Origin of the sequence: Chelatococcus sp. YT9 (assembly GCF_018398315.1) — a bacterium.
Classification (GTDB): Bacteria; Pseudomonadota; Alphaproteobacteria; order Rhizobiales; family Beijerinckiaceae; genus Chelatococcus.
On sequence record NZ_JAHBRW010000001.1, the window covers coordinates 4,234,782 to 4,291,500 of the forward strand.

55 protein-coding genes, 1 tRNA gene and 1 pseudogene (2 of these 57 only partly in view) are annotated in these 56,719 nt (G+C 61.3%); 20 read left to right on the forward strand and 37 right to left on the reverse strand.

The features are described from left to right. From KIO76_RS19465 to KIO76_RS19480, 4 genes are all read right to left on the reverse strand, one after another. Window positions 1–41 carry the 5' end (the start) of a xanthine dehydrogenase family protein molybdopterin-binding subunit gene (locus tag KIO76_RS19465; RefSeq protein ID WP_213324791.1) on the reverse strand. The gene continues 2,722 nt to the left of window position 1, outside the view, so only the first 41 of its 2,763 coding nucleotides appear in the window; the start codon lies at window positions 39–41; its stop codon lies beyond the left edge, outside the window. Between the two features lie 582 nt (window positions 42–623). Next, the gene (locus tag KIO76_RS19470) at window positions 624–1,433 is read right to left on the reverse strand and encodes a LuxR C-terminal-related transcriptional regulator (protein WP_213324793.1); all 810 of its coding nucleotides are present in this window, start codon (window positions 1,431–1,433) and stop codon (window positions 624–626) included. A gap of 247 nt (window positions 1,434–1,680) precedes the next feature. Continuing rightward, window positions 1,681–2,133, reverse strand: coding sequence for a MaoC family dehydratase (locus tag KIO76_RS19475; RefSeq protein WP_213324794.1), 453 nt, complete (start codon window positions 2,131–2,133; stop codon window positions 1,681–1,683). 121 nt (window positions 2,134–2,254) lie between these two features. Further along, complete coding sequence (locus tag KIO76_RS19480; RefSeq protein ID WP_213324795.1) at window positions 2,255–3,127, reverse strand: IclR family transcriptional regulator; 873 nt, start codon at window positions 3,125–3,127, stop codon at window positions 2,255–2,257. 92 nt (window positions 3,128–3,219) lie between these two features. Between KIO76_RS19480 and KIO76_RS19485 the strand changes: the two genes are divergently transcribed. The 6 genes from KIO76_RS19485 to KIO76_RS19510 all read left to right on the forward strand — a co-directional run bounded on the left by KIO76_RS19485 (window position 3,220) and on the right by KIO76_RS19510 (window position 9,174). Continuing rightward, window positions 3,220–4,203: a C4-dicarboxylate TRAP transporter substrate-binding protein gene (locus tag KIO76_RS19485; protein ID WP_213324796.1), complete on the forward strand. Its 984-nt coding sequence runs from the start codon at window positions 3,220–3,222 to the stop codon at window positions 4,201–4,203. A gap of 198 nt (window positions 4,204–4,401) precedes the next feature. Next, window positions 4,402–4,926 (forward strand): TRAP transporter small permease, encoded by a 525-nt coding sequence (locus KIO76_RS19490; RefSeq protein ID WP_213324797.1) that lies wholly within the window; start codon window positions 4,402–4,404, stop codon window positions 4,924–4,926. Beyond that, complete coding sequence (locus KIO76_RS19495; protein ID WP_213324798.1) at window positions 4,923–6,221, forward strand: TRAP transporter large permease; 1,299 nt, start codon at window positions 4,923–4,925, stop codon at window positions 6,219–6,221. Before KIO76_RS19490 ends, KIO76_RS19495 begins: the two co-directional genes overlap by 4 nt. A 13-nt stretch (window positions 6,222–6,234) precedes the next feature. Then, complete coding sequence (locus KIO76_RS19500) at window positions 6,235–7,416, forward strand: ABC transporter substrate-binding protein (RefSeq protein ID WP_213324799.1); 1,182 nt, start codon at window positions 6,235–6,237, stop codon at window positions 7,414–7,416. A gap of 1 nt (window position 7,417) precedes the next feature. Beyond that, window positions 7,418–8,599, forward strand: a complete 1,182-nt coding sequence (locus KIO76_RS19505; protein WP_213324800.1) for a CaiB/BaiF CoA transferase family protein — start codon at window positions 7,418–7,420, stop codon at window positions 8,597–8,599. Next, on the forward strand, window positions 8,596–9,174 hold the full coding sequence (locus KIO76_RS19510; RefSeq protein ID WP_213324801.1) for a MaoC family dehydratase: 579 nt from the start codon (window positions 8,596–8,598) through the stop codon (window positions 9,172–9,174). Before KIO76_RS19505 ends, KIO76_RS19510 begins: the two co-directional genes overlap by 4 nt. 135 nt (window positions 9,175–9,309) lie before the next feature. Here the strand turns inward: KIO76_RS19510 and KIO76_RS19515 are convergent, their stop codons facing one another. The 6 genes from KIO76_RS19515 to KIO76_RS19540 all read right to left on the reverse strand — a co-directional run bounded on the left by KIO76_RS19515 (window position 9,310) and on the right by KIO76_RS19540 (window position 14,552). Continuing rightward, window positions 9,310–10,137 carry an ABC transporter permease gene (locus KIO76_RS19515; protein WP_213324802.1) on the reverse strand — a complete coding sequence of 276 codons (828 nt, stop codon included), beginning with the start codon at window positions 10,135–10,137 and terminating at the stop codon, window positions 9,310–9,312. Then, the gene (locus KIO76_RS19520) at window positions 10,134–11,045 is read right to left on the reverse strand and encodes an ABC transporter permease (protein WP_213324803.1); all 912 of its coding nucleotides are present in this window, start codon (window positions 11,043–11,045) and stop codon (window positions 10,134–10,136) included. The genes KIO76_RS19515 and KIO76_RS19520 overlap by 4 nt, the downstream gene beginning before the upstream one ends. Then, on the reverse strand, window positions 11,014–11,229 hold the full coding sequence (locus KIO76_RS31635) for a TOBE domain-containing protein (RefSeq protein ID WP_213324804.1): 216 nt from the start codon (window positions 11,227–11,229) through the stop codon (window positions 11,014–11,016). The genes KIO76_RS19520 and KIO76_RS31635 overlap by 32 nt, the downstream gene beginning before the upstream one ends. Next, window positions 11,166–12,095, reverse strand: a complete 930-nt coding sequence (locus KIO76_RS31640) for an ABC transporter ATP-binding protein (protein WP_213324805.1) — start codon at window positions 12,093–12,095, stop codon at window positions 11,166–11,168. The genes KIO76_RS31635 and KIO76_RS31640 overlap by 64 nt, the downstream gene beginning before the upstream one ends. Then, on the reverse strand, window positions 12,095–13,117 hold the full coding sequence (locus KIO76_RS19535; protein ID WP_213324806.1) for an ABC transporter substrate-binding protein: 1,023 nt from the start codon (window positions 13,115–13,117) through the stop codon (window positions 12,095–12,097). Before KIO76_RS19535 ends, KIO76_RS31640 begins: the two co-directional genes overlap by 1 nt. A gap of 502 nt (window positions 13,118–13,619) precedes the next feature. Then, window positions 13,620–14,552 (reverse strand): cucumopine synthase-related protein, encoded by a 933-nt coding sequence (locus KIO76_RS19540; protein WP_249729655.1) that lies wholly within the window; start codon window positions 14,550–14,552, stop codon window positions 13,620–13,622. Between the two features lie 413 nt (window positions 14,553–14,965). Here KIO76_RS19540 and KIO76_RS19545 point away from each other — a divergent pair, with 413 nt between their 5' ends. The 3 genes and pseudogenes from KIO76_RS19545 (at window position 14,966) to hutC (ending at window position 17,531) form a co-directional block, all read left to right on the forward strand. Further along, window positions 14,966–15,928, forward strand: a complete 963-nt coding sequence (locus KIO76_RS19545; RefSeq protein WP_213324807.1) for a cucumopine synthase-related protein — start codon at window positions 14,966–14,968, stop codon at window positions 15,926–15,928. Window positions 15,929–16,095: 167 nt separating this feature from the next. Next, a pseudogene (locus KIO76_RS19550) lies at window positions 16,096–16,386 on the forward strand (aromatic amino acid lyase); the annotation flags it as partial. A gap of 395 nt (window positions 16,387–16,781) precedes the next feature. Next, complete coding sequence (gene hutC / locus KIO76_RS19555; RefSeq protein ID WP_213324810.1) at window positions 16,782–17,531, forward strand: histidine utilization transcriptional repressor HutC; 750 nt, start codon at window positions 16,782–16,784, stop codon at window positions 17,529–17,531. Between the two features lie 1,816 nt (window positions 17,532–19,347). Here the strand turns inward: hutC and KIO76_RS19560 are convergent. Further along, a tRNA-Ser gene (locus KIO76_RS19560) sits at window positions 19,348–19,437 on the reverse strand. A gap of 648 nt (window positions 19,438–20,085) precedes the next feature. Between KIO76_RS19560 and KIO76_RS31440 the strand changes: the two genes are divergently transcribed. Further along, window positions 20,086–20,217 carry a hypothetical protein gene (locus KIO76_RS31440; protein ID WP_283771454.1) on the forward strand — a complete coding sequence of 44 codons (132 nt, stop codon included), beginning with the start codon at window positions 20,086–20,088 and terminating at the stop codon, window positions 20,215–20,217. A 24-nt stretch (window positions 20,218–20,241) separates the two neighbouring features. Here KIO76_RS31440 and KIO76_RS19565 read toward each other — a convergent pair whose 3' ends face one another. The 4 genes from KIO76_RS19565 to KIO76_RS19580 all read right to left on the reverse strand — a co-directional run bounded on the left by KIO76_RS19565 (window position 20,242) and on the right by KIO76_RS19580 (window position 23,532). Then, on the reverse strand, window positions 20,242–20,466 hold the full coding sequence (locus tag KIO76_RS19565; protein ID WP_213324812.1) for a hypothetical protein: 225 nt from the start codon (window positions 20,464–20,466) through the stop codon (window positions 20,242–20,244). Between the two features lie 98 nt (window positions 20,467–20,564). Then, a complete protein-coding gene (locus KIO76_RS19570; protein ID WP_213324813.1) occupies window positions 20,565–21,323 on the reverse strand; it encodes an ABC transporter ATP-binding protein in 759 nt (252 codons plus the stop codon). Continuing rightward, entirely contained in the window at window positions 21,317–22,381 is a 1,065-nt protein-coding gene (locus KIO76_RS19575) for a FecCD family ABC transporter permease (RefSeq protein WP_213324814.1), read from the reverse strand. The genes KIO76_RS19570 and KIO76_RS19575 overlap by 7 nt, the downstream gene beginning before the upstream one ends. A gap of 14 nt (window positions 22,382–22,395) precedes the next feature. Then, complete coding sequence (locus KIO76_RS19580) at window positions 22,396–23,532, reverse strand: ABC transporter substrate-binding protein (RefSeq protein WP_249729656.1); 1,137 nt, start codon at window positions 23,530–23,532, stop codon at window positions 22,396–22,398. Between the two features lie 100 nt (window positions 23,533–23,632). Here KIO76_RS19580 and KIO76_RS19585 point away from each other — a divergent pair, with 100 nt between their 5' ends. Next, a complete protein-coding gene (locus tag KIO76_RS19585) occupies window positions 23,633–24,424 on the forward strand; it encodes a class I SAM-dependent methyltransferase (RefSeq protein ID WP_213324815.1) in 792 nt (263 codons plus the stop codon). Between the two features lie 41 nt (window positions 24,425–24,465). Here the strand turns inward: KIO76_RS19585 and KIO76_RS19590 are convergent, their stop codons facing one another. From KIO76_RS19590 to glyA, 7 genes are all read right to left on the reverse strand, one after another. Continuing rightward, entirely contained in the window at window positions 24,466–24,849 is a 384-nt protein-coding gene (locus tag KIO76_RS19590; protein WP_213324816.1) for a hypothetical protein, read from the reverse strand. A 494-nt stretch (window positions 24,850–25,343) separates the two neighbouring features. Further along, window positions 25,344–25,823: a transcription antitermination factor NusB gene (gene nusB / locus KIO76_RS19595; protein ID WP_213324817.1), complete on the reverse strand. Its 480-nt coding sequence runs from the start codon at window positions 25,821–25,823 to the stop codon at window positions 25,344–25,346. After that, window positions 25,820–26,320 carry a 6,7-dimethyl-8-ribityllumazine synthase gene (gene ribH, locus KIO76_RS19600; protein WP_213324818.1) on the reverse strand — a complete coding sequence of 167 codons (501 nt, stop codon included), beginning with the start codon at window positions 26,318–26,320 and terminating at the stop codon, window positions 25,820–25,822. The genes nusB and ribH overlap by 4 nt, the downstream gene beginning before the upstream one ends. Before the next feature lie 79 nt (window positions 26,321–26,399). After that, entirely contained in the window at window positions 26,400–27,053 is a 654-nt protein-coding gene (locus KIO76_RS19605) for a riboflavin synthase (RefSeq protein ID WP_213324819.1), read from the reverse strand. After that, window positions 27,035–28,210, reverse strand: a complete 1,176-nt coding sequence (ribD, locus tag KIO76_RS19610; RefSeq protein ID WP_291976460.1) for a bifunctional diaminohydroxyphosphoribosylaminopyrimidine deaminase/5-amino-6-(5-phosphoribosylamino)uracil reductase RibD — start codon at window positions 28,208–28,210, stop codon at window positions 27,035–27,037. The genes KIO76_RS19605 and ribD overlap by 19 nt, the downstream gene beginning before the upstream one ends. 36 nt (window positions 28,211–28,246) lie before the next feature. Beyond that, the gene (gene nrdR / locus KIO76_RS19615; protein WP_213324822.1) at window positions 28,247–28,762 is read right to left on the reverse strand and encodes a transcriptional regulator NrdR; all 516 of its coding nucleotides are present in this window, start codon (window positions 28,760–28,762) and stop codon (window positions 28,247–28,249) included. Window positions 28,763–28,847: 85 nt separating this feature from the next. Continuing rightward, window positions 28,848–30,155 carry a serine hydroxymethyltransferase gene (gene glyA, locus KIO76_RS19620; RefSeq protein WP_213324823.1) on the reverse strand — a complete coding sequence of 436 codons (1,308 nt, stop codon included), beginning with the start codon at window positions 30,153–30,155 and terminating at the stop codon, window positions 28,848–28,850. Between the two features lie 324 nt (window positions 30,156–30,479). Between glyA and KIO76_RS19625 the strand changes: the two genes are divergently transcribed. Then, window positions 30,480–31,154, forward strand: coding sequence for a nucleotidyltransferase domain-containing protein (locus KIO76_RS19625; RefSeq protein WP_213324824.1), 675 nt, complete (start codon window positions 30,480–30,482; stop codon window positions 31,152–31,154). A 32-nt stretch (window positions 31,155–31,186) separates the two neighbouring features. Here the strand turns inward: KIO76_RS19625 and KIO76_RS19630 are convergent, their stop codons facing one another. From KIO76_RS19630 to KIO76_RS19640, 3 genes are all read right to left on the reverse strand, one after another. Next, window positions 31,187–32,467 (reverse strand): L,D-transpeptidase family protein, encoded by a 1,281-nt coding sequence (locus tag KIO76_RS19630; RefSeq protein WP_291976401.1) that lies wholly within the window; start codon window positions 32,465–32,467, stop codon window positions 31,187–31,189. Between the two features lie 262 nt (window positions 32,468–32,729). Then, window positions 32,730–33,242, reverse strand: coding sequence for a transcriptional regulator LdtR (gene ldtR / locus KIO76_RS19635; RefSeq protein ID WP_213324825.1), 513 nt, complete (start codon window positions 33,240–33,242; stop codon window positions 32,730–32,732). Between the two features lie 193 nt (window positions 33,243–33,435). After that, window positions 33,436–33,882, reverse strand: a complete 447-nt coding sequence (locus KIO76_RS19640; RefSeq protein WP_213324826.1) for a DUF6163 family protein — start codon at window positions 33,880–33,882, stop codon at window positions 33,436–33,438. Window positions 33,883–34,208: 326 nt separating this feature from the next. Between KIO76_RS19640 and hemB the strand changes: the two genes are divergently transcribed. The 5 genes from hemB to KIO76_RS19665 all read left to right on the forward strand — a co-directional run bounded on the left by hemB (window position 34,209) and on the right by KIO76_RS19665 (window position 39,578). Beyond that, window positions 34,209–35,300 carry a porphobilinogen synthase gene (gene hemB, locus KIO76_RS19645; protein ID WP_213324828.1) on the forward strand — a complete coding sequence of 364 codons (1,092 nt, stop codon included), beginning with the start codon at window positions 34,209–34,211 and terminating at the stop codon, window positions 35,298–35,300. A 129-nt stretch (window positions 35,301–35,429) separates the two neighbouring features. Then, window positions 35,430–36,782 carry a branched-chain amino acid ABC transporter permease gene (locus tag KIO76_RS19650; RefSeq protein WP_213324829.1) on the forward strand — a complete coding sequence of 451 codons (1,353 nt, stop codon included), beginning with the start codon at window positions 35,430–35,432 and terminating at the stop codon, window positions 36,780–36,782. A gap of 137 nt (window positions 36,783–36,919) precedes the next feature. After that, window positions 36,920–38,170, forward strand: coding sequence for a threonine ammonia-lyase (locus KIO76_RS19655; protein ID WP_291976398.1), 1,251 nt, complete (start codon window positions 36,920–36,922; stop codon window positions 38,168–38,170). 68 nt (window positions 38,171–38,238) lie between these two features. Then, window positions 38,239–38,706 (forward strand): RDD family protein, encoded by a 468-nt coding sequence (locus KIO76_RS19660; RefSeq protein WP_213324831.1) that lies wholly within the window; start codon window positions 38,239–38,241, stop codon window positions 38,704–38,706. 125 nt (window positions 38,707–38,831) lie between these two features. Beyond that, window positions 38,832–39,578: an arginyltransferase gene (locus KIO76_RS19665; RefSeq protein WP_213324832.1), complete on the forward strand. Its 747-nt coding sequence runs from the start codon at window positions 38,832–38,834 to the stop codon at window positions 39,576–39,578. Window positions 39,579–39,617: 39 nt separating this feature from the next. Here the strand turns inward: KIO76_RS19665 and KIO76_RS19670 are convergent, their stop codons facing one another. From KIO76_RS19670 to KIO76_RS19695, 6 genes are all read right to left on the reverse strand, one after another. Beyond that, window positions 39,618–40,346 carry a MerR family transcriptional regulator gene (locus tag KIO76_RS19670; protein WP_213324833.1) on the reverse strand — a complete coding sequence of 243 codons (729 nt, stop codon included), beginning with the start codon at window positions 40,344–40,346 and terminating at the stop codon, window positions 39,618–39,620. A 336-nt stretch (window positions 40,347–40,682) separates the two neighbouring features. Then, window positions 40,683–40,994 (reverse strand): integration host factor subunit alpha, encoded by a 312-nt coding sequence (locus KIO76_RS19675; protein ID WP_213324835.1) that lies wholly within the window; start codon window positions 40,992–40,994, stop codon window positions 40,683–40,685. A gap of 160 nt (window positions 40,995–41,154) precedes the next feature. Then, window positions 41,155–42,132, reverse strand: a complete 978-nt coding sequence (locus KIO76_RS19680; RefSeq protein WP_291977742.1) for a beta-ketoacyl-ACP synthase III — start codon at window positions 42,130–42,132, stop codon at window positions 41,155–41,157. 72 nt (window positions 42,133–42,204) lie between these two features. Next, window positions 42,205–43,245: a phosphate acyltransferase PlsX gene (gene plsX / locus KIO76_RS19685; RefSeq protein WP_213324836.1), complete on the reverse strand. Its 1,041-nt coding sequence runs from the start codon at window positions 43,243–43,245 to the stop codon at window positions 42,205–42,207. A 174-nt stretch (window positions 43,246–43,419) separates the two neighbouring features. Further along, window positions 43,420–44,070, reverse strand: coding sequence for a YceD family protein (locus KIO76_RS19690; RefSeq protein WP_213324837.1), 651 nt, complete (start codon window positions 44,068–44,070; stop codon window positions 43,420–43,422). A gap of 113 nt (window positions 44,071–44,183) precedes the next feature. After that, a complete protein-coding gene (locus tag KIO76_RS19695) occupies window positions 44,184–44,720 on the reverse strand; it encodes a ubiquinol-cytochrome C chaperone family protein (RefSeq protein ID WP_213324838.1) in 537 nt (178 codons plus the stop codon). Between the two features lie 125 nt (window positions 44,721–44,845). On the opposite strand from KIO76_RS19695, the gene KIO76_RS19700 reads away from it, so the two are divergent. Beyond that, a complete protein-coding gene (locus KIO76_RS19700; RefSeq protein ID WP_249729657.1) occupies window positions 44,846–45,325 on the forward strand; it encodes an outer membrane protein assembly factor BamE in 480 nt (159 codons plus the stop codon). 107 nt (window positions 45,326–45,432) lie between these two features. Here the strand turns inward: KIO76_RS19700 and KIO76_RS19705 are convergent, their stop codons facing one another. From KIO76_RS19705 to parC, 3 genes are all read right to left on the reverse strand, one after another. Continuing rightward, the gene (locus KIO76_RS19705) at window positions 45,433–47,556 is read right to left on the reverse strand and encodes a sodium-translocating pyrophosphatase (RefSeq protein ID WP_213324839.1); all 2,124 of its coding nucleotides are present in this window, start codon (window positions 47,554–47,556) and stop codon (window positions 45,433–45,435) included. A gap of 157 nt (window positions 47,557–47,713) precedes the next feature. Continuing rightward, window positions 47,714–48,724 (reverse strand): thiamine-phosphate kinase, encoded by a 1,011-nt coding sequence (thiL, locus tag KIO76_RS19710; RefSeq protein ID WP_213324840.1) that lies wholly within the window; start codon window positions 48,722–48,724, stop codon window positions 47,714–47,716. Window positions 48,725–49,393: 669 nt separating this feature from the next. Further along, a complete protein-coding gene (parC, locus tag KIO76_RS19715) occupies window positions 49,394–51,640 on the reverse strand; it encodes a DNA topoisomerase IV subunit A (protein ID WP_213324841.1) in 2,247 nt (748 codons plus the stop codon). Between the two features lie 366 nt (window positions 51,641–52,006). On the opposite strand from parC, the gene KIO76_RS19720 reads away from it, so the two are divergent. Continuing rightward, on the forward strand, window positions 52,007–53,641 hold the full coding sequence (locus KIO76_RS19720; RefSeq protein ID WP_213324842.1) for an MFS transporter: 1,635 nt from the start codon (window positions 52,007–52,009) through the stop codon (window positions 53,639–53,641). A gap of 39 nt (window positions 53,642–53,680) precedes the next feature. Here KIO76_RS19720 and recO read toward each other — a convergent pair whose 3' ends face one another. Beyond that, window positions 53,681–54,403: a DNA repair protein RecO gene (gene recO, locus KIO76_RS19725; RefSeq protein WP_213324843.1), complete on the reverse strand. Its 723-nt coding sequence runs from the start codon at window positions 54,401–54,403 to the stop codon at window positions 53,681–53,683. 108 nt (window positions 54,404–54,511) lie between these two features. Here recO and KIO76_RS19730 point away from each other — a divergent pair, with 108 nt between their 5' ends. After that, window positions 54,512–55,369 (forward strand): lytic murein transglycosylase, encoded by an 858-nt coding sequence (locus KIO76_RS19730; RefSeq protein WP_213324844.1) that lies wholly within the window; start codon window positions 54,512–54,514, stop codon window positions 55,367–55,369. A gap of 110 nt (window positions 55,370–55,479) precedes the next feature. On the opposite strand, the gene KIO76_RS19735 is transcribed toward KIO76_RS19730, so the two are convergent. Continuing rightward, the gene (locus tag KIO76_RS19735; protein WP_213324845.1) at window positions 55,480–55,980 is read right to left on the reverse strand and encodes a hypothetical protein; all 501 of its coding nucleotides are present in this window, start codon (window positions 55,978–55,980) and stop codon (window positions 55,480–55,482) included. A 64-nt stretch (window positions 55,981–56,044) separates the two neighbouring features. Continuing rightward, a protein-coding gene (locus tag KIO76_RS19740; protein ID WP_213325358.1) for an amino acid ABC transporter ATP-binding protein crosses the window boundary here: on the reverse strand, window positions 56,045–56,719 show its 3' portion. The gene runs 42 nt beyond the window's last position; 675 of the gene's 717 nt are visible here — the last part of the coding sequence; its start codon lies off the right edge, out of view; the stop codon is at window positions 56,045–56,047.

The window sequence follows — 56,719 nt, forward strand, 5'->3', positions numbered from 1 at the left end:
ACGGTTCCCCATCTCAAAAACTCGCGCCGCGAGGGATGCATGTCTTCGCGATCCTGGGAGAGTACAAGTAATGTAGGAAAACGGTCAGCATTCCAAGAAACGAAACGCCGGACGTCTATTCTTTGGGAGAACCTAATTTAGCGAAGGAAGACATCTGGACCGCCCGTCAAAGCGTTGACCCGCCTCAGCAAGCCGCCATTGATCTTCGACTTCGCAACCCTCTCGCAGTCGTCGCTGGGATGAGAGCATCCCATCAATGATTTTATTTCGACCATAGTCTATTCGCTGCCCCCCGCATCGAATCCGAACTGTGCTTCTGGTTATACAATTCTATACTGATCGCACAAACGCTGCCCTGGAAGACCTGCAAACCGCCGACACGGGAGTCCTATTTTTGCTTTCCCGTGGCGTCCGACGCGACGAATCTGAACCCTGTCTGGAATAGCTCTAGCAAATCAAAAGTGGTAGTGCCTATTCCCCCATTTGAGGGATTTATATTAAGCCTAACGGGGAATTGGGAAGCACCGCCCCCGCGTGGGAAGCCGTTTCGCTTTCGCGGCTTCAAACGCGATTGACGCAGGTCCGCGACGCGCCTGATCGTGAAATCGAGCTCTGCAACGGGCCTATCGGTGCCCGCCATCGCCCATCTGGAAGCGCCTCAGCAGTGTCGTGTGAGAGCTGACACCGAAATGGCTGTAAACAGCTTTCTGATATTGAGCGACAGTATACTCGGACAATGCCAGGCTGGCGGCCATTTCCTTGCGCGTGCGGCCATCAAGCAGGAGATTGAGCACCAGCCGAAGCCGTGGCGAGAGCCGTGGAACGGTAACCCCCCGGTCCGTGGGCCATCCCTGTTCATGCAGCCAGGGCAATTCGCTGAGAAGAATATGGGCGATCCTGGCTTCGCGCTCGGAAAACGCGGGATCGTTTCTGCGCCGAAAAATAGAAATGGTGCTGACGGCGCCTTTGTCGATCGGCCGAAGCGAAAACAGGAACGGCCCGATATCCGCGTTACAAAGATAGGCATTCACGCCTGAGGCGGCAAAGGTGTCCTCATCGACGATCTGCTGTCGAGCCCGCGTAATGTGCGACGCCTTCTGACGCAATTCCCCGAGGAGTTTCTCCGACGTCCAGGCCATGTCGGGATGACCGGCCGCCTGGATCAACCGGGAATAGCGCTCATCGTCGAAGCCACCATGCGCCATGCCGAGATAGATGGGCTGCTCGCCCGGCTGGACGGCGCAGCCAAGGCTCCAGGTCCATGCATCCGCCTTGACGAGGCGGCAGATGCCCTCCACCAGCAGCCGCTTCACGCCGGAGAAATCACGCCGAGAGGCGATGACCTCGCCAAGCAGTCTGACAATGTCACGCACATCCGCCTCGGAGAGCACGGCATCGGGGTCGGGGGAGGACAGCGTGATGTCGGGATTCATACGGCGCCCAATAACGGATCGACGGATACTGTTGTATCCTCAATAAACCACTGAGTGCCAAACAGCTCCAAGCGCGACGTTAGTGACGGCAAGTCACGGCGTCAATCTAGGCGGCCAAACGATGAGTTTTGAGCGGCGGTAACTGCCGCATGTGGTGAGTTCAACAGGACAACGCCGTGTTTCTTCCCGCATCGGTTTTGAACGCTGGCAACGCAGCCGCTGCCGCGATGCCAACGCTTCCCGCCGCTCAGACGACCGCCGGGATTCCGCGCTCGACCATCAGGATGTGGTCAAAGACGAGCACGGTCTCGCCCTTCTGGTTGAGAACCTGGCCGCGTTCGACGACACGACCTACGTTCGGTCGCTTGGGATCCCCGGACTTTTCGGCAATGGTAAGCAGCGTGTGGATGGTGTCGCCGATGAACACCGGCTTGACGAAGCGCATGCGGTCATAGCCATAGGTGAAGGCCGCCGTGTTGATTTCGGAGGCCGTGAGCCCGACGCCGATGGTGAAGACCATCGTTCCATGGGCGATACGCCGGCCGAAAGGCGTGGTCTTCGCGAATTCCTCATCCATATGGTGAGGAAAGAAATCGCCGGAATGGCCGGCGTGCACCACGAAATCTGTCTCCGTAATGGTCCGCCCATGGGTCTTGCGTTCAGCGCCGATCACATAATCATCAAAATACTGAGTTGCCATTTTCCATCCCTATTCTTTATCGATTTATACTTGATCTCAGCACTTTCCAGAGTGGATAAGATCAAGAAGGTTCGTCGGCTATGGAGCGAGACACGCGATGCCGAACCAACGGACTGTCTCTTCAGGATGAGGGGCGCTCCTTTTGCGAGCGATCCTTTTGCCGCACCTCGTCCAGCCAGCGTTGGTAGTCGCCAGCGCCGATTGCCCTGGAAATCTCCTCCGCCACCGCCCTCACCCGGTCGCGGGCCGTCGCCACATCCTGGCCCAGAGCCGGCACCGCGAGAAAGGGCATGGCGAGAACGGCGGCGACCTCGCCGCGCACGTTGAAGATCGGCCAGCAGATGTCGACGACGGCATCGAGCCATTCGCCCACCACCTCCTCGTAGCCTCTCATCCGGATCTGCTCCAGCCGTGCGGCGAGATCGCCCCGCGCAGGTCTCCGCTCGGCCTTGCCCGTAGTCTCGCTGTTAAGCAGCTCCGCGTAGCCCAATGCCAGCATAACGCGGCCAGAGGCGGTCGAGGCGAACTCGTAGCGCGTGCCCGAGCGCACGAAAAGGCCGGCCTGGCCGGGCGATTCGACGCCTAGGATAACAAGCATCTCCCCCTGGTCCGCGACAGAGAGGTGGCAGGACTGAAGCAATTCACCAGCCAGCGCCCGCATCAATGGCAGCGCCACATCGATGAGGCGCTTGTTCGGCGGATAGCCGTGCGCCAGCTCGAACAGCCGCGACGACAACTGATAGCTGTCGTCCTTCAGCCGGGTGATCCAACCGCGACGATTGAGCACGGTAAGAATGCGGAAAAGCTCGCTCGCCGACCGCCCGAGGCTTTGGGCGATCCCGCTCTGGGTGACAGGCTGGTCCTGCACCGCCAGGAACTCGATCACATCGAGGCTCTTCTCCAGCGCCGGCACCGTGTAGGTGCGGCCGCTGCCACCCCCGGCCTCGTCCTCGGCTTCGTCGACGCCTTTTCGCATGCTCTTGACAGACTTCATCATGGCATCCTAGGTTTGGCATATAAAAATTGTTTTCACTAGTAAAATATGCAGCCGATCCCGAGCGGGCGCCTGCATCCAGGGAGGGTCATATGTCTCTTAAGGCATTGATGTCGGCTGTTGGGATTTCCGTCGCACTCGTCGGAGCCGCGGCGGCACAGGATTACAAGCTCCGTTTCGCGACATCGGTCGCTAATACGGAGGAGGCCTCCTACAAGGAGATGCAGGCTCTCGCCGCGCGCGTCAAAGAGCGATCAAAGGGTCGCCTGGAGATGCAGCTCTTCCCGGCGGAGCAGCTCGGCGCCCAGAAGAAGGTCAACGAGATGATCTCTTCCGGCGCCAATATCATGAACATGACGGACTATGGGCAGCTCGGCCAGTTCGTGCCGGACGCCGGTGTCCTCGCGGGCCCTTATATCTTCGGCAGCCTCGAGGAAGCCGACAAGCTGTTCGCGTCGCCCGTCTTCAAGGACGTCTCGGACAAGCTTGAGCAAAAGGGCATCAAGATCATCATGGCGAACGGCCTGTTTGGCGCGCGCCATATGCTCTCCGAGAAGCCCATCCGCAAGCCCGACGACCTCAAGGGCCTCACCGTGCGCGTCCCGCCCTCCCCGATCATGGTCGAGACCTTCAAGGACTTCGGCGCCCGGCCGACGGAAATCCCGTGGGGCGAAGTGTATAACGCGCTGCAATCGAACGTCGTCAATGCGGCAGAGGCGCCTTTCGGCGCGATCTGGGGCTCCAAGCTGCAGGAGGTCCGCAAGGTCGTTTCCAAGACCAACCACCAGCTCATGTTTACGGCCTGGGTGACGAGCACAGGCTTCTTCGACAAGCTGCCGGCCGACCTGCAGGCGATCCTGATCGAGGAAGGCAAGGTCTCGGCGAAGAACCTGACGAAGGCGACGGTGGAGCAGGACGACCAGTTCGCCAAGATGCTGGAGAAGGCAGGCGTCACCCTCGTCACTGACATCGATGTGGCCGCGTTCCAGAAGGCCAGCGCCGGCGTCTACGAGAAGCTGCCGAACCTGACGCCGGGCTTCGTCGCCAAGGCCCGCGCAGCCATGGGCGCGAACTGATCTTAACCCGCGCGCCTTTCCTCTGAGGGCGCGGGAACCGGATCTATCCGACTGCACAGTCGACCGCCCCTAACCCTCGGGGAGGTCGTTTGGAGCTTGGCCGCAAGCGGCCAAGCTCCAGCGAGTAGACCAGGCGGTGCCTCTCTCCTGCGCGAACAGCCAAGTCTTTCCAAGAACATTGATGCCGGAGTTCCGTTCATGACCTCTCAATCCGCAGCGGGCGCGCCTGTCGTGGGCTGGCAGCGTGTGCTGATGTGGCCCCTCGAGGAGATCGTCGCCGGCGTGTCGATGGTGATCGTCGTGGGCTCCGTCGTCTGGGGCGTCATCACCCGCTACATCTTTCCCCAGCCGGCCGCGTGGAGCTACGAGGTTGCGACCATCGCTTTCGCCTATGTCGTCTTCTTCGGGGCGGCGGCTGGCGTACGCTACCGCCTTCATTCCGATATCGACGTGCTCGTCGTCATGTTTCCGGAGCGTTGGCAGCGCGTTGTAGCGATTTTCAACTTCTGGCTGCTGGCCGCTTTCTTTGCGTTCCTCGCAATCTTCTTCGGCATCCACGCCGTCGACGCGCAGAAATCATTGACCATCGCGCTCAACCTGCCGCGATCGGTCCTCTATGCGCCGCTTGCGCTGGCGTCAGCGATGATGCTGCTGCGGCACGTCCAGCTCTGGGTCTCGCCCGAGAGCTTCCCCGGCCATATCCACGAGGCCAACATCTCATGACTGCGCTTTCGCCCTGGCTTCCTTCCATCCTCATGTTCGTGCTGTTCGCGCTGCGCACGCCCATTACCTGGGCCATGGCGATCCCGGCGCTCCTGTTCTTCATCCTCAACCGCAACGACGTGCCGCTGTCGACCTTCGCGCAAGAGATGGCGGAGGGCACCCAGTCGATCTCGCTCCTCGCGCTGCCGTTCTTCGTATTGGCCGGGGCGATCATGAACGCGGCCGGCATCACGCGCCGCCTGCTCAACGTGGCCGAGATCCTTGTCGGCCACATGACCGGCGCGCTCGCGCAGATGTGCATCGTGCTTGCGACGCTGCTCGGCGGACTCACCGCCTCCTCGAACGCCGACGCGGCCATCCTGTCGAAGACGATCGGCCTGCAGATGGCCGAGCGCAACTATTCGCGTGCCTTCGCCGCGGTGGTCACCTCCAGTTCCTCGATCATCGCTTCGCTGCTGCCGCCCTCTATTGGCCTCATTATCTACGGTTATCTCACGGAGACGTCGATCGGCCGGCTGTTCGCGGCCGGCATCGTGCCAGGCCTCTTGATGTGCGCCGGCATGATGATCACCACCTATTTCGTGGCGAAGCGCCGCGGCTACGCGCCCCAGCGCACCAGCCGCGCCACCCTGCCGGAGGTGAAGCAGGCTTTCCTCGACGGGCTTTGGGCCCTGTCGGTACCTTTCGTGATCCTGTTCGGCACGCGCTACGGCATTTTCACGACGACGGAATCCGGCGCCGTTGTCGTCGTCTATGTCCTGCTCATCGGCCTCATCGTCTATCGCGCATTCTCCTGGCGGCAACTGCCGTCGATCATCCAGGAGGCCGTGCTCGACACGAGCGCCGTGATGATCATGATCTGCGCTGCCTCGGCGCTGGGCTTCTATCTCGCGTGGGAGCAGGTGCCGCAGAAGATGGCCTCTGGCCTCGCCAGCTATGAGTGGAGCCCGCTCGGCCTGCTCCTCACCATCAACGTGTTGCTCATCATCATCGGTACCGCGATCGAGGGCTCCTCGGCGCTTATCATTCTGACGCCGATGCTGCTGCCGCTCATCCAGAAGGCGCATATCGATCCGGTGCAGTTCGGCATCGTCATGGTTGCCAACCTCACGATCGCCGGTGTGACGCCGCCTGTCGGTGGCATGATGTACATCGCCTCGCGCGTGCTCCGCGTGCCGATGAAGGATTACGCGATCGAGGTGGGTCCTTTTCTTCTCATGATGATGGTGCTCCTCGTCATCCTGAGTGCCTTCCCAGGCCTCTCGCTCTGGCTTCCTAATTTCTTCTACAACTGACGGGATTGATACCGTGGCTCAAACTATCCTCCGCGGCATGACGTGGGACCACCCGCGCGGCTATGATCCGCTCGCTCGCGGAGCCGCCAGCTTCGAAGCGCGCCACCCCGGGCTCTCGATCCAATGGGACAAGCGGAGCCTGCGCGAATTCGGCGAAGCGCCGCTCGAAGACTATGCCGGGACTTACGACCTCATCGTCGTCGACCATCCCTTCGTCGGCTTTGCCGCCGCCCATCCCTATCTCGTCGATTGGGCGACCGTGCTGAGCGATGCGGAGAAAGCAGGCTTCGCCGCCGACAGTGTCGGCCGGTCATGGCCCTCCTACGACTACAAGGGGGGCATCTGGGCCCTGCCGCTCGATGCGGCGACGCAGGTCTCCTCCTGCCGGCCGGATCTTCTGGAACGGCTCGGCGCGGAGATACCGAAGAGCTTCGAGGAGGTGATCGCCCTGGGCCGCCGGGCGAGAGCCAAGGGCCAGTGGATCACCACCACCGCCTTCCCCACCGATGCCATCAGCACGGTGATCTCGATCGCCGCCAATCTGGGGCATCCTATCGTCGATGAAACGGAGACCTTCCTGCCGCCCGCTCTCGGCCGCGAAGTCCTGAGCCGTTTCCATCAGCTCGTCGATGTCTCCCATCCGCGGGCGACGGCCATGAACCCGATCCACGCCTATGAGGCGATGGTGTCGGGCGACGACATCGTCTATTGCGCCTATGCCTACGGCTACACCAACTACGCCCGGCACAACGAGCGGCCGCGGCTCAAATTCGCCAACGCGCCCGCGCACGGCGATCGCGGACCGGCCGGAACACAGCTCGGCGGCACCGGCATTGCCGTCAGCGCCCTGTCGAAGAACCGCGACATCGCCACCGCCTATGCCAAGTGGCTCGCCGGCAAGGAGCATCAGAGCGGGGACTATGTGGCCCTCGGCGGCCAGCCCGCAAGCCTTGCTGCCTGGACGGACGCAGGCAACGACGCGCTCTGCGGCGGCTTCTTCTCCGACACCCTCGCCACGCTGGAAAGCGCCCATGTGCGGCCGCGCTTCGACGGCTGGATCCCGGTGTTCGAGCATTTCGGCGAGCGCATCACCGCCTGCCTCAAGGGCGAGATCGACGATGCCACGCTGATCGAGGAGCTCAACACCCAGTTCGCCACCTCGCAGCGCAAGGCCGGTATCGGCGGGGGTGGCTGACATGATAAACACCGTTCCGCGCCCGCTCGAGGGTCTCATGGTGCTGGACCTGAGCCAGTTCCTCTCCGGCCCGAGCGCCGCGCTGCGCCTCGCCGACATGGGCGCCACCGTCATCAAGGTGGAGCGCCCGGGCACCGGTGATCTCTGCCGCCAGCTCTATATCTCCAACCTCGAACTCGATGGTGACAGCACGCTGTTCCACACCATCAACCGCAACAAGCGAAGCTATGCGGCCGATCTCAAGAACCCGGCCGATCTCGTCAAGCTTTGGAAGCTGATCGAGCGCGCTGACGTCCTCATCCAGAACTTCCGGCCGGGCGTGATCGACCGGCTCGGCCTCGGCTACGAAGCAGTCGCCAAGGTCAACCCGCGCATCGTCTACGGCAGCGTGACGGGCTACGGCCCGGACGGCCCCTGGGCGGATCTGCCCGGCCAGGATCTCCTTGCCCAGAGCCGCTCGGGCTTCGTCTGGCTCAATGGCGATGCCGGCGACGGACCGGTGCCCTGCGGGCTCGCCATCGCCGACATTCTCTGCGGCGCCCATCTCGTCCAGGGCTTGCTCGCCTGCCTCGTTCGTCGCGGCGTCACCGGGCAAGGCGGCCATGTGGAGGTGAGCCTCCTGGAATCGATGCTCGATTTCCAGTTCGAGGTGTTGAGCACCTATCTCAACGACGGCGGCAAGCAGCCCGAGCGCAGCGCCATCAACAACGCGCACGCCTATCTCGGCGCGCCCTACGGCCTCTACGAGACGCAGGACGGCCATATCGCCATTGCCATGGGTTCGGTGGTCCGGCTCGGCGAGCTCCTCGGCTGCGAGCCGCTACAGGCCTTCGCCGATCCCAAGTCCTGGTTCGACAGCCGGGACGCGATCAAGGCGCATCTCGCCGCACATCTCAAGACGCAGACGACGCAACACTGGCTCGACCGACTGGTGCCGGCCGACTACTGGTGCGCGCCGGTGATGACCTGGGGCGAGCTTCTGGAGACGGAGGCCTTCAAGCGCCTCGATTTCCTGCAGGAGGTCGCCCGCTCGAGCGGCGCGAGACTCATCACCACGCGCTGCCCGATCACCGTGGACGGCGACCGGCTGCGCGCGGGGCGCGGGGCGCCGAAGATCGGGGAGCACACCCGCGAGATCGACCGCGAATATGGCCTGGACATCGAGGAAGAGGTGGGCTCATGAGCAGGAACCCCAATCCCGATCCCGCCGCCCATGCGGCCATCCCCGTCTGGAACATGGAGACGTGGCTTTGGGAGGATCTCGAGGTCGGTGAGCGCAAGCGCTCCATCCGCCGGACCATCTCCGAGGGCGAGGCCATGCTCTTCAACAGCCTGGTGCTCGACATGCACCCCTATGTCGGCGACGAGATCTTCGCCAAGAATGAGGGCGCCTTCGGCCGGCGGCTCGTCTCGGGCGCGCAGGTGTTCTCCTACGGGCTCGGGCTCTTCGCGCACAATAACACCCAGAGCTTCAGCTACGGCTACGACAAGCTCCGCTTCGTGAAGCCGGTCTTCATCGGCGACACCATCTACGGCATCCGCACCTGGCTCAGGAAGGAGCCGAAATATCCCGACATGGGCCTCGTCGTCTGCTCCTACGAAATCTTCAAGAACGAGGGCGAGCTCGTGCTCTATGCTGAGCACCTGCAGACCGTGAAATACCGCGATCCGGCCAAGGCCCGCAGCGGCTCGCACGACATCCCTCCAGCTGCCGGTCCGGTTAGCAGCAGCGCGGAGAGAGATCGAGGAGGCGCCTAGCGCCGCGTCTCCACCGATGCCACCCCAACCTTCTCGGCCCCGATTGGAAAACACCGGGACCTCGTGATCGAGATGGCCGGACACGCCCGGCCATGACAAAGACGTCTCTGCGATCCAGTGCGATCGGACAATGCTCTAAGCACGACGGCCAGTGAATACATTCAGACCAACAAGCCGATCGATGATCAGAACGATGATTGCCGAGCCGATGACGGACCAGGTCGACACCGCCGCGATGATCGGCCTGTATTGATAGAGCAGGTACTCATAAATTTTGATCGGCAGGGGTTGCAGCTCACGCGGCGTGAGAAAGACTGAGATCGAGAAGTCGTTCCAGGACGTGATGAAGGCGAATAGAAAACCGGCGATCACACCCGGCTTGATAAGCGGCAGCGTGATCGAAAGGAAGGTTCGCCAGGGCGAAGCGCCCACGCTGCTCGCAGCATCCTCCAGCGCAGGATCGAGATGCTCGGTGACGGCGGTGATCGTCCTTACGGGATAGGGCATGGTGATGATGACATGGCCAATCATCAGGATGAACAGGTTGGTCACGCCGAACGCGTACATGATCACCGAGTAGAGCGCCAAGGCGAAGATGATCGAGGGCACGAGCAGCGGCCCCATGAACGCCAGCGTGAGTATCCGCGCGACAGCCGGCGGCGCCTTCCTCAGCTGAAGCGCGACCGGTAACGCGAAGAGCGTCGAGATCGCTGCCGCCACGGCCGCGACGACAAAACTGATCAGCGCGCCATTGACAAAGCTGCCCTCCGTGAGCGCTGCGATCATCCAGTGAAGGGTCAATTGCCGAGGCGGAAAAAACATTGCCTCGGCGTTCAATGCGGCGCCTGCGACCACCACGAGCGGGGCGATGACGAAGATAAATGCGCAGGATGCGGCGATGCCCAGCCCCGTCGGCCATGGCCAGCGCGCCTGCCCGCTCGACATTGTTGTGGTGGCGGTCATGTCGCTTTCCTCGCCGTCCGGAACGTTCGATTGATGGCGAACAGGTAGATTGCCGTGATCACGATACTGAGGACTGTGAGGCTTATCCCGACGGCCGCGGCAAACGGGAAATTACCCTGCACGGTGGCCTGCTCGTAAGCCATCATGCCCATCATTCTCACCCGACCGCCGCCCATCAGGGCGGGAATGGCGAATGCCGCGGCATTCAAGGTGAAAGCTATGAGCGTGCCTGCGACCACGCCCGGCAAGGACAGTGGAAACGTCACGGCCCAGAAGGTCCTGAACTTGTTTGCGCCAACACTTGCAGCCGCTTCCTTCAGAGCCGGATCGATGGCGGCGATGACGCCGATGAGGGGCAGCACGACATAGGGCACTGCAATTTGCACCAGCCCGATCAGGACTCCGAGTTCGGTGTACATGATGCGCACTTTCGGCATTCCAAGGAGCGTCAGCACGCTATCCACAAGCCCGCCGCTCATCAGAAGGACGTTCAAGCCGAAGATCCGAATAACGATATTCACGGATAGCGAGACGACCACCATGCTCGTCAGAAAACCGCGCCGGTCCGGAGGAAGTTCGGCGATGTAATAGGCGAGCACATAGCCAATGACCAAAGCGAGCACGGTGGACACCACCGAGAGCTTGACGGTCGTCCAAAGCGCGGTCTCCAGGTAGAACGGGTCTGTCCAGAACCGCGCGTAATGTTCCAGCGTACCGGTGAACACCGGCGGACTGCCGACCTCGTGTGTGGACATGCTCGTGGCGACGAGCCACGCCATGGGCACAAAAAAGAAAAGGATGACGAACAGGAACGGTACGAACAGCGGCGCGCGGGTGGCCCAGCTGACGCACCGCTCGCGAAAGCCACCGCGATCTTCAATCTGTGGCGATGACAGCGTTAGTGACATTGAGCCTCACCTTGTCTCCAGGTTTCAGGACGTCAGCATTCGATCGCTCCTGCAGGAAGATCGGCGTTCCCGGATCATGATCGAGCGAGATCCCGTACCGGATCGCAGACCCCTCATAGATCACGTCCCCCACCGTGCCCTCGAGCCCATTATCGAGAGGGTGGTCGCCCCGCCGTTCGAGCACGAACCACTCAGGGCGGACGACAACGGTGACCTTCTCCCCGGCCGCTTTCGCCAGGGGCGCATAAGCGCTGACGACCGCGCCGTTGGCGAGCCTGACTTGAGCCTTGTCATCATGCGCGTCGCCAACCAGCTCGCCCGCGAGAAAGTTGGCGCTCCGAGAAAGCCGGCTACGAAGCGGTTCGCGGGACGCTCGTAGACGGTTCGCGGATCCGCAATCTGCTGGATCCGTCCCGACTGCATGACGACGACCTGATCCGACATCGACAGCGCCTCTTCCTGGTCGTGCGTAACGAACAGCATCGTGACGCCGAGGGAGCGCTGGAGACGCTTCAACTCGATACGCAACTCCTCCCGCAGCCGGCGATCGAGATTGGAGAGCGGCTCGTCGAGAATGATCACCTCGGGGTCGATCGCCAAGGCGCGCGCCATGGCGACGCGCTGCTGCTGGCCGCCGCTGAGTTCCCGCGGGTAGCGATCCTTCAAGCCCGTGAGTTGCACCATGCCCAACGCCCGGTCGACGCGGCGGGTGATCTCCTCCCGCGGCAGCTTGCGAATGCGCAGGCCGAAGCCGAGAATTTCGGCCACCGTCATATGCGGCCAAAGGGCATAGTTCTGGAAAACAACACCAATATTGCGCTTGTAGGGAGGAAGATGCGTGACCTCCCTCCCCCGGATCGAGATGCGACCGCTATCGGGGGTCATGAATCCCCCGATGGCGCGCAGCGTCGTTGTCTTGCCGCAACCGCTCGGCCCGAGAACGGTTATGAACTCACCTCTCCTGACCTGGAGCGACACGTCGTCAAGGACGTTGAGCTCCCCGTAACGCTTGCGGCAATGCGACAGCTCAATATCAAATTGCTCAGCCATTAGCGTTGAACTTCCCGTTCCCAGCGCTGCTGCCACTTATCGTAAACCGAGACGATATACTTCCAGTCGGCGCTCTGCAGATCCTTCACGTTCTCAGGCGTGATCATGATCTTGGCCTGGACTTCCGAGGGCAACTTGGTTTCACGGTTCGTCGGAAAATATCCGAGCCGTGTTGCCATGTTGAGACCGGAGGCGGGGCTGAGCAGATGGTTGACGAGCTTCTGCGCCAATTCGCCATTCGGCCGACCCGCAACGACACTCAGCGTCGAGGCAAGGGGGAAAAAGCCCTCCTTCGGAATAGCGCCCTGGATTTTGAGGCCCTCGGTATCGCGCGCCCATGCGATGCGGCCGTCGGTCCACACGCTCATGGAAATCTGGTCGTTGCGATAGAGTTCGAGGTGATTGGCGTGAGCGTCGACCCACACGTCGATGTTCTTGGCAATCTTCGCCAATTCCGCGAAGCCGGCATCCGGGTTGCGCTCACTGCCGCCTGCACGCTTCGCGAACAGGGTGATAAGGTCGATGTTCTCGGGGCGGAAACCGCGCAGGGCAATACGCCCCTTATATTCAGGCTTTGCGAGATCGTACCAGGACTCCGGCGCCTTCACCTCCGCGGGATTATAGGCGATCACATAGGCACCGAAGTTCGCCGCGACCACCGCGTCTGAGTAAACGGCGTTCGGATACAAATTCTTCAGGTTGGGAACGAGGTTTGGATCGAGTGGCGCAAAGGCCTTCTCTGCCTCCATCCGGAGAGCGAAGACCGGATCGGAAACGATGACATCGACTTCCTTATTGCGGACGCGCGCAATATTGTTCGCACCCGAGCCGGCCACGATCGTGACCTTGACGCCATTGTCCTGTTCGAAGGATTTGACGCTTGCGGCCATCGCCTCGTCATAGGCTCCGCCAAAGCCACTGAGGACAAGCTCCTTCTGTTGCGCCAAAGCCGCGGTGCTCAGCCCGCAGGCCCCTACCATCATCGCACCCGCGACAACGGCTTTTCCAAATTTCCAGCTCATGGATACGCTCCCCTTTGTTTGGGCCTACTCTGTATTGAGACAGTTTTGAGGAACTAAATGTTCGCATCTGGCCTTAAGCCAGCACGCGAACATTCAATTTCGTATTGATTTCCCTCAGCAGCGCCTGTGGAGCATATCTTCGGTAATCAGCCGTTTCGCAGGACCGTCACCGGCAGTCCCCGGACGGGGATCAACTGATATTCTCTCAACAATCCATCAGGGCCGCGGGAAATCTGCTCTAGGCAGAGCCAAGGCAGCGAGTGGTCACCGTAACGACCCGCAAGCTGGTGAGCCGGCAAGCGCGCCCGCAGGATGCACCACACTGTCCGGAGCGCCACTAATAGAACTGCAATCAAACCAGGAAGCCATCGCGCCGTTCTCCTCTACCCGCATTATCTGCTTTTGGTCTATACATATTATCAGAAAGGCATGACCAATCAAGCCACAATTTCGCGGCCCGGGAAAGGGCGGTCCGCCTGCTGGGCCGCGAACTGCATTCTGGCTACGCGAGCTCAACCGTCAGCATGATCGGCGTCTTATCGCCGAAGTTGCTTTCAAGCACCGCACGACCAACCTTATAGATGTCATCGGCGTACTCCGGCAGTATTTCTCCGAGCACCGGCGTGGCGATATCCTCAGTAACCTCGCCGTATTGCACGATAATCTTGTTGCCAGTCCCCTGTGAGTAACGAATGCGCCCTACCGGCGCGTCGCACTGGCGCTCCTTCACGTTCACCTTGGCAGTACTGACGACGGGCGCCCAGGCATACATTGATTCACCGCTGACGACGGCGTGATCCTGCACCACGGTGAACGGCAAAGCCTCGATAATGTCGCTGCAGAGCTCCGGGTTTTCTCTGGTGGCGAGATGGGCAATGACACTGATGCCAAGCGGCTGCCACGTTAGGCGAACTTTCTGGCCGTCGGCGATTTTCACGCGGCGCGCCGGGTCTGCAAGGGCGGCGATGGAACCCTCGGGCGTCTCGTAGGTGAGATGCTTGCCGATGCTCCACGGAAAATAGTGGAACGACCACGCGGCAAGCCGGTTCAGATAACCGAGAAAGGCCTTGACGGCCTCGACGGCCTCTTCGCGGCTTGAAGCCGTCGGAAGATACTTCGTGATAGCTTCCGCGAAGGCGCCCATCTCCTGCAGGCCGCTGTAGCGCAGATAATTGCTGTACGCATAGTCGAACCGATGCACGAGCACGCAGGCCTGCTCGAGCGTGAACCGCTCGTCCTGGAATGTCAGGAGAAGCGGATACCAGGTGTACATGGATTGATCGCGAAGCATGCCGTTCACGAAATCCAGGTTGGTGAAATACTGGTTGTTGGTGCCCACCGCGAATGTCCCGGTGCGGATATCCCGAAGCTCCTGTGGCTCGGTACTTTCGTAGACCCTCGTCCTCTCTTTCACCGCGCTGACGACATCCCCCAAGCTTCCATATGTCATTTTGATTTCCTCTCTTGACCCTGCGGCGGCGGGCCGCCTGGAGACAGCATAGGCAATGGAAATTATTTGTATAGACCATATGTCGTTTTTGTTCACACTACGATGCGTTTCCCCTCACCCGCTGTACGCGAGCGAGCTCCACCGCAAAATGACAACGCGAATGTTGGAAAAGCGGCTGTTTTTGGCGATTCTCGGCCGCGACCCTCGACAACCCGGCCAACGTCGCCCACCACGGCCATAGCAGACAAATCGCCCCTATGGCCCGCTAAGAAACCTTTGGACCCACCATGATCCACTGGAAATCAAGCTTGCGGAAAGCCACACACGCTATATGGTATATACTTATTCGGGCTAATGCTTAATTTGGCCTGGACCACTGCTAAAGATCGGGGACCAAGATGGGCAGGTTGATTGATATCTCATGGCCGGAACTCGGCGTCGTTGTCGTGGCGGAGCTCGCGGACGAGGACAATCCGGAACTGTGCGAAGAGTTCTGGCAAGACCTTCCGTTCAAGGTGATGCAGGCGCATCCGGTGGTGTCGGGTGAATCGCTTTACGCCTGGACGCCAACGATCAGCACCGCGCCGGTTCGCTTGCGCCGCCGCATCGTCGATTGCGCGGTCGGCGACCTAAGATATTCCCAGGCAACCGGCAACAAGTTCTCGATCCAGTATGGCAAGGGGCTCGAGCCGCTTGCCCAGCCGGTACTGGGAAAGGTCCTTCCAGAATACCACCACCTCCTGCAAGGCGTCGGAAAGGCGATCTGGACCAACCTCTTCTTCGCGAAGGAGCAGATCTTCGTCGAGGTGAAGCCGCACGATCCAGCGCAGGCGTTCAAAGGCGAAGGCCGCTTCTCGAATCTCAAGGGCGTCGCCGCTGAATTCTACGCGGAGGCGAAGAGGATCCAGACGGTTGAGCCAGAGGATCTGCGCCGTATTCGCACCGGCGAAATCGGGGATACGGGGACCTACGGGCAGTATTTCACTGCTTGGGATTTCGCAAACGGAATGCTCCGTGATTACATCATGTACACAGCCTATCCCCTCCTGAAGCTGATCGACACGCTCTCTCATGATGACTTCGTGGCAGCCGTCGAAGCGTTCGATCCAGCCTATTCCGAGTATCTCGGCTATTCCGGCCTGGACACGCTTCTCGACTTTTCGAACAAGCTGCGGGCCGCTATCCGCGAGACGGACGACAAGGAAGAACTCCGCACGATCCTGCGGACCTTCATTATGTATGGCAACCGTTTGTGTGCCTGGTCATATCACTACTTCCCGTGGTACCTCGGTATGTTCTACGGCCGCGCCGTCAATGGTCAGGAATTTCCAGGTCGCTTCAATCCGGTTAAGCAAGCCTGATCATATAGATAGCCTTTAGCTTCATGGCATGGGTGGCCTTTCATCGAGAGGCCGCCCATGTCGTTTTTCGCAGGGAGCCTTACATCGCACCGGATGTCATATGGTATATACAAAGTTGGCGCGGATCGTATATATGTCTGCCTAGCTTCGTCTCGTCAGGTATCGATATGCCCCATATGCCGGCTACCGGTAAAGTCTCTCTTGAAACCCTGGCGGCCGTCCACGAAGGTGCGCTGATCTCCAAACGCGACGATGCGGCATGGAACAGGATGCACGTATCAGCCGACAAGGTCGCTGAGATCGCGCGTGGTGAAAAAGCGCACTACGGTATCAACACGGGGTTCGGCAAAGTCGCGAGCGCACGGATTCCCGCTGATGACGTCGAAGTCCTGCAGCGCAATCTGATCATGCCTCACTGCTGTGGTGTCGGCGCTCCGCTCGACGATCGCCCGGCTCGTCAGGAGGCTGACTCCAGCGCAGCCGAGGTGTGGTTTGCACGCGCCATTGACATCCGGTCCGACGCTTGACGCCGTTCGCGAGGCTATCCGCGACGGAATTCCCGGACGACCGCTACATGACGGCGGACCTCGCGCGGCAGCTGGCTGCAAGCGGCCGTGGGGTCGGCCATGGGCAGCTGGAATTCTCCCGTCGGCCTGAGCAGCGCGGTGGCGACAAAGATGCTGGCCGCCCAAACCTCTCTCCGATCCCAAAACAAAGCCATAGACCGGGCGCCGCAGCCGGATGGTCTTTGATATACGGATAAATGGCCATATGTTATATACCAATCAAACGCTTTGGTGGTGGAGGCAATCTATGCGCGGTACAGATATCCCAAGGGTAGCGTCGCCCGCCCATGGATGATCTTTCAACCGAAAAACATGCTTCGTCTCGTTACTTGGAGATCCAGCGCGATATCGAAAGCAAGATAACGACCGGTGAGTGGGGACCAGGCACCCGTATTCCGCCGGAGCGAGAACTGGTCGACATTTATAACTGTTCGCGAATGACGGTGAACAAGGCCTTGTCGAGCCTTGCGGCCGCGGGAATGATCTCTCGGAAGCGCCGGTCCGGCTCTTTCGTAGCGCCCCCGCGGATCGAAGAACCGCTGATGCACATTCAGGACATTCGCGCCGAGGTCTTGGCGATTGACCGAACATATTCCTTCGAGATCACCGATCGAAGCGTTCGGAAAGCGACTGACGCTCTCGATGCGCGCCATGTCGGCGTCCCCGTTGGAACCCGGCTCTTGACGCTCGAGGTGATGCATTACGCCGACAACCTCCCTTTCACGATGGAGACCCGTCAGATCAATCTGGATGCGGTCCCACAAGTGGAGAGGCTGCAGTTCAAGGACGAGCCACCAGGCAGCTGGCTGCTCCAGAATGTCCCATTCACCGAGGGTGAACATTCGATCCGCGCCGTGTCGGCCGACGCCATCCTTGCCAGACGGCTACAGGTGGTCGAGCGCACGGCGTGCATTTCCATCGCCCGCAGGACATGGTTGGATGGGCAGCTCATCACATTCGTCCGGCTGATCTATCCCGGCGACCGCCATCGGTTCGTGGTACGTTTCAAGCCGTCAATGTCGGCCGGCTCTCCCTAGGCCAACGGCAAGGGCGTTGGTGAGTTGAACTCGGGAGGCCGTATCTCCACCTTTGGTCGTTCCGACCGTGGAGAATAGTGTTTCCACGAGCAGAAATCGCTAAGGCTTTGCCAGAATCCAAGGAGCATACTCGGGATATCCATGCCAAAACTGAACCCGCTTCTGCACTTGGGGATTATGGCGATTTCTGTATATCCGTCGCAACTCAGATTCGGTAATTGACGTGCGCTTGTCCCCTAATAGAGGTTTATGATCGAGTACATGGCTCTTGGTTATCACGGCCTTAATACCTAATCGATCGAGAAAAAAATGCACCGTCGCGCCTGATCCGCGATGGGTATGCCAAAGCAATCCAAATTTTTTGACCTCTTCCTCCATCGAACAAAATCTAGATTTTTCAGATCGACCCCTTCCCGATATGTGGGATGCTGAAAATTGAAACCAGAAATTCTGCATTATCATTTGGAGTGAAGATATCCACCTTCTCTCCATTAAGCTGATATCGGGTTATGTTTATTAACTACCGCTCCAAATCGGCCGAAACGAGATGACGGTATCTGTCGAAGTCGCATTTAATAAAGATTCCAAGACCATAGATGATATCTCCAGCCTGAAAGCTCTCTTTGAATGGCGGCGCAAATGGCATTAACCAACCTTTTATTCATCTGATATGCGATCATATCAACTAAAAAATAGCGAACATAACCTTCAATGTATGCACGAGTAAGTCGTTTTATTAGGTATAATAACTTCATCTGAAGAATTATATTATAAAAATACATCGGCCCTTCCCCTTCGAGACCCTGACGCAACGCAATACCGGGCTTACTGCGGATTTCGGTTCAACACCAAGCCAACTACACCTCTAGCCGCCCCTGGGCAAAGGACGGAGCACGTCGGCTCTCCATAGATCATGCGCGAGCAATTCCGCCGCTGGCTTCCCTCTCGCCGAACAGCCGGCTGCCGTGAATGCCTCTGCGCCAACTGCCACGCGTTTTTGGAGCGCGACGGCAGAAGGACCTCGGGCGGCTGAGCGCCCATCCGCGCGCTGAAAGGCGCAATGTTTTGACACTTAACGTTTGTTCCGCCTGCGGAAGGCGGGGGAAGTGATTTAGCGCAGAAGAGAGGAAAACTCATGCGCAAACCAGTTTCAGTTAAGAACCAATGCAAAGTCAGAGTTTTTTCATCGGACAGCCTGGCGTCAGCCCATGGAGGTCTGATCAACGGCCTGGACGAGCCTGGACAGGAAGCGAAGGGCACGCTCCGACCACCGCCGGGCTCTTCGCTCTCCCAATCTGAGAGGGCGGCGTTGCGAATGGTCGCCCTCGCCCCCTTCTTTCGCTTGAAAGCGCCGATAGGAAATACGTGGGTCCCATAAAGTGCCTTCTACAGCAAGGCCTGCTGGAGCGGGTCACGACGCACCGCCGCGGACTGACCGGCGATCTGATCGGCGTCAGTCGCATGGGAGCAATAGTTCTAGGCGCTCTGACCGGCGTGCCGATTCTCTCGGACGTCGAAGCTGATGTGCTGCCGCTTAACCCGGAGAAAGCTGCAGCTATGACATGGATGCTTCACCTATCATGGCACCACCTGAGTTCCATCCCAAGCCGGCTGCACGAGGCGCTAAGGCGGCTCGAGGTGCGAGGCATCGTTCAACGCCGGCGCCTCACTGACAACATGGGGATGCAGGTGGAATATCGCCGTATCTCGCTCCGGCCACGATTGTGATGGCCTTGTCCCCACGCCAGCGCAGCTTTCGGATTTGCCGGCGAACGCGGCAGCCGAGATAAGCCGGTGCCCGTCGGATCACCGTTGCTGGCGGAGAGGGTGGGATTCGAACCCACGGTACGGTTGCCCGCACGGCGGTTTTCAAGACCGCTGCCTTAAACCACTCGGCCACCTCTCCCGCGCTTGGAAATATAAAAATTTCCAAGCCATTATGCTACCGGCCGCTCTCCGTTCTCTTCCGTGACGCCGTACCCTCCATGGGGATCCCGGAGCCGCTGTGAGATGCACAGGCCAGCTTGGCGATGGTCCTCACCGAGCTGCGTCTGGGATATCTCCAGAGGTCGACCATCGAGCCGCCGGCTTGAAATAGTCCACAGCATGAGCATGACGCAAGTCATGAAAGTGAAAATGCCGGAGTGGCACACCATTTTTATGCGCCGCGGTGCGCCCCGCGCGTGGGATTACGAGGATGTGAAACCAGGACGAGGGCCAGCTCGTCAGTCGGGATGAGGAAGGGCGCGTTCTAGACGGGCTATCGCTGCCGCGCCAGGCCGATTGGAGCGGAAGCACGGTGGAAGATAGGAGACCTGCAAGGGCTTACTGGAACAACCCCGGTCCGCTGGTCTTCGACATAGCAGATGCAAGCCGAAGATCATCTCGGATCCCCGTCGGATGAACATATGACCGCGCCCTGAGCCACAAAGGCCTAGCACGCTATCGCACCAACGCATGTGTCTCGCGCATTGCTCGCTCGCCGGTGGACCTCCGTCATGAAACTGAAGCATCCCCCGCCTATGCGGGTCGCAGATTATTCCGGAGAATAACTGTGTTGGATCAAAGTGATTATGAGGACGGGCTGACGCCGCGCTGCGACCCCAGCCTGGCGCTGAAGCTCGCCATTGCGGGCACCATCACGGCGTTCGTCGGACTGGCGTTCGCCATCCAAAGCTTGGCGTAAGCTCACATCATCTAGGCCAGACGCTCAGCCATATGCGGGAGCGATGTCGCCAGAGACTTTGCGACCGTCATCAGTGAGGCGATACCGAGGACGATTATCCCAGTCCCTGCCCGCCATCTCGACGAGGTGCAGTTCAAGCAGTCGGTCGATCGCATCCTGGGTGACCAGAGACCAGGAATAGGCGGGCTCACCTTCGTGTCCGGCCAAGGCAATCCGCCGAATGACTGCAGCGTGTTCGGTCATCATCATCGCTCACATTCCGATCCGCAGCGGCACAAGTTATCCCACTGCCGCATGATCGGGGCAAGCATGGGCGCAGCGGAAAGCGACCCGCATACGGCGCGTGTTCAGGCTGGAATGTTGGCGTCGACGATGACGTGGCTGAGATCGCGGGAACAGCGCTCGATCCGCGCTTCCACGCGATAGACATCGCGCAACATGTCGGCCGTGATGATATCGCCGGAAAGGCCGCAAGCAACCATTCGGCCCTTGGCGATGATCAGCGTCTTGTCAGCGAAGCGGAGCGCCTGATTGAGGTCGTGGATCGCGATCAATACGATCATGCCGCGTTGCCTGGCCTGCGCACGCATGAACGCGAGCACCTCCATTTGCCTATGGAGATCGAGCGCGCTTGTCGGCTCGTCCATGATGACAACGTCGGGCTCGCGCGCCAATGTCTGAGCGATTGAGACCAGCTGGCGCTGGCCCCCGCTGAGCGCGCCGAGATCGCGGAAACCGAGATCCCGAATATCGAGAGCTTCCATGATGTGATCGATCAGCCGGAGGTCATCGTCGCCCACGCTCCACGACTGGCCCTGCTTTCGCGCCAGCAAGATCGATTCATAGACCGTCAGCACCGCATTCGCCGAGCTGTCCTGCGGCATATAGCTGATGGCACGCTTGCCCTTCGCGCTACCCTCCAGGCGGATCTGTCCCGGCCCCTTCAGGAGCCCCGCGACACGCTTGAACAAGGTGGATTTGCCCGCGGCATTGGGGCCGATGACGGCCACCAGCTCGCCTGCCGACAGCAAGGGCGTGCTGATCTCGGAAACCGTCAGTTTCTTGCCGTAATAGGCCCCGACCTGATCGAGCTGGAGCGTCACCATGTGCGCCTCACATCGGTTAGGATCAACGAGAAAAAGAACGGCACGCCGACCAGGGCGGTGATGATCCCTATGGGGAAGACGACGCCCGGGATGATCGATTTGCTGACGATCGAAGTGAGCGACAACAGAAGTGCCCCGGACACGACCGAGCCGGGCAGAAAGAAGCGCTGGTCTTCCCCGAAGATCATCCGGGCGATGTGCGGACCGACCAGTCCGACGAAGCCGATCGTCCCCACGAAGCTGACGGGAATTGCCGCCAGAAGGGAGATGACCAGCATCGTCTCGAGGCGGATATAGCGCACATTCACGCCGAAGCTCGCAGCCTTGTCCTCACCGAGGCGAATGGCCGTCAAGGCCCATGCGTTGCGTGCGAACAAGGGCAGTGCAATCAGCAGGACCGCCAAGGTGATCCATATCTTCGGCCAGGTCGCCTTCGTCAGGCTGCCCATCGTCCAGAAAACGACGGTCGCCAGGGCCTGCTCGGAAGCGAGATATTGCAGGAATGCAAGCGCCGCGTTGAACGTGAATACCAAGGCAATTCCAAGAAGCACCACGGTCTGGACGGACACGCCGCGCATCTGGGATATGAAATGGATGAACAGCGTGGCGACCAGCGCCATGAGAAATGCATTCAGCGGAACGATGAGGCCCGAGGCGACCACAGGCAAGAACGGCACACCGAAAACGATGGCGAAGGCCGCGCCGAAGCTGGCTGCCGCCGAGATGCCCAGGGTAAACGGGCTCGCGAGAGGGTTCGCGAGGATCGTTTGCATCTGCGCGCCAGCGACTGAGAGCGCCGCGCCCACCACGATCGCCATCACCGCAACTGGCATGCGGATGTCCCAGACCACCGTGCGCACAGAATCTGAAACGGCGGCCGGATTGAAAACCGCGATAACGACATCGAGAAGGCTGTAGCGCGCCGGGCCCCACGCCAGATCGACGGCGAAGGACAAACACAGCGCCAAAGCCATGGCAGCCAGAATGACGAGTTTCCTGCGTATGAGAGCGCGGTATTGACCCCGGCCCTCCAGGCTACCGACAGCAGGCTCTGCCATGTGCAGGCTGGCCATTATTTCTTACCGCCGTCCATCGAGACCCAATAACCCGGCTGGTAGTCGATCGGCAGGAACTTGGCGTGGAATTCCTTGAACGTCGCGTCCGGATCGAGGTCCGCGAATAGCTCGGGATGGAACCACTTGGCCATCTGCTGGATAGCCACGAACTGGTAGGGACTGGTGTAGAACTGATGCCAGATCGCGTGGACATCATCATTCTTCACGGCCTTGGACCCGGTGAAGGCGGGCTCCTTCATCAACGCCGCGAGCGCTTCCCGGCTGCCCGCCGCCAACGCAGCCGTCCCTGGTCCGACATTGACGAAGTTTTTCGCATTGGGGGTCTGGCTCCAGTTGGCGCCAGTCACCACGATGACGTCCGGATTGGTTGCGACGACCTGCTCGGCGTTGATGGATCCCGTATAACCCGGCAGGAAATCCGAGCCGATGTTGTGGCCGCCAGCCAGATCCGCCATCAGGCCAAAATTATCAGGCCCAAAGGTGCCGCAGCATTCGACGAGCCCTGCCGCACGATACATGAATACGTTCGGGCGCTTCGGATTGGCGGCTTTCAACTTGTCGGTGACGCGCGCAAGCTCCTTGCGCCAGTAGGCGGCGACCTCGTCCGCGCGATCGCTCTTGCCGAAGAGCTGCCCGAGGACCTTGAGGCTCGGCTCCGTATTCTTCAGGATATGTTCGCGGAAATCGACATAGACGACCTTCACGCCGATCTTGCCGAGCATCTCCTCCAGCTTGACTTCATCGGCGGCCTTCTTGTCGCCGATGGTCAGCACCATCGCGTCGGGCTTCAGGTTGACGACGGTTTCGGTCTGCAGCGTACCGTCAGTCAAATTTCCCAGAAACGGGACGTCCTTGGCCTTGGGAAATTTCGCAACATAGGCGTTGTAGCTGTCGGCGTCGTTGCGCATGAGGTCATTGCGCCATCCCACCACCTTGGAGAAAGGGTCGGGCTCGATAGCAGCGACGGAATAAAGAAGACGCCCCTCGCCAAGAATGACGCGATCAACGGGTTTGTCGAAAGTGACCTCACGTCCCGCGACGTCCTTCACGGTGAATGACTGCGCCATGGCCGTTGCCGGCATCAGCGCTGCCAGCGCGACGACAGTGACCACGGTACGATGAAGGAACCCCATTTCGACCGCCCTTTAAATTTGCTAATGAGATCGCCGATAGGAAATCGACGCAGGGCCGTCAATTGCTATCTTTTGTAATAATTCCAATGAGTTCGCTTCCATGACGGACGTGCATAGCTCAAACTATTCCCTACGCGACGAAATTCGCGAATATTGGTCGATACGCTCCGAAACCTTTGACTTGAGCGTTGGGCATGAAATTTTTTCCGACGCGGAGAGGCGCGGGTGGCATCGGTTGATCGCGAGGCACCTCGGGCGGGGTGAAGGGCGGGCAGCTCTGGATCTGGCTTGCGGCACCGCCGTCATCTCGCATCTCATGCACGATCTGGGTTTCGCGGTGACGGGCGCCGACTGGTCTGAGGCCATGCTGTCGAAGGCGCGCGCCAAGGCAGCGAAGCGCGGCAGCGATATCCGCTTCATCATGTGCGACGCCGAGAACACCATGGAAGCCCGTGGCAGCTACGATGTCATCATCACACGCCACCTCGTCTGGACACTTGTGGACCCAAGGGCGGCATTCGCGGAGTGGTATGCGCTGTTGAAACCGGGCGGAAAGCTGCTGATCGTCGATCTCAACCAGGACAAGAAGACCTGGGCTGGCCTGCTACGCGCATCCCTGGAGAAAATCGCCGGCAAGCCGGCATCGGGCATGCAGGATCCGGATCTCGTCAATCGCGACCAGCGCATTCGGTCGCAGCTTTTCTTTTCCAAGGGCATGACCGCGGAAGCGGTGATACCACTCCTTGAGGAAGCTGGCTTCATCGGCGCCGTCGTGGACCGGAAGATGGGCGACATTCATCTAGCCCAGGCCCGCAAAATGCCCCTGTTGCGCGGGCTCGACCGCCTCCTGCAGGACCGCTATGCGATCTGCGTCACAAAGCCCCTGACATAGGTACCACGAGAAAACCGCACTCGAAGGCGGGCCCTCACCGTTCAGATGAGACCTGCCTGCGTTGCCCATTTCAGCTGGGTGAAGGCCGTCACCTCATAGCGCGCCATATAGGTGCAGCGCTGGCCTTCTCCCGGCGCGAAAGAAAGCCGCAGGGCCTGCGCCAGAGCTTTCGCGTCCGCCTCATCGGCGAGCATCACCATCTGGGTAATACCGCCCGCGCGGCTTTCCACTGCGAAATCGCCCTGCAAGCGCGGGGTGAGCCACGCCAGCGTGACTTCGTTCGGTGTAGGAAAGAGCCTTCCGTCTCCGAATGCGGGCTTCTCTCGCGAACGCTTCCGCAGGGTCAGGAAATCTCGAAACTCAAAAGCAATGCCGTGGCTGACGCTGCGAAACGCGTCAAGCTTACCATTCGTCAACCGAGCCATTCCCCTCCCCCAAAACCGCGCTGCCAGCCTCTCCGATCGACGCAGCGATACGCAGCTTCACGCCGCCTGCCCTGGCAAAATCCATCCCTTCGCAAAGAGCCTTGGGGACCAGGCCTATGCTGCGCTACTGTCCCCTGAGCCCATCGATGGACGAAGCTTGGCCGGGATAATACACCTTCGGTCAGATAGCTACCAGAACCTCGAATGTGCAACGCGGCAGCGTTGGCACAGCAGGGATATGAAGCAGCGCTGCTGCCTGTTTCGACCGAGAGACATTTTCAGGCGAGCCAGAGGACAAGAACTGAGCGAGCAGCGGCAACTTGCACCGCGTGTCCATTCATCTGTTCGCAGTCAAGCGCCGTTCAGGAGAGGACCGACAACTTCGTTCCCGCAATGCGTTTCGCCAAGGTGATCGCACTCCGCATAGGAAGCGCGCCTCTTTCCTCGAGCGAAAGATGCTGACCGAAGAGGCCGGTGCAGCAACGGCGGACGAGTCAACCGCGTGGCCCGAGCTCGCCCGGCCTGACCTCGCGAGCGACGGTGTCCAGGACCGCATTGACAAAACCTGGCTCATCATCGCTGTAGAAGGCGCGCGACACATCCACATATTCGGAGATGACGACTCGCACGGGCACATCCTTGCGAAACATCAGTTCGTAGCAGCCGGCGCGCAAAACAGCGCGCAGAACGATCTCCACGCGCGTCAGCGGCCAGCCCTTGGCGAGCGCGGCATCGACCTTGCGATCGACCGGCTTCTGCTCGCGAACCACGCCGGCAACGATGTCGCGAAAGAATGCAGCTTCCGCCGGCTTGAAGGAGACGCCGTCGATCTCCTGACCCATCCAGTGTGCTTCGAACTGGGCGACCGCCTCGATGACGCCGGTCGCTGCGACGTCCATCTCGTACAGGGCCTGGACGGCCGCCAGACGAGCCGCGCTCCGGCGTTCGCTTTTGGATACCTGCGCGTCGCTCATCGTATCTTACCTGCCACGGCGAGTTCACGCTTGATGCGGAGGACGGCGAGTGCCGCTTGGGCGGCTCCACCACCCTTGTCCATGTCGCTCACGCGCGCTCGCGCCCAAGCCTGCTCGTCGTTCTCCACCGTCAGAATGCCATTCCCAAATGGCAGACGACGGGTCACCGACAGTTCCATCAGGGCACGCGCGCTCTCATTGGCGACGATATCATAATGGCCTGTCTCGCCCCGGATGACGCAGCCGAGCGCCACCGCCGCATCATAGGGAAGACCTCGTGCCTCAGCGGCGTCGAGTGCGATCGCCAGAAGAGCCGGCAATTCAAGCGCGCCAGGCACGGTGAGGACATCAACGGAGGCGCCGGCCGCCTCGCATGCGCCACGAGCGCCACGCAGCAATTCGTCTGCAAGGTCGTCATAGTATCGCGCCTCGACAATGAGAACGCGCGCTGGGCCTGAGAAGGCGGCGACAGGTGTACTTTGGCGTGGAGCGGCCATGACGATGATCCGGACGAGATAAAAGACGGGACAGATGACTAGGGGTCCGGGCATACGTCGCCACGAACCGAGCCTGTGCTCAGTAACCCGCCCCCCGCGCCTCCGCAAGGCGTGCGGCATAGCGGGCCATGAGATCCACCTCAAGATTGAGGCGGTCGCCAACATGACGCGCGCCCCAAGTCGTGACCTCGAGAGTATGCGGAATGAGGAGGATAGAGAACACGTTGCGTTCGACGTGGTTGACCGTCAGAGAGCAGCCATCGAGCGCAACCGAGCCCTTGGCGGCAATAAAGGCCGCCATGGCATCCGGTGCGCGAATGTCGAACCGGGCGGTCGCCCCCCAGGAGTTCCCCTCACCGCCTTCGCCCACTTCCGTGATGTCCTCCCGGGCGATGATGGTGGCGATCCCGTCCACATGACCCGTGACGATATGTCCCCCGAGCTCATCGCCAATCTTTAGCGAGCGCTCCAGATTAACGCGTGTGCCGACCGTCCAGGCGCCAACCGTCGTCAGCGCGAGGGTCTCAGCCGCCGCGTCAACTTCAAACCACGAACCCTGTTCGTGAGGACCAACCGCAACGACCGTCAGACAGGGGCCGCCGCAAGCAATCGAAGCGCCGATGGCGATCGTTTCCGGGTCATAGCGCGAAACAATGCGCAAACGGCGCAGGGTTCCCTGGAAGTTTTCGGCGGCAACGACCTCGCCGACGTCCGTCACGATTCCGGTAAACATGAACTTGGCCTCTCAAGGACAGCGAATCGGTCAACGGCTCCCCCCGCCGCGCTGCCCGCATTAGTCAGCGTTACATCCTGATGGGCGACATCCCATGTGACGGCGGCTTTGACAATCCCGCCTTGAACAAGTTGCGCCAGATGCGGCCCGATAGCCCGGATGCCGGGTCGCGCTGATGACGCCCCCAGAGGGAGCGGTCCTGTCACGGTGACGAGCTCATCCACCAGCCCCGCCGCGGCCAACGCATCGGCAAGCTGCGGTCCGCCTTCACAGAAGACACGCGTCACGCCGCGCGTCGCCAGGAGCCGCAGCGCCGCGTTGAGATCCACCCTGCCGATGGAGCCGAGGCGCATAACTTCAACACCTTGCGCAACCAGCGTCCGCTCGGCCTCGATCGGCGCATCCCGGCCCGCGACGATCCAGGTGGGATGCTCAGCCGCCGTCCGCGCGACCACGGCAGTCGGCGGCGTGCGAAGCGCCGTGTCGATGATGACGCGCACCGGCGAGCGCGCCTCCATCCCCGGCAGCCGCACGTTCAGGGCAGGATCGTCAGCCAGAACGGTGCCGACCCCAACCATGATGACATCGGCATGCGCACGCATGAGATGGACGTGATCATTGGCGACCGGCCCGGTGATGCGCAGGCGTTCACCCGCAACGCCCGCAAAGCCATCTGCGGTCATCGCCAGTTTGACGGTGACCGCAGGTCGTCCCTCCCGCACACGCAGGATATGGCCGCGATGGGCGCGTTCCGCCTCCTTCGCCAGAGGGCCAATGGTTACGTCAACGCCTGCATCCCGGAGACGGGCATGCCCGGCGCCCGCCACTCGTGCGTCGGGATCCTCGAGCGCCGAGACCACCCGTGCGATACCCGCGGCGATGACCGAATCAACGCAGGGTGGGCTTCGTCCCCAGTGCGAACAGGGCTCCAGTGTCACATAAAGCGTCGCGCCACGCGCCGCCTCCCCGGCCGCGGCCAGGGCGACAGGTTCACCATGGGGACGTCCTCCCGGCTGGGTCATGCCGCGGCCCAGGATGACACCCTCCGGCCCGGGCGCGACGACCAGCGCGCCGACAGAAGGATTTGGCCACGTCAGTCCCAGGTGACGCGCGCCAAGGACGAGCGCATCGCGCATGAAGCGGCGATCCAGCGAGATCTGGTGCGGCGAAAGGGACTCGATGGCGGGCAAAGTTCAGGTCTTTGTGTCGACCGCGTCGGGAGCATCAGCCCCACCAACATCGGCCTCGACGGGCAACTCTTCAAGAGCCAGTTCACCAATGAGCGCCTTGAAGTCCTGAGCCTCGCGGAAGTTCCTGTAAACTGACGCGAAGCGAACATAGGCCACGCTGTCTAGATTGCGCAGCGCTTTCATCACCACCTCGCCGATCATCTGGCTGGTGACTTCGGCCTCACCCGTGCTCTCGAGCTGGCGGACCACACCGTTTATCAGCCGCTCGACCCGCTCCGGGTCAACTGCCCGCTTGCGTAGCGAGACATTGACGGAACGCGTGAGCTTGTCGCGGTCGAAAGGCACACGGCGACCCGAGCGCTTCAACACCATCAGTTCGCGTAGCTGGACGCGCTCGAATGTCGTGAAACGACCACCGCAGTCCGGACACACACGCCGGCGGCGGATGGAGGAATGATCATCGGTCGGCCGGGAGTCCTTTACCTGCGTATCGAGACTGCCGCAGAACGGGCAACGCATGGTTTCACTCCGGCTTCATGACGCAGCGCCCCCGGCGCTGCGTCCAAAAACCATAACAGGCTCTGATATGGCCAAGCGAGTCCAATCACCCGTAGATCGGGAAGCGCTTGGTCAATTCATGGGTGCGCTTCAGGACGGCCGCTTCAGTCGCGGCATTCTCAACGTCACCATGAGCCGCCAGACCATCGAGCACCTCGACGATGAGCGACGCCACCTGCTTGAATTCGGCCACGCCGAAACCGCGTGACGTCGCAGCCGGCGTCCCGAGGCGAATGCCGGATGTGATGGTCGGCTTCTCCGGATCGAAGGGCACGCCGTTCTTGTTGCAGGTGATTCCAGCACGGCCGAGCGCCGCCTCGGCGGCCTTGCCCGTGAGCTTCTTGGGCCGGAGGTCGACGAGCATCAGATGGTTATCCGTGCCGCCCGTCACGATGTCATAGCCGCCTGCCGCGATGCCATCGGCAAGAACCTTCGCATTATCCACGACCGCGCGGGCGTAGACCTTGAAGTCAGGCTTCAGTGCCTCACCGAAGGAGACCGCCTTCGCCGCGATGACATGCATCAGCGGGCCGCCCTGCAGGCCGGGGAAGATGGCCGAATTGATCTTCTTGGCCAAGTCCTCTTCGTTGGTGAGGATCATGCCGCCGCGCGGGCCGCGCAAGGTCTTGTGGGTCGTGGTCGTGACCACATGGGCATGCGGGAACGGGGATGGATGCGCGCCGCCGGCCACCAGTCCGGCGAAATGGGCGATGTCGACCATGAAATAGGCGCCGACGGCGTCGGCAATGGCCCGGAAGCGTTCGAAATCCCAGTGACGGGCATAGGCCGAGCCACCGGCCACGATCACCTTGGGCTTATGGGCATGCGCGAGGCGCTCCACCTCATCCATGTCGACGCGATGATCGGTCTTCGACACCGGATAGGGAACGGGCTTGAACCACTTGCCCGACATGTTCGGCGGTGCGCCATGGGTCAGATGGCCGCCGGCCGCGAGATCCAGCCCCATGAACGTGTCACCGGGCTGCATGAGCGCCATGAACACGGCCTGGTTTGCCTGGGAACCGGAGTTCGCCTGCACATTGGCGAAGCGGCAATCGAATAGGCGGCATGCCCGCTCGATCGCGAGATCCTCGGCGATATCGACGAACTGACAACCGCCGTAGTAGCGCCGACGCGGATAACCTTCCGCATATTTGTTCGTCATCACCGAGCCCTGCGCCTCAAGAACGGCGCGGGAAACGATGTTCTCGGAGGCGATCAATTCGATCTCGTCGCGCTGGCGACCGAGTTCGAGCTCGATGGCGCGGGCAATCTCCGGATCGGCGTCCGCAAGCGACGCGGAAAAAAAGCTGTTCGTCAAATGGCTTCCGGCCGCGGCTTCATGTGCGCTCATCGTCTCTACTCCCGTGATAGAACGGTATGGATGGCGCGACATGTGCGCCACCGCAAGCGGTGCCAAGCTAGGCCGGCCGTGCCGAAGGCTGTCCTGGAACGGCGGGTTCTTCACCGCGCCGTCCCCATATCACGCGCCACGATCCAGGCCAACACAGGACCACGAAAACGGGAGGTGGACGGGCTATTGGACGCACCGCAGGCACTGTTCAAGCGACACTGCGGCCGATTATGCGCCGACAATGCAACCGACCGGTCATGAATTGCCGGATTGCGGCCCTCCCCTCATAAGAACTGCCGGTCAGAACAGAATGTGCATGAAGCGATGCCGAATCACCTCGCCGTGCCGGATCAGCATGCCTGGGCCCCTTGGCACCCGGCCGAATTAGCCCAACGTCTCGCCGGGACATCGAGTCCTTGGTGTGTCGTCGGCGGTTGGGCTCTCGATCTCTGCCACGGGCGTGAGACACGCCCGCATAGCGATCTGGAATTCACGGTTTTGCGCAAGAACCTCCCGGCGTTCCGTCAAAGGTTGGGGGAGCTGGAGTTCTACACCGTTAAGGATGGCACGATCGAGCCGCTCTCGACCGATGAGGAGCCGGCCGCGGATGTTGCCCAGATCTGGTGCTTCGCTCGCTCCGATCATCGCTGGCGAGTCGACATGATGATAGAACCGGGGACGCCTGCGACATGGATCTACAAGCGTGATCCAACGATCACGCGCCCGCGCAGCAGAATGGTGGCGCGATCTCCTTGCGGCATCCCATACCTTCAGCCCGCCGCCGTCCTTCTGTTCAAGGCCAAGGATCAGCGTCCGAAGGATGAGGTGGATTTCGCGCGAGCCTTGCCGCTTCTGCCTGCGGCAGAACGCCTATGGCTGAAGGACTGCCTTGATCGTCTCCACCCGGGCCACCCCTGGGCGCAGGCCCTGCAGAGCCCATTTTCGCTATCAGGTTCGCTGAGCGCCCTGAGAGCCGCCCATAAAAAAGCCCGCCGATGAGGCGGGCCTTTCTTCACACGCGTTCTGATCGCTCAGTTCGTCGCATCGATGTCTTCGTCGATCGCCGAGTAGTTCATCACCTTCGCGATATTCAGGCCGTCGCGATTGTAGATGTCATCACGGAACTGCACCGCGCCATCAGCCGTGGCCCAGCTCGTGATATAAGTCCAGTAGACAGGAACCGCCGACGTGATCGTCGCGTCGATGCGGTCGCCCGATGCGATCGCCGCGTCGATGCGGGCACGATCCCAGCCGGGCGTGTCCTTCAGGAGCCACGTGATGTAGTCGCGCACGTTCTGGACGCGCACACAGCCTGACGACACGAAGCGGAAATCGTCACCGAACACACCCTTGGAAGGCGTGTCGTGCATGTAAACGCCATGGGGGTTCGGGATATTGATGCGGACCATGCCCATCGAATTCAGGTCGGCGCCGGGATCCTGCCGGAACATGTAGCGCGTTGCTTCGTTCGAGTTCCAGTTGATGCTCTGCGGTGGGACTTCCTGTCCCTGGCCGTTGAACACGCGGATCTTCTGGTCCGTGAGATAGCTCGGGTCGGTCCGCATCTTCGGGATCAGGTCCTTGCGGATGATCGACGCCGGCACGGTCCAGAACGGATTGAAGTTCACCTGGGTGATCTTGGCGTTCATGATCGGCGACTGTCGATCGATCTTGCCGACACCAGCCGCGTGTCGCGTCGCGACATGACCATTCTCAACGGTCTCCACCTGGGCGGCCGGAATGTTCACGATCACGTAGCGTTGGCCGAGATTGCCGGACAACGAGCGCAGACGGACGAGGTTCGTCTCGAGCTGCTGCAGGCGCACCTGGGCCGGCACGTTCATCGCGGCGATGGTGCTGGCATTCACAACGCCCGTTTGCGCCAGCCCATGGCGGCCCTGGAAACGCTTGACGGCGGCTTCGACATAAGAGTCGAAGATGTCCGTGTCGCCAGATTGCACGGAAAGGTCCCCGCTTGCCGCGAGCCGCTGGCGCAGGCCTACGACAGCCGGACTGCGCATGCCGACCTTGAGAGTCTGGCGGCCCTGGATCTGCCCCCACCCCCCGCGGTTCACGATATCGCGATACTGCACGATCGCGGCTTCGGTCGCTGCGACCGCCTCAGCCGACAAGGTCGGCGTATTGGACCGACGCAAGCGCATGCTCGACGCGGCGTCATAGCTTTGTACCCACTCGGCCTGCGAGCCGAGCGCTACCTGTTGCGCTTGCGCGATTTCAACCGTTGCGATCGACGTCACGCCGAGCGTTACGGCCAGCAATCCAACATTCGATAAGGAGTACCGAAGGCTCACAGACCCAATCCCACTGTTGAACTCAACATGCCCCGACGCCAGCGCCATAGGCGCAGGCAACAACCGCCGGGTCCGATGGTCGAACTGTAAGCGGTAGTCCGTTAAACAACCATGAGCAGTCGGGCTAATTTGTGGCATCTAACGGGAGCGCATCGGGTCGTCAATCCCGTGTTGCCGCAATGCAACAAAAGCGAGGATCGCGGCACCCCCTGAGGGGAGATGCCGGATCACCATGCGACCTTGCAAGACTAACCCATTGCGATCAGAGCTTATAACGGATCTGGTCTGTCCAATAGCGCTCCAGACGCAGGAGCGATCGGTTGATCAGCTTGAAATCATCACACGAGATCCCCCCGAGCGGTGCAATCGTCTGCATATGCTTCTCGTAAAGCGCGGTCACGACGTCGTGAACCGCCCTGCCCTTGGGGGTCAGCGTGATGCGCATGGAACGGCGGTCGACGCGCGAGCGGGTCTGCTGGAGATAGCCCATCTCGACCAGCTTCTTGACGTTATAGGAGACATTGGCGCCGAGATAATAGCCACGCGACCGCAGCTCGCTGGCGCTCAGTTCCTTGTCGCCGATATTGTAGAGCAGGAGCGCTTGCACGCTGTTCAGCTCGTTTCCGCCGCGCCGCTCGAATTCATCCTTGATGACATCGAGAAGACGGCGATGGAGACGCTCCACAAGCGTCAGCGATTCCAGATAGAGCCCGCTGATATCATCTTCGACCGGAGCGGGAACACTCTTTCCAATCAATTGTGCTGCAATAGTCATTTGACGCCTCATAAATTATCTTTGCGATCCGTTGATCGGATCTGCGAACGAATGAGGCAGACACTACGCGAGATCTCTGAAAGGCGATTTAATCAATAAAATGAACAAGATATTTCTTCATCGCACATAGTTTCAGTACGAATTGCGCGAGAAACGGCGTCAGCCCGGCCCTCGAACCGCCAGTTGTCGAAGTTTAATCGGTCGTGCGCGCGGCGAGCCACGAGATCACGAAATAAGTCGCAACGAGGGTGACCATAGCGGCTATGGTCACAAATCCGTGACCGATGACATGGGGAAAGAAAATCGCCAGGATCAAATCGCTCATCACGGCGAGCAGCCACATGACCCCGCCCCAGGTGCTCGTGAGCCAGAGACCGACCGCTGCAACAAGGTCGATGATCGCGAAATAGATCGTGGTGGCTTGATAGGTCATTGGCCTGCCCTCGAAGGGTGCGTCGCCCGGAAACACGCCGAGCAGGATGGCCCAATGCCCGACTCCCGTGACCAGCCAGACGACGGCCATTGCGCGCAGAAACCATACCAGCACGACGTCCCACTGCAGCCCGTGCGTGTCGTCGTTCGTCAGGGCGTCCGCGAAGCCCTGCTGCGCGCCCGATCTGTCATCTCGTGCTCGTGCCATCTTCTTGTCCTACCCACTATCAGATCGCGCTGAAGCCGCTCCGGAGCCGAATCCCTTCCGGGCTCCCCGTCTGATATACGCGAAATGCGGCCGCCACCGTGCGGCCTCCCGGTTTCGACGCCGGAATGACGGACAATCCCCATGGATTATCCGACCGAATGCCGGACGTCCGAAGCGCGAGAGACTGGCGGCCAACTGACCCGGCGTCAATCGCAGGCCGCATGATCCTGCGACGTCATGGCCGACAACTTGGGAGCTGCAGCATTTCGATATGCACGACGAGATGCTAAGCGAGAGAGTATGACTTCAAGGCTGGATCGGATCCGATGGCTGTCAAGAACCCTCCCCCCGTTGTGGGCCACATCAACGATCACGCCGGCCGCGATGCTCGGCGCGCGACGTTTAACGGTCCGACATCAACCGGCGCGGCATCGCTCGGCCTCACCGTCCGGCCCCGCCGTAATCGTCAGAACGAATGGGCGCGGAGGCTGGTCCGCGAGAACACGCTGTCGACGAACGACCTCATCTGGCCATTGTTCGTGATCGAGGGCGATATCCCCGAGGATGTCGCGTCGATGCCCGGCGTGCAGCGTCTTCCGATCGAGCAGGTCGTCGCTGAAGCGCGGCGTGCTCGGGACCTCGACATCCCCGCGGTGGCGCTGTTCCCTTACACGGATCCGGCGCTCCGCGATCCGGAGGGCACCGAGGCCGTGAACCCGGACAACCTCGTATGCCGGGCGGTCCGCGCCATCAAGGCCGCAGTGCCGGACATCGGCGTCGTCACGGATGTGGCCCTTGATCCCTACACCAGCCACGGCCACGACGGGGTAATGGACGGTGATACCATCCTCAATGATGAAACCGTCGCGCTTCTGGTCGCTCAAGCCATGACGCTCGCCGCCGCAGGCGCGGATATCATTGCCCCATCGGACATGATGGACGGGCGCGTCGGAGCCATCAGAGCCGCTCTCGACCTCGCTGGATATCCGGACGTGCAGATCATGGCCTATGCGGCGAAATACGCTTCCGCCTTTTACGGGCCTTTCCGCGACGCCGTTGGGAGCAACGCGACGCTGGTCGGTGACAAGCGCACCTACCAGATGGACCCGGCCAATAGCGACGAGGCCTTGCGCGAAGTCGCACTCGATCTCGAGGAAGGGGCGGATATGGTGATGGTCAAGCCGGGCCTGCCCTATCTCGACATCGTCCACCGGGTGAAGGAAACCTTCGGTGTGCCCACTTTCGCCTATCAGGTATCCGGGGAATACGCGATGATCGAGGGCGCCGCGCGTAATGGTTGGATCGATGGCGACAAGGCCATGGTAGAAAGCCTCATCGCCTTCAAGCGCGCGGGAGCGGACGGTATCCTGACCTATTTCGCACCACGGGTCGCCACGATGCTCAAGGCTGTCAAATAGACGGTACCACGGATAGAGGAAACGATCGGCCGCGACGGCGGCCGCCCCCGTGCAGACTGGGAATTTCCTCGGCGGTTTAACGGCCGGGCCAGCCTGTGCAAGGCACCCACTCGCATTATTGGCCCGTCCATGCGCCGCCCTGTCGTCCTCTTCTTGATCGGCCTTGGCGTCATGGCAGTGGCGGCCTGCGCCAGGCTCGTAGATGCCGATCAGGAGCGGGTCTGTCGTGCCGTGCTGCCGGCGATCAATCTGGACGGCGAAATCGTGGACGTCGCAGCGCCGCTGTCCGGCCCGCTGCCCAACAGCCTGCGCATCGACTACACCGCCAAGGATCGGGCGGGCCGACTGCGCGGACGCGTCTTGCTGTGTCGGTTCGCCGGCACGGGCCTAGCCGCCGACAAGGCGCTCCTCATTGGCATCGCGACTGAGCGGGGCCCCGTCTCTGATGCTAATTTCTACTTTCTGAAACGCTTCTATCTGGACGCTCCAGAGGAGGAAAAGGCCGAGATTTCAACCGCCAAACCCGCGCCCCAGGTGTCGCGCAGCGTTGGGCTCGGCCTTCAGCAAGCCGTTTCGGCCCTGCCATTGCTGGCCATCTACGGCCTTCTCGCCAGCACCTACGCGCTCATCTTCGGATTGATCGGCCGCATTAATCTCGCCTTCGGCCAGTTTGCGGTTCTCGGCGGAACCGCCACAACGCTCGGCGTTGCCATCGCGCTCGCCGGCGGCATCTCCACACCTTTCGTCGGCATCGGATTGGGGCTTGCATTCACGCTCTTCGCCTCGGGCCTGCACGGGGTGGTGCTCGGCCGTATGGCGATCGCTCCCCTCCGGGACGCCAGCGGGCAACGCGTTCTGATCGCGACCCTCGGCCTGTCGATCGCGATGGCCGAATATCTGCGCTTGGCCCAGGGCAGCTATGCCCAGTGGCTGCCGCCCCTCTGGAACAATCCCCTGCCGCTTGCCCAAGCCGAAGGCTTCGCGGTAACGACGACGCCCATGAACCTCGCCATCAGCATCGCGGGTTTCGTCATCGCGACAGCCCTCACCGTCGCGATGCGCCTGACCAGCTTCGGCAGGGCATGGCGCGCCTATGCCGATGACCCTGGCGCCGCCGCGCTCTGTGGGATCAACGGCAGCCGGCTGTTCGACCAGACATTCCTGCTTGCCTGTATGCTGGCCGGGTTCGCCGGTTTCATCATGGCGATCTATTACGGCAACGTCGGCTATGCGTCGGGAATGTCACTGGGCCTCAAAGCCCTCATCGCGGCCGTGCTCGGCGGCGTCGGATCCGTGGGCGGAGCACTCCTCGGAGGCTTGATCGTCGGTGCAGCAGAAGCCCTATGGGCCGCAACCCTGCCCATTGAATCCCGCGACATCGCGATCTATGCACTGCTTGCTGTCATTCTTGTCTTGCGTCCCCAAGGACTGTTCGGGACGGACTTGGACTGGGCGACCGGCCGTACTTCTCTCAAAAAATAAGAATTGCTGATTACGGCATTGATAAATATAATAAATTCAACGTAGAAAACCTGCATCCTGCGATTTCGGAGCGCGGCGAAATGCGCGCTGAGCGGTGGCAGGGTGGCCGAGAAAACGTCACCAGCGGAGAACGAGTCGTGCCGACACCTACCGACCCAATCCTCACCCTGGCCGATATCGAACGGGCTGCGGGCGTCATAGGCAGCTCCGTTGTCCGATCTCCACTTCTCGCCTCGCCCTCTCTCAGCGCGCTGACCGGCGCGGAAGTGTACGTCAAATACGAGAACATGCAGCCCACCGGCTCGTTCAAGGAGCGCGGCGCCCTCGTGAAACTTTCGAGCCTCACCCCGGAGGAGCGCCAGCGCGGGGTGATTGCCATGTCCGCCGGCAATCATGCGCAGGCTGTCGCGTATCATGCAAAGCGCCTCGGCATTCCCGCGACCATCGTCATGCCCCAGGCGACGCCCCTGGTGAAGGTCGAGAATACTCGTGCACACGGCGCGCATGTCGTGCTCGATGGCGAGACGCTGTCGGAGTCCGCTATCCGCGCGGAAGCCATCGCGCTGGCCGAGAACCTCGCGTTCATTCACCCCTATGACGACAATGCGATCATGGCGGGCCAGGGAACGGTCGGGCTCGAGATCCTGGCTGATAATCCCGATCTCGAGGTCCTCGTCATTCCCATTGGCGGCGGGGGACTGTTCGCAGGCATCGCCACAGCAGCCCGGGCACTTAAACCTGAGATTGAACTCATTGGCGTGGAAGCGGCCCTCTATCCGTCCTTCTCAAACGCGCTCTCCGGCAGGGAGAGCCCGCTCGGCGGCCCCACCATCGCCGAGGGCATTGCCGTAAAGAACGTCGGCAAGCTGACACTTCCTGTCGTACGGCAACTCGCAAGCGAAGTGCTCGTTGTCGACGAGGAGGCACTGGAGAGCGCCGTAAACGCTTATGCTACGCTCCAACGCAGCATGGCGGAGGGGGCCGGCGCAGCGGCACTCGCCGCCCTTCTCGCTTTTCCCGAGCGCTTCAAGGGCCGCAAGGTCGGGCTCGTCTTGAGCGGTGGCAATATCGATGCCCGGCTGCTGGCTTCGGTCATGGTGCGGGCCCTGGAACGGGCCGACCGCATCGTCTCCTTCCGGGTCATCACCAACGACGGCCCGGGGCTCCTCGGACGCATCGCCAGCCGTCTTGGTGAACTTGGCGCCAATATTCTGGAAGTCTCGCACGGACGCCTGTTCCTCGACGTGCCGGCCAAGGGCGTGTCCATCGACCTCACCATCGAAACGCGGGACGCCGAGCACTCGCGGCACATTCTGAGCGCCCTTGCCGCGGATGGCCTCGCTCCGACGCGTGTGGACGCAAGGAGCCGCGCAGAACAGGGCCATTGACCCCCGCGACGGAACCTCCCTCTCGTATTATCATTCATCAAGCGTGCGAATCGTACGGGAGTGAAGAAGTGAGCCATTTGCCGCCGCGCCAAACGTCCCAGCCGATGACCATCGACGACTATGGCGCTATCCGAGGTGTCATCACGCCGCGCTTCTTCGCCTATCTGATCGACTTGGTCGTCATCGCCCTTCTCATGCTCGTATTGTTCATGGTGGTGGCCATTCTCGGGGTCATCACCTTCGGCCTTGCCTGGTTCCTGTTTCCCCTGGTCGGCGCCTGCACGGGCATTCTCTACAGCGCGGTCACGGTGAGTGGCGAACGCCAAGCGACTATCGGCATGCGTTTGATGGGCCTGAAAGTCGTCGGTCCCTATGGCCGGCCGGACTTCATCACCGCCGCCATCCATGCCCTGTTTTTCTACGTCGCCGCCAGCACCGGCCTCCTGCTCGCCATTGACATCATCACCGCCTTCCTGCGGAGCGATCGGCGGATGCTGCATGACGTGCTCGCGCAACTCACCGTGATTCGGGATTGATCGACCTGCCGACCCCTCTTTGCCTCACCGCAGCAGGTGCTTATTCGATATTTGAGAGACGCCGGCTCGGTGCTATCGTGACGAGGGTTGAAGGGATCGCACCAATTGAATGAGCGGGCGCCAGCGTGACCACACAGCCGCGCGATACTCCGCAATTTTACCTGACCGCTCCGTCCGCCTGCCCCTATCTGCCCGGGCGCGAGGAACGCAAGGTTTTCACGCATCTCGTCGGAAAGCGCGCGTCAGAGATCAACGATATTCTGACGCAAGGTGGCTTCCGACGCTCCCAAACCATTGCCTATCGGCCTGCGTGCGAGACCTGCCGGGCATGCATCTCCGTTCGCATTCTGGTCAACGAGTTCACACCGTCGCGCAGCTTCCGTAGGGTCCTCGCCGCCAACACCGACCTCACCACGGAGGTGCGCGGCGCAACTCCGACATCCGAGCAATACAGCCTGTTCCGGCACTATCTCGATACCCGCCATGCCGATGGCGGCATGGCCGACATGACGGTGCTCGACTATGCCATGATGGTGGAGGACAGCCACGTCACGACTCGCCTGATCGAATACAGAACACCCGGCACCGGACCCTATCTCGACCGTGCCGGCGTGGGCGAGCTGCGAGCGGTCGCATTGACCGACATCCTCGCCGATGGGCTGTCGATGGTCTATTCCTTCTACGAACCCGACGATGGGCATCGCAGCCTCGGCAGCTACATCATTCTTGACCACATCGCCAAGGCGCGGGAATTCGGCTTACCCTATGTCTACCTTGGCTATTGGGTGGAAGGCTCCCGGAAGATGGACTACAAGACGCGCTTCCGCCCGCAGGAGCGCCTGCTGCCGCACGGCTGGTCGCGCGTTGATTAAAAGGCTGATTTTTCAGTTATTTATTCGAAAGATCCAATGTCAGTTATCATCATCAACAACGCCGCGCGCGATGGCGATCAAACGGCGGCATTCCCGTAGTTCGTCGAGCACCATGCTGAGCCGCGTCGCCGAAGCCTCATCGAGACCGCTGGTTCCGATGCCCGCGAAAGCATCGTCGGGCTCCAGCCTGTCACCCTCGCTGTCCAGCGAGCCGCCGTCAGCGTTATGGCTGCCGCGGCCCATCTCGGGGCTATGCAGGGCCTCATGGTTCCGCAATTGGTAGGTCCGAGGGCCGACCTGGGGCGACGGCCCGCGCAGATCGCTTTCAGCCACGGGCATCGGCGGCGTCTGCTGCCACACCGCCTCAAGGCTCTGCTGTTCGCCCTGATGACCATGCTCCTCGGGAGCGGCGCCTTGACCGCGGCCAATGTCAGGATCAGCGTCCTCGAAATCATCGGCGAAACGTTGGCCGGCGTTGATGGATGAAAGCTGGTGAGGTTCCTGCCAAACCTGCTGGACGAAGCGCACCCCCTCCTGCTTGAGGATGCGCTGTACACCCTTGATCGTGTAGCCTTCACCGTAAAGAAGATGGCGGATGCCGCGTAGAAGCTCGACATCGTCGGGTCGGTAGTAACGTCGCCCGCCGCCCCGCTTGAGCGGCTTGATCTGCGTGAAACGCGTTTCCCAGAAACGCAGGACGTGCTGCGGAACGTCGAGTTCTTCCCCGACTTCGCTGATGGTGCGAAAGGCGTCTGGGCCTTTGTCCACCGTCTACTCCTCCGTGCACTCGTTCTCGATTCAGCCGGCTCCGGCTATGTCAGTGATCCGAAATAGCCCCCCGCTTAGACCTGACTGTCATGGCTAAACCGGATCTGGCTCAACCCAAGTCTGCTCCGAGAACATAGCCGACTCAGATGATGCTATCCCTCAAGGATAAGACGCGTTTGCACTCGCTTGCAAAATCTATCGGCAAAACTGATCAAAAGCGTTGCCTTATAGGCGGCCTGCTTGTGGATGGCAGCCTCTCCAGTCCGGGCGCGCGCACGCGAGCATCCCGGTTGGGCTTAAAGGCTGGATCAAGCAAGCGAGGCGCTGGCGAGCGCGTCAGGCCTCGTCCTCAACCTCAAGGCCGTTGATGCGGGCGCGCAGCACGTTCGAAGGCTTGAAGACCATGACGCGCCTCGGGTCGATCGGGACTTCGATCCCCGTCTTCGGGTTGCGCCCCACGCGCTCGCCCTTGTCCCGCACGATAAAGGAACCGAACGACGAGAGCTTCACAGTCTCACCGCGCGCCAAACAATCGCACATTTCGCTGAGAACAAGCTCGACGAGCGCCGCTGATTCAGTCCGGGATAATCCGACCTTCTGATAGACCACTTCGCAGAGGTCCGCGCGCGTTACCGTCCGACCTGCCATGGCACCCTCTTGCAAGCAACCTTTAACAACAGAAGCATCTCACTGAATTACAACGATATTCAGTCGCGGGAGCTCGGTCAATCACAGACGCACCGGTTCCACGACATATATTCATCAGGCCTCGTGGAGCGGAGCCAGGCAACGGATCGATCTCCGGCCCTCACCAGCGTACAAGGGCGCTGCCCCAGGTGAAGCCTCCGCCCATGGCTTCGAGAAGCACCAGATCACCACGCTTGATGCGCCCGTCGGCACAGGCGGCCGCCAACGCGAGCGGGATCGAAGCCGCAGAGGTGTTGCCATGCTGGTCGACGGTGATGACCACCTTCTCGGGTGCGATTCCAAGCTTCTGAGCGCTGGCGTCGATTATCCGCTTGTTCGCCTGGTGCGGAACGAACCAGTCGATGTCCTCCGCAGTGAACCCCGTCGCGCGGAAAGCATCTTCGATGACATCCGTGATCATTCCGACGGCATGACGAAAGACCTCACGGCCCTCCATCCTCAAGTGCCCGACAGCGCGGTTCGATCCGGGCCCTCCATCCACGAAGAGCTTGCTGCGGTGCCGACCGTCGGAACGCAGGTGAGTGGTCAGGATCCCCCGGTCACCGGGCTCGCCTCGGCTTTCCTGAGCCTCCAGCACGAGCGCGCCGGCCCCATCGCCGAACAGCACGCAGGTGGTGCGGTCGCTCCAGTCCAGCAAGCGTGAGAATGTCTCGGCGCCGATCACGAGCGCCCGGCGGTGAGAGCCCGAGGTCAGGAACTTGTCGGCTGTCGCCAGGGCAAAGACGAAGCCTGAGCAGACCGCCTGGAGATCGAAGGCCGCACCATGGGTGATGCCGAGTTCGGCTTGCACCTGCGTTGCGGTCGCCGGGAAGGTGTAGTCCGGTGTCGATGTCGCCACGACGATCAGATCGATGTCATCAGCAGCGAGGCCCGCGTCGGCGAGCGCCGCACGCGCGGCGCGCACCGCAAGCATCGACGTGGTCTCCCCGTCGGCCGCGATGTGACGGGCCCGAATTCCCGTGCGTTGCACGATCCACTCGTCGGAGGTCTCGACCAGACCGGCGATCTCACTATTGGTCATGATGCGTTCAGGCAGGTAGGCCCCGCCACCGCAAACGACTGTTCTCAGCCGAGACACTTGATTGCTCCTCAGTCCCTCGCCCGCCGCTCGTCGCGGCAGCGGGCCGCTCGTTATCCCGGGCGCATTGTCTTAAGCGTCAACGACCGGCTCGAGCTGTAGTTTCTCCAACATGGCGCGGATCTGATGGACCAAATCATGCCGCGCCATGTCATAGGCGAGTTCCACAGCGCTTGCAAAACCAAGCGCGTCTGTCCCGCCATGGCTCTTGATGACGCTGCCTTGCAGCCCCAGAAAGATGCCGCCATTCGACCGGCGCGGATCAAGGGTTCGTCGCAGCGAATCAAAGGCGCCTTTGGCGAAGAGATAACCGATGCGCGACATCAGTGTGCGGGCCATCGCATTCTTGAGAAACGTAGCGATCTGGGTCGCCGTTCCCTCGGCCGTCTTGAGGGCGATATTCCCGGCAAAGCCTTCGGTCACGACGACATCCACCGCCCCACGGCCGATATCGCTGCCCTCGACGAAGCCCTTGTACTCGAGCTGCGGCAAATTGGCCTCACGGAGGATCTGGCTCGCCTCCTTGATCGCGTCGAGCCCCTTTATCTCCTCAACACCGACATTGAGGAGACCGACCGTTGGACGTTCGATATCGAAAATGACATTGGCAACCGCCGCGCCCATTACGGCTAATTCCACCAGATGGCGCGCATCCGCCCCAATCGTCGCACCGACGTCGAGAACGATGCTCTCGCCGCGCAATGTGGGCCATATCGCGGCAATCGCCGGCCGCTCAACCTGGACCAGGGTCTTCAGGCAAAAGGTCGCCATCGCCATGAGCGCACCGGTGTTCCCCGCCGAAACGGCGACATCCGCCTCGCCCTTCTTCACCGCCTCAATGGCAAGCCACATGGACGATTTGTAGCGCCCCGCCCGGAGCGCCTGGCTCGGCTTGTCATCCATGCGAACGGCGATTTCCGCGTGGCGCAATTCGCAAGCCTTGGCGAGCGCGGGATGGGCGTCGATCAAAGGGCGAACCTGCGCCTCGTCGCCATACATGATGAAACGGATATCCGGCCGCCGCTCAAGAGCTTTGGCGGCCCCGGGAATGACGACGGCAGGCCCGTGATCGCCGCCCATCGCGTCGAGAGCGATCCTAATCGGTGAGGACATGGTGCCTATATTGATCTCCGCAACGCCGAGGGCCGCAGTCGACGCGCGGCGGACAATAGCGCCTCGTCATAGGCTCGCAACCTGTATTTTGAGTAGGCGCCCGTCATGGTGGGGGTCAGGAAACCTAACAATATCAGCTGAGATGATCAAAGACCGAAATGCAAGCGGCAGGGTTTAGCTTGAGCCCTCGGGCTTGGTTCTTAACCGTGACAGCGCCGCAAAAGGAGATGGTTTGTCAACTTGTTCCGAAGGCTCTTCCTTCGAGGGCGCGGCCTCACCGTCCTCCCCCCCTGATTGGAACACCGCACCGGGCTTACGCGGGTAGGGATCTATCCCGAGCGCGAGAAACTCAGCGGCCAACTGGCCAAGATCAATCGCGCCATCAACAATTTCATCGGGCGGATCCGCGTCCGACAGTCGCATTTCCGCGCTACGACCTTCGGGCTCGCCCCCTTTGCGTCCGCCACGGGACCGGCCCGTCTCGGCCTCCCACTCATCCAGCCGGCGGTCATCAAATGCGCGCTGAGGCGCCTCCGCAGAGAAGTCCACTTCAATAGGTTCGACCACGTCGCTCGCGAAGGGCTCCAACGTCACGACGCAGATCTGCTCGATACGCGCCCTCACTTCGCCCCGCACTTTGACGCGCTTCGGCGTCCCCGACAGGCGGAAATTTGCGTCAAGCCTGTGGATGGCAGGCAGGCCGAAGCTCTCGGCCAACGTCACCAGCTCTCCGGCCGTCGCGCTACGCTCCACCTCAAGGCCCTGGGGCGGAATATCCACAACGGCGCAAGGCCAGTGCAAAAGGTGGTCTTCCTGTGCTGCCATGGCAGTTTCCTCGATCACCGTGATCGGACCGAATCACCCGGGCCGACGAACGTGACCAATCCTCCCTCATTTATCAGAATTCGCATCCACAGCCGTGATTTCCGGTGGATTGATCATCTCGATACCACCCCAGGTTCGGGGAAAAGCGACGCCGAAGACAACAGCGCCTCAAAATCGAATCCGGCCAGATGCTGATCCACAGCTCTGATATAAGCAGCCATATGAACTTGCGCATCCCCGTCGGTCACACCGACGTTGCGTGCGAGCGCAGCCTGCAAGGTCGTGTCATCCTTCTCCGCGAGCGCCTCGTCGTAGCTCGCCGCGCGCCCATAGAAGGCCTTGGCATAGACCTTCATGCGCTTCGGCACGGCCAGGTCGCCAATCCCGATCTCACGAAAAGCCCGCTCGATTTCGAGGAAAAGCCGGTCGACAAATTCCTGCGCAAGATCAGGCGCGGGATCCGGCAGGTCCCGGAGGCGCCGAAGAAGCAAGACCGCGTGCAGGGTGAGCGATTCAAATCGCCCCTCGACCGTATCCGCGATCCAACCGTCACGGTAAAGTTGCGGTGACCGAGCGGCCGCGTTCACACGCTCGAACAGCGAGGAAGCGGCATCGTCACGGGGCCGAGAACGAAATAACTTGAGAATCATGACGGGCAACGCCCTCCGCATCGCCTTGCCAAAGACATAACCGCGGGTTACGGCATCGGGCTACGTTAGTGCAAGCGAGAATATGATAGCTGCAAGACGGCATTGAAACGACACGGATGGGCCGAATGAAACTGCGCGAGACCAGACTTCTCTCACGGCGTTCGATGACGTTGGCGCTCGGCGCCACTCTTCTCACGGGCCTTGCCGCCTGCTCCGGCCGCGAAACCATTACCCGTGGCTATGTCTTGGACGAGCGCGCGTTAGCTGAGATCCGCCCGGGCACGAGCGTCGATACGGTCCTTGCCAAGCTGGGTACACCCTCCACTGTTTCAACCGTCGGCAACAAGACTTTCTATTATATCAGCCAGACGCTGAAGCGGACGGTCCAGTTCATCGAGCCGTCGATCGTCGACCAGCGGGTGATCGCCATCTACTTCAATTCGGCCTTCAAGGTCGAGCGCGTCGCCAATTATGGCATCCAGGATGGCCAGATTTTCGATTTCATCTCCCGCACCACTCCATCGAGCGGCCAGGAGCAGAGCTTCCTCCGCCAGATCTTCCGAGGCGCGGGCGGCAGCAGCAGCTTCAACCCCTTCGGCGCCTGACATCGAGGCGCCCAGATGGCAAGAGGCCCGGCGAGCAATCGCCAGGCCTCATTTTTTTCAGCGTGCAATCGCAGCACGGCCCTTATGCAGCCGTGCTGCGACATTTCTCAGAAATGCGCGAGGACCGCGAGCAGGAGCAAGGCCACGATATTGGTGATCTTGATCATGGGATTGATCGCCGGCCCTGCGGTATCCTTGTAGGGATCTCCGACCGTATCGCCGGTCACGGCCGCCTTGTGGGCGTCGGATCCCTTCCCGCCATGGTGGCCTTCCTCGATATATTTCTTAGCGTTGTCCCAAGCTCCGCCACCTGACGTCATCGAGATGGCGACAAAAAGACCTGTGATAATGACGCCCAGGAGCATGGCGCCAACCGCGGCGAAGGCGTTGCTCTTACCCGCCACGGCGTAGATGACGCCATAGGCGATCAGTGGCGACAGCACGGGCAGCAAGGACGGGATCACCATTTCACGGATTGCCGCCTTGGTAAGCATGTCCACCGCTCGCCCATAATCCGGCCGATCGGTCCCCTTCATGATGCCTGGTCGCTCGCGGAACTGCCGGCGCACCTCCTCGACGACCGAGCCCGCAGCACGGCCGACCGCGGTCATGCCCATGCCGGCGAAGACGAACGGCAAAAGGCCACCGAACAAGAGCCCGACCACGACGAACGGGTTCGACAGCGAGAAGTCGACCGTCACACCGGCGAAGTAGGGATAGTTGGCGCTATTGCTGGTGAAATGCGCGAGGTCGGACGTATAGGCGGCGAAAAGCACGAGTGCGCCGAGCCCGGCGGACCCAATAGCGTACCCCTTCGTGACGGCCTTGGTGGTGTTACCCACAGCGTCGAGCGCATCGGTGGACACCCGCACTTCCTTCGGCAAACCGGCCATTTCGGCAATGCCACCGGCATTGTCCGTCACTGGCCCGAAGGCGTCGAGAGCCACGACGACACCGGCCAACGCGAGCATGGCCGTGACCGCGATCGCGATGCCGAACAGGCCGGCGGTGCTGTAGGTGACAAGGATACCCGCGATGATGATCAAAGCCGGCAACGCGGTTGATTCGAGAGAGACGGCCAATCCCTGAATGACGTTGGTGCCATGGCCCGTGACCGAAGCCGACGCAATCGAGGTGACCGGCCGGTAGCCCGTACCGGTATAGTATTCCGTCACGATGACGATCAGCGCCGTCACGATGAGGCCCGTGCAGGCGCAGATGAACAGAGCGCCCGACGTGAACGTCACGCCAGTGGTGGTCGTCAGGACAGTTGAAAAACCGCCGAACACGAGCCAAGTGACCAGCGCGATGGCGACGATCGACAACGCGCCGGCGCCGATAAACCCCTTGTAGAGCGCTCCCATGATCGACTGATTCGCACCGAGCTTCACGAAATAGGTGCCGATAATCGACGTCACGATACAGGCCGCGCAGATCGCCAGCGGGTAAATGAGGACGGACTGCAGCAGTGGTCCTCCCGCAAAGAAGATGGACCCGAGCACCATCGTCGCGACCACTGTCACCGCGTAGGTCTCGAACAGGTCGGCCGCCATGCCGGCGCAATCGCCGACATTGTCGCCCACATTATCTGCGATTGTCGCGGGATTGCGGGGATCATCCTCGGGAATGCCCGCCTCCACCTTGCCGACGAGATCACCACCGACATCAGCACCCTTGGTGAAGATGCCGCCACCAAGGCGCGCGAAGATCGAGATGAGCGAAGCGCCGAAGCCGAGCGCGACAAGACCGTCAATCACCAATCGGTCACCTGGCGCATGCCCCATGATGCCGACAAGCACCGTGTAGTAGACGACGACGCCGAGAAGGGCGAGACCGGCAACCAGCATGCCCGTTACGGCACCGGACTTGAAGGCGAGATCAAGTCCCGCCGCAAGGGATTGGGTCGCAGCCTGGGCGGTGCGAACATTCGCGCGGACGGAAACATTCATGCCGATGAAGCCAGCGGCCGCCGATAAGACGGCACCGAGCGCGAAGCCCACGGCCACGACGATACCCAGAAACCATGCAAGCCCTATGAAAAGCACCACGCCGACGACTGCGACAGTGCTGTACTGGCGGCGCAGATAGGCCTGCGCCCCTTCCCTGATCGCTCCCGCGATCTCCTGCATACGTGCTGTGCCGGCATCAGCCGCCATGACAACCTGGATCGTATAAACGCCGTAGACGATGGATAGAGCGCCTGCCAGCATAATGATAAGCAATGCGGTCATGTTTCCGTCCCTTGATCGACGGGGGTCTACGCACCCTCGGTCGGTGCGATCCTGTGTGCTGAACGACGGATTCCCCCAGCCCTTTTTGGCGGTAGCCAGTGCATCAAAATTGCGGGAACAAAGCAAACGCCATTGCGCCTAAGACCGCGAAATCGGCTCAAAAATGGCTATAAGAGCGCCTCGAGAAAGTGATTGCCGCTTCTCCACGGCTGAAAGCGACATCATCGGTACCTGCAAGCACCTCCCCGATGACGGAGATCGCAACCCCAGCGGTCATCGCCTCAGCCTTGAGGCGCTCCGTCGCAGCCGGCGTAGCCGTGAGCAGGATCTCGTAGTCGTCCCCTCCGGTCATCGCCGTCTCGAAAAGCGATGGGTCGGCGGCAATCGCGTGGCACGCCGCCTCCGACAGGGGCACGGCATCAAGCGCGACGCGCGCCGACACGCCAGACACACGCATCATCTTCTCAAGATCGCCGATCAGCCCATCGGACACATCCATCCCCGCATGACCATGGGTACGCAAGATCTCAGCCACTGCGCTGCGTGGCTCAGGCAGCAGATAGCGCCGAGCAAGAAATTCCCTGTGAGCCGGCTCCAGGCTCGTTGTCCATGAAGCGTTTGCCTCGGTCCGGCAACGCAGCCCCAGCGCGGCATCACCGATCGTACCGGTAACGGCGATGAGATCTCCGGGGCGTGCTGCGGTTCGCGCCACCATCTTGCCGGCAGGAACCTGCCCGAAGGCAGTCAGCGACAGCGTCAAGGGACCTGGCGTCTTGACCGTATCGCCCCCGAGCAGTGGGCAGCCGTAAGTCTCCGCATCCTCTCCGAGCTCGCGCGCGAAGGCCGAAAGCCAGTCGTTCAGCGGCGCGAGGTGATCCGGCCAGGGAGACGGCATCGCGAACGTGAGCAGAAAACCGAGCGGCGCCGCACCCTTGGCAGCGAGATCGGAGAGATTGACGCGGAGCGCTTTGCGGGCGATCGCCCCGGCAGGATCGTCCGCGAAGAAATGCACGCCGGCAACCAGCGCATCGACTGTCATGACGATGTCCGCCCCGGCTGGCGGGGCGATGTGGGCGGCGTCGTCCCGAAGCCCGAGCCCCCCGGCCCCCGCCAAGGGCGCGAAGAACCGGGCGATAAGCTCATCTTCCGAGAATGCGACTGTGTTCATGAATATTCGCGTCCGCTATGTGTCGCCACCGCCTGACGCAACATAGGAGCGGCGCGATTAGCGATCAAATCCGCCCTCGCGCGATGCCATTGCGCCTCGTTCGAATCCAGAGAGTCCAGCTATTTCACCGAGAAATTCAAACATTTGAAATGACTCCTAGGATTGTGATAGGCACCGCATACACTTTAAAAGTGTGAAAATCCGAAATAGGAAAACAATGAAACAGACAGGATCACATTTAACTATATTTCTCCTAGTAAAAAATGGTCATTTCGAGCACACGCAAAACAAGAATAACAAATTTACCTCAATTAGCAGCCAGCATATCACAACAAATCTATACCACGTCAACCATCGCCGATACGACGCATCGTAATAGTCTTGAGGAGCAAGGCCGTGTTTAGTTTGAATTTTCAGGATGATGACTCGGATAACAACGACAACGGGCGTGATGAGCCGAGCATCTGGACGCGGGCTTTCTGCTGGTTAAAGAACCTGTTTTCATCGTCCTCATGTTCGCTGCAGATCACAGCGAACGATGCCGGGGTCCACGCAGAAACGCCCCGTCTCGTCGGCCAGTCGGATTATGCATCATTGGATGGGGGCAACGATCCCGCGACCATTGTGTGAGCATTCTGCCGCTTCATGGTGGCAGAATGATAATCTTGCCTAGTCCCCGAACCGATTGTTCTTGGGGAAGCCCTTCGGCGGCAACCGTCCTGCCTCGGCACGGTTGCCCACCCAGTCACGCAGATCCGTCTCGCTGACCGTCCAGGTCCGGTCTGAGCTATCCTTCCAGGTCAAACCGTCCGCAAGGTTGAAGACCTTGCCATCTGACAGTCCACCGTCCCGGTATTTCTGCAGGCGAACGCCGCGACCGCGCGTCATCTCCGGCGCCTGCGTGATCGGGAAAACGAGCATCTTGCGGTTCTCGCCGATAACGGCGATATGCGTGCCCTCGGCCGGCGTTACGAGGGCAAGGCGTCCCGTTGCATCGACATTCAGAAGTTGCTTGCCCTTGCGGGTATTGCCGGTGAGGTCTTCGCTCTTGACGAGGAACCCCCTGCCCTCGTGCGACGCGACGAGGAGCTTGGTGTCTGGTTGGAAGGCGACTGCCGTCACGATATCCGCGCCGTCGTCGAGATCCACCATCAGGCGGATCGGATCGCCATAGCCGCGCCCGCCGGGAAGCTTCGCAGCGTCCAGCGTGAAGACCTTGCCGTTGGTGGAGAAGACGAGAATTTTCGCTGTCGTCTCGGTGGCGAGCGAAAGCTTGAGACGATCGTCCCCCTTGAACTGCAGGCCCGAGAGGTCCGACACGAGGCCCTTGAGGGCGCGAATCCAGCCTTTTTCGGAGATGACCACCGTAATCGGCTCACGTTCGACCATCGCCTCCGTGAGGTCGATGTCACTGGCGGCTGGCGGCGTGGCGAAGGTGGTCCGTCGGCGGCCTAGCGGTGTCTCCGGCCCGAAGGTTTTGCGGACCGCGCGAATCTCTTGCGTCACGCGCTTCCACTGGGTCGGCTCGGATGCGAGCAGCGCCTCGATGTCGGCCTTCTCCGTCGTGAGGCTTTCCAGCTCGCGCTTCAGTTCCATTTCCTCAAGCCGGCGCAAGCTGCGCAAGCGCGTATTAAGGATGGCTTCCGCCTGTACGTCGGTCAGTGTAAAGACCTTGATCAGCTCAGCTTTCGGCTCGTCCTCCTCGCGAATGATCTTGATGACCCGATCGAGATCCAGATAGACGATCAGCAAGCCGTTGAGGATCTCGAGCCGGCGCTCGATCACCGCGTGCCGATGGCGGGAACGACGCTGCAAAACGTCGCGGCGGTGGTCCAGCCACTCCCGCAGGACTTCGGCGAGGCCAAGCACCTTCGGCACTTGCCCGCTCGTCAGAACGTTCATGTTCAGGGAGACGCGCGAATCGAGCTCGGTCAGCCGGAACAGGGATTCCATCAGAAGCGTATCGTCCACGGTGCGCGAGCGCGGCTCGAAGACGACGCGGATGTCCTCCGCCGACTCGTCGCGTACGTCGGCGACCAGCGGCAGCTTCTTCTCCTGGAGGAGCTCGGCGATTTTCTCGATCAGCCGGGCCTTCGCGATTCCGTAGGGAATTTCGGTGACGACCGCGATCCAGCCCCCCCGCCCCGTCTCCTCCCGGTGCCAACGGGCGCGGACGCGGAACGAGCCGCGTCCCGTGCGATACGCCTCCGCGATGCTGTCCCGATCATCGATGATGATGCCCCCGGTCGGCAGGTCCGGACCCTGCACGAAGGTGAGCAACTGATCGGAAGTCGCGTCCTTGTGGCTGATGAGATAGAGCGCCGCATCACAGATCTCGGCCGCGTTATGCGGTGGGATCGAGGTCGCCATGCCGACTGCGATGCCCTGGCTTCCATTGGCCAGGAGATTGGGGAAGGCGGCCGGGAGGACGACCGGCTCACGGTTGGCTTCATCGTAGGTATCGCGAAAATCGACGGCATCTTCGTCGATATCCTGCAGGAGAAGCCGCGCAACTTCCGTAAGGCGCGCCTCGGTATAGCGCATCGCCGCCGCGCTATCCCCATCGATGTTGCCGAAATTGCCCTGCCCGTCGACTAGCGGATAGCGTTGCGCGAAATCCTGGGCGAGCCGCACCAGCGCGTCATAGATGGCCTGGTCACCGTGGGGATGGAACTGACCCATCACGTCACCCACGACGCGGGCAGACTTCTTGAAGGCAGCGCCCGGTTCAAGCCTCAGCAGCCGCATACCGTGCAGAATGCGCCGATGCACCGGCTTCAAGCCGTCGCGCGCATCGGGCAAGGCGCGGTGCATGATCGTGGACAAGGCATAGGCGAGGTAGCGCTCCTCGAGCGCATCCTTCAAACCGACGCTTTCGACGCCGTCATCATCCGGCGGGTCGACTGGCTTTCCCATGAGCTTGTCCTTAGAGCATGAAACGTGAAAGCGAAAGGCGACTTTCTGCTCTCACAACACGCTATCCCCGACGCCAACGTTCGTCGGCGATGTATCCGAGCCCCTGCATGCGTTGTGCGGCAACAGGCCGTCACATCTGAGAACAAGTAGCGAACAAATGGCCGCTGCGCAAGCGGTCAGAATCGCGGTCAGAATTGATGTCCCCGCCAAGTCTTTCGTTACCTCCTAGCCCCAAAGGTCACTCATCCAGCACGGCCGGTCGCGGAATTTACAATTCCGTACCGCAGGACTGGTATCCCTGCCTTCGATGCTTTCTAATTAGTCAGCCTCGGCATTCGTGCCGTCTTTGTAGTCGAGACCGATTCGTTGACCGAGAAAATTTCGCCGCTGGCACCGTTCAGGCATGAGACGTTCCGTGCCATATGGACCGCGAATCTCGCGTCAAACTTCGGCTCACTGATACAAGGCGTCGGCGCCGCCTGGATGATGACGACCATCTCGGATTCCGCCGACATGGTTGCCCTTGTGCAGGCCTCCGCGGCTCTACCGATCATGCTCTTCTCGATCGCCGCCGGCGCGATCGCTGACAACTTCAACCGCCGCGACGTCATGCTGGTTGCCCAGAGCACGATGCTGGTGGTCTCGATCGGGCTCGCCGTCACCACCTATCTCGGTGTGATCACGCCCTGGCTGCTCTTGGCCTTCACTTTCCTGATCGGGTGCGGCACGGCGCTCAACAATCCGTCGTGGCAGGCGTCGGTCGGTGACATGGTCCCGCGCGAGGATCTCCCGGCCGCGGTGGCCCTCAACGGCATGGGCTTCAATCTCACCCGCAGCGTCGGGCCGGCGATTGGCGGCGCCATTGTGGCGTTCGGCGGGGCGGCGGCTGCCTTCACCGTCAATGCGATGAGCTATCTCGCTCTGATCGCGGTGCTTTGGCGCTGGGATCTCAAGCGCCCGGCCAGCAGCCTGCCCCGCGAGACCATCGGCTCTGCCATAGCCGCCGGATTGCGCTACGTCGCGATGTCGCCCAACATCGAAAAAGTCCTTCTGCGCTCCTGCGTCTTCGGCTTCACCGTGATTTCAGTCGTCGCGCTGCTGCCCCTGGTCGCGCGCGACATCGTTGGCGGCGGCCCGCTTCTCTACGGCATTTTCCTTGGAGCCTTCGGCGTGGGTGCCGTTGGCGGCGCGCTGATCGCGGAGTGGCTGAGACAAGCGCTGTCGGCCGAGATCCGCATCCGCCTCGCCTTCACCGGCTTTGCCGTGTGCGCTTTCACGATCGCACTGAGCACGGAGGCCTGGCTCACCGGCGCCGCACTCCTCATAGGCGGCGCCAGCTGGGTCATTGCCTTCTCGCTCTTCAACGTCGCCGTGCAGCTGTCCACACCACGCTGGGTCGTTGGCCGGGCGCTCTCGCTTTACCAGACCGCGAGCTTCGGCGGCATGGCGCTCGGAAGCTGGGTCTGGGGTACCGTCGCGCAGCAATCCGGGCCGGCCACTGCGCTGATGATCGCATCGGCGCTTATGCTGGCCGGTGCGGCGCTCGGCTTGAAACGCCTCGGTCTTCCCGAGCAGACCGCGCTCAATCTCGATCCGCTCAACAGCTGGAAGGAGCCGCACCTGGCGCTTGACCTCCTTCCGCGCAGCGGGCCGATCGTCATCATCATTGAATATATCATCAAGGACGAGAACTTGCCGGCCTTCCTGAGCGCCATGGCTGAGCGGCGTCGGATTCGCCGCCGCGATGGCGCGCGATATTGGACGCTGACGCGTAGCCTGGAGAAACCTGATATCTGGTGGGAAAGCTATCAGACCCCCACCTGGATCGACTATATCAGGCATAACCAGCGCATCACGAAGGCTGATGCCGCCGTGGGCGAGCGGCTGAGAGCCCTGCACGCCGGTCCCGAGCGCCCGAAAGTCCACCGCATGATCGAGCGCTCGCCGGAGTGGCCGCCACGCACGGCGCCACGCAAGGAGATGATCGACTTACACCAGTAGTGTACCGCCAGCTGCGCGCGCGACGAACCGCGCCCTCGCTCAATCCTTGAGCTGCGCGACGAAAAGATCGCGGGCCTCGGGCCAGGCAATGCTCCTGGGGGCGAAGACATGCCGCCGCAGGAAATAGCCGGTCAGGGTGAAACCCGCGACGACCTCGGCATTGGTGGGGTGATCCCGTGAGCGATCTTCTCGGAGAAATCCCGGCAGTGCGAGCAGGCGCTCGTGATAAGGCGCCCCGGCCACGGCAGAGACCGCCCGTCCCGATTTCGGTGACACATAGACGAGTTCGGACGTGGTCCCCGTCGCGGCGCAGGCTCCGAGATCGAGCCCAAACCCGAGCTCGGCCAGCATCTCGAGCTCGAACCGCACAAGCAGCGCCGGCGCAATTCGCGCGTCGTCCAGATGGTCGACAAGGACGCCCAGCGCCTCGAACAAGCCCGGGTGAGGATCGCGCTCCGGCAAAAGCCGTAGCAACGCCGCGGCGGACGCCAGACCGTAAAGTGCAGCGGGCGCGCCGAGGAAGCGCGCCGTGTTCAGCTTCACGGCCTCAACCGCATAGGTGCCGAGCTGCTCCTCGATGCGCGCGCGCCAGACCGCATCCACCCGATTGCCAGCCTGCAGGGTGGCCTGCTGGCGCGGCGAGCGGCCGCCGCGAACAAGGCCTAGATGCCGTCCATGGGCCTTCGTCATCAGTTCCAGGATGACGCTCCCTTCGCCGTGACGCTTGACCCCTATAATGATACCATCATCCTGCCACTGCATGAGCGGTTCGCCGATCGCGCAACATTGCAAAAGCTACAGGCCGCGGCCTACCATCACCGATGCCGTTTTGAAACGGCAGTTCTTTGGAAACAACGCGAGAGGCTTGCCATGCCATCGGCCAAACTGCGTCGAGTTTCACTGTCTTCCCTCCTTTCTGCCCTCCCCATCTTGCTGTTCACATCCTTGAGCCCCGCGCAGGCGCAATCCAATGCGGGCTGTCAGACCTCGGGCAGTTTCGAGGGCTTTATCGCCAGCTTCCGTCAGCAGGCGGCAAGCCAAGGCGTCTCCCCGCGGGGTTTGGCAGCGCTTGACGGCGTCACCTTTGATCCCGCCGTTGTACGCCAGGACCGGCGGCAGGGCCATTTTCGCCAGAGCTTCGAGCAGTTTTCCCAGCGCATGGTTCCACCTTATCGCGTTCAGAAGGGCTCGGGCCTCCTGAAGCGGCATGCCGGCCTGCTGCGGCAGATCGAGCAGCGTTATGGCGTCCAGCCAGCGATCATCGTAGCCATCTGGGGGCTGGAGACCGATTTCGGCGGCAACATGGGCAAACTGCCGGCGATACGGTCCATCGCCACCCTTGCCTATGACTGCCGGCGCTCCGACATGTTCCGCGCCCAGCTTCTCGACGCGCTCCGGGTTGTCGATCGCGGCGATCTGCATCCCTCCGAAATGCGCGGCGCCTGGGCTGGAGAAATAGGCCAGACCCAGTTCATGGCCAGCTCCTATTACCGCTACGCGGTGGATTTCGACGGCGATGGCCGCCGCGACCTGATTCGCAGCGTGCCCGACGTCCTGGCCTCAACCGCCAATTTCCTGAAAGGGCATGGATGGGTTGCAGGCGGCTCCTGGGAGCCAGGCTCCGCGAATTCGGAAGTGCTGAGGCAGTGGAACCGGGCGGCCGTCTATTCGCGCACGATCGGCTATTTCGCCTCCCGGCTCGAAGGTACGCGCGCCGCCTCGAATTGAACTCGTCCCGTCGCAACTCCGCCGGCTAGCTCGCAGACACTTCCGCAGCCGGATGGCAGGGGGAGAAGAGGTCGGGATCGGGCTCGCAGCTACCCGTTCGAGAAATACCTTCAGGCGGTGGGCAGTTCAGCCCGCCGCCGCAAGACGGCGATGAGGATCGCCAGTGTCACGATGGCCTCCGCCAGGAACCACGGGCCGGCCCAGCGATCGAAGCCCACGGCCGACAGTTCGGTGTTGATGAGGCCGAAAAGTCCGGCACCACATGGGCAGCGGCCATCGACCGTGGCAAACAGAATGACCCTGCTGGCCCACAACACCTGAACGACCATGACGCCGCAGAGGCCATAGAGCAGAGAACGTCTGCTCTCGACCACCTCGGCCTGCGCAAGTGCGATCCACCCGACAATGTAGAACGGCGCGGAAAAGAAGGCGCCCACCGGCAAAGCCGACGTCCAGCACTGTGAGCAGCTGGTGATGAAGACGGATAGCAGGGCTATGCCGGCGCCGATGAGCAAGGCGACTGTGGCGACGTAAATTCCACGCCGCCCGAGAACCAGCGATACGGCGAAAGCAGCCGCGATCGCAGCGAACGCAATGATCAGGAAACGCATCCCAAGCCTCCGGCGAGAAGCGGCTCCAGGCGATGGCAGACACCCCGAGCCGACCCGGATGGTCTTAGTGCAGGATTTGACTGAGGAACAGCTTCGTACGCTCGTGCTGCGGATTGGCGAAGAACTCGTTGGGCGTGTTCATTTCGACAATCTGTCCCGCATCCATGAAGATGACGCGGTTGGCAACCTGCCGCGCGAAGCCCATCTCGTGGGTGACACACAGCATGGTCATGCCTTCTTCGGCAAGCCCAACCATGGTGTCGAGAACCTCCTTGACCATTTCAGGATCAAGCGCGGAGGTCGGCTCGTCGAACAGCATGATCTTGGGGTTCATGCAGAGCGAGCGGGCAATGGCCACACGCTGCTGCTGACCGCCCGAGAGCTGACCTGGATATTTATTGGCCTGCTCCGGGATCTTCACGCGCGTGAGATAGTGCATAGCCACTTCCTCGGCCTGCTTCTTGGGCATCTTGCGAACCCAGATCGGCGCGAGCGTGCAGTTCTCGAGGATTGTCAGATGCGGGAAGAGATTGAAGTGCTGGAACACCATGCCGACGTCCCTCCGCACCTCATCGATGCGCTTGAGATCGTTCGTGAGCTCTATCCCGTCGACGACAATCGAACCGCGCTGATGCTCTTCGAGACGGTTGATGCAGCGAATCATCGTCGATTTGCCCGAGCCTGATGGCCCGCAGATCACGATGCGCTCGCCGCGGGTGACCTTGAGATTGATGTCCCT

Bases quoted from the DNA above. Each gene is read 5' to 3' on its own strand.
- KIO76_RS19470 (WP_213324793.1), bottom strand. From the start codon at position 1,433: ATGAATCCCGACATCACGCTGTCCTCCCCCGACCCCGATGCCGTGCTC.
- KIO76_RS19475 (WP_213324794.1), bottom strand. From the start codon at position 2,133: ATGGCAACTCAGTATTTTGATGATTATGTGATCGGCGCTGAACGCAAG.
- KIO76_RS19480 (WP_213324795.1), bottom strand. From the start codon at position 3,127: ATGAAGTCTGTCAAGAGCATGCGAAAAGGCGTCGACGAAGCCGAGGAC.
- KIO76_RS19485 (WP_213324796.1), top strand. From the start codon at position 3,220: ATGTCTCTTAAGGCATTGATGTCGGCTGTTGGGATTTCCGTCGCACTC.
- KIO76_RS19490 (WP_213324797.1), top strand. From the start codon at position 4,402: ATGACCTCTCAATCCGCAGCGGGCGCGCCTGTCGTGGGCTGGCAGCGT.
- KIO76_RS19495 (WP_213324798.1), top strand. From the start codon at position 4,923: ATGACTGCGCTTTCGCCCTGGCTTCCTTCCATCCTCATGTTCGTGCTG.
- KIO76_RS19505 (WP_213324800.1), top strand. From the start codon at position 7,418: ATGATAAACACCGTTCCGCGCCCGCTCGAGGGTCTCATGGTGCTGGAC.
- KIO76_RS19510 (WP_213324801.1), top strand. From the start codon at position 8,596: ATGAGCAGGAACCCCAATCCCGATCCCGCCGCCCATGCGGCCATCCCC.
- KIO76_RS19515 (WP_213324802.1), bottom strand. From the start codon at position 10,137: ATGACCGCCACCACAACAATGTCGAGCGGGCAGGCGCGCTGGCCATGG.
- KIO76_RS19520 (WP_213324803.1), bottom strand. From the start codon at position 11,045: ATGTCACTAACGCTGTCATCGCCACAGATTGAAGATCGCGGTGGCTTT.
- KIO76_RS31640 (WP_213324805.1), bottom strand. From the start codon at position 12,095: ATGGCTGAGCAATTTGATATTGAGCTGTCGCATTGCCGCAAGCGTTAC.
- KIO76_RS19535 (WP_213324806.1), bottom strand. From the start codon at position 13,117: ATGAGCTGGAAATTTGGAAAAGCCGTTGTCGCGGGTGCGATGATGGTA.
- KIO76_RS19545 (WP_213324807.1), top strand. From the start codon at position 14,966: ATGGGCAGGTTGATTGATATCTCATGGCCGGAACTCGGCGTCGTTGTC.
- hutC (WP_213324810.1), top strand. From the start codon at position 16,782: ATGGATGATCTTTCAACCGAAAAACATGCTTCGTCTCGTTACTTGGAG.
- KIO76_RS19565 (WP_213324812.1), bottom strand. From the start codon at position 20,466: ATGATGATGACCGAACACGCTGCAGTCATTCGGCGGATTGCCTTGGCC.
- KIO76_RS19570 (WP_213324813.1), bottom strand. From the start codon at position 21,323: ATGGTGACGCTCCAGCTCGATCAGGTCGGGGCCTATTACGGCAAGAAA.
- KIO76_RS19575 (WP_213324814.1), bottom strand. From the start codon at position 22,381: ATGGCAGAGCCTGCTGTCGGTAGCCTGGAGGGCCGGGGTCAATACCGC.
- KIO76_RS19580 (WP_249729656.1), bottom strand. From the start codon at position 23,532: ATGGGGTTCCTTCATCGTACCGTGGTCACTGTCGTCGCGCTGGCAGCG.
- KIO76_RS19585 (WP_213324815.1), top strand. From the start codon at position 23,633: ATGACGGACGTGCATAGCTCAAACTATTCCCTACGCGACGAAATTCGC.
- KIO76_RS19590 (WP_213324816.1), bottom strand. From the start codon at position 24,849: ATGGCTCGGTTGACGAATGGTAAGCTTGACGCGTTTCGCAGCGTCAGC.
- nusB (WP_213324817.1), bottom strand. From the start codon at position 25,823: ATGAGCGACGCGCAGGTATCCAAAAGCGAACGCCGGAGCGCGGCTCGT.
- ribH (WP_213324818.1), bottom strand. From the start codon at position 26,320: ATGGCCGCTCCACGCCAAAGTACACCTGTCGCCGCCTTCTCAGGCCCA.
- KIO76_RS19605 (WP_213324819.1), bottom strand. From the start codon at position 27,053: ATGTTTACCGGAATCGTGACGGACGTCGGCGAGGTCGTTGCCGCCGAA.
- nrdR (WP_213324822.1), bottom strand. From the start codon at position 28,762: ATGCGTTGCCCGTTCTGCGGCAGTCTCGATACGCAGGTAAAGGACTCC.
- glyA (WP_213324823.1), bottom strand. From the start codon at position 30,155: ATGAGCGCACATGAAGCCGCGGCCGGAAGCCATTTGACGAACAGCTTT.
- KIO76_RS19625 (WP_213324824.1), top strand. From the start codon at position 30,480: ATGCCGAATCACCTCGCCGTGCCGGATCAGCATGCCTGGGCCCCTTGG.
- ldtR (WP_213324825.1), bottom strand. From the start codon at position 33,242: ATGACTATTGCAGCACAATTGATTGGAAAGAGTGTTCCCGCTCCGGTC.
- KIO76_RS19640 (WP_213324826.1), bottom strand. From the start codon at position 33,882: ATGGCACGAGCACGAGATGACAGATCGGGCGCGCAGCAGGGCTTCGCG.
- hemB (WP_213324828.1), top strand. From the start codon at position 34,209: ATGGCTGTCAAGAACCCTCCCCCCGTTGTGGGCCACATCAACGATCAC.
- KIO76_RS19650 (WP_213324829.1), top strand. From the start codon at position 35,430: ATGCGCCGCCCTGTCGTCCTCTTCTTGATCGGCCTTGGCGTCATGGCA.
- KIO76_RS19675 (WP_213324835.1), bottom strand. From the start codon at position 40,994: ATGGCAGGTCGGACGGTAACGCGCGCGGACCTCTGCGAAGTGGTCTAT.
- plsX (WP_213324836.1), bottom strand. From the start codon at position 43,245: ATGTCCTCACCGATTAGGATCGCTCTCGACGCGATGGGCGGCGATCAC.
- KIO76_RS19690 (WP_213324837.1), bottom strand. From the start codon at position 44,070: ATGGCAGCACAGGAAGACCACCTTTTGCACTGGCCTTGCGCCGTTGTG.
- KIO76_RS19695 (WP_213324838.1), bottom strand. From the start codon at position 44,720: ATGATTCTCAAGTTATTTCGTTCTCGGCCCCGTGACGATGCCGCTTCC.
- KIO76_RS19700 (WP_249729657.1), top strand. From the start codon at position 44,846: ATGAAACTGCGCGAGACCAGACTTCTCTCACGGCGTTCGATGACGTTG.
- KIO76_RS19705 (WP_213324839.1), bottom strand. From the start codon at position 47,556: ATGACCGCATTGCTTATCATTATGCTGGCAGGCGCTCTATCCATCGTC.
- thiL (WP_213324840.1), bottom strand. From the start codon at position 48,724: ATGAACACAGTCGCATTCTCGGAAGATGAGCTTATCGCCCGGTTCTTC.
- parC (WP_213324841.1), bottom strand. From the start codon at position 51,640: ATGGGAAAGCCAGTCGACCCGCCGGATGATGACGGCGTCGAAAGCGTC.
- recO (WP_213324843.1), bottom strand. From the start codon at position 54,403: ATGCAGTGGCAGGATGATGGTATCATTATAGGGGTCAAGCGTCACGGC.
- KIO76_RS19730 (WP_213324844.1), top strand. From the start codon at position 54,512: ATGCCATCGGCCAAACTGCGTCGAGTTTCACTGTCTTCCCTCCTTTCT.
- KIO76_RS19735 (WP_213324845.1), bottom strand. From the start codon at position 55,980: ATGCGTTTCCTGATCATTGCGTTCGCTGCGATCGCGGCTGCTTTCGCC.